The 55,425-nt window shown below is 72.3% G+C and carries 54 protein-coding genes (2 of these 54 running past the window's edge); 31 read left to right on the plus strand and 23 right to left on the minus strand.

All coding sequences use genetic code 11. From position 1 onward, the window contains the following. The 4 genes in view from hpaD to ACFS27_RS19670 are tightly spaced (at most 2 nt apart) and all read right to left on the minus strand, a layout consistent with a single transcriptional unit that may run on beyond the window. A protein-coding gene (gene hpaD / locus ACFS27_RS19655) for a 3,4-dihydroxyphenylacetate 2,3-dioxygenase (protein ID WP_377186222.1) crosses the window boundary here: on the minus strand, positions 1-723 show its 5' portion. The gene continues 423 nt to the left of window position 1, outside the view; only the first 723 of its 1,146 coding nucleotides appear in the window; the start codon lies at positions 721-723; the stop codon falls past the left edge of the window. Positions 724-725: 2 nt separating this feature from the next. After that, positions 726-2,270: a 5-carboxymethyl-2-hydroxymuconate semialdehyde dehydrogenase gene (gene hpaE, locus ACFS27_RS19660; RefSeq protein ID WP_377186225.1), complete on the minus strand. Its 1,545-nt coding sequence runs from the start codon at positions 2,268-2,270 to the stop codon at positions 726-728. Next, on the minus strand, positions 2,267-2,998 hold the full coding sequence (locus ACFS27_RS19665; protein WP_377186228.1) for a GntR family transcriptional regulator: 732 nt from the start codon (positions 2,996-2,998) through the stop codon (positions 2,267-2,269). The genes hpaE and ACFS27_RS19665 overlap by 4 nt, the downstream gene beginning before the upstream one ends. Next, the gene (locus ACFS27_RS19670) at positions 2,995-4,533 is read right to left on the minus strand and encodes a fumarylacetoacetate hydrolase family protein (RefSeq protein ID WP_377186231.1); all 1,539 of its coding nucleotides are present in this window, start codon (positions 4,531-4,533) and stop codon (positions 2,995-2,997) included. Before ACFS27_RS19670 ends, ACFS27_RS19665 begins: the two co-directional genes overlap by 4 nt. 160 nt (positions 4,534-4,693) lie before the next feature. Here ACFS27_RS19670 and ACFS27_RS19675 point away from each other — a divergent pair, with 160 nt between their 5' ends. The 4 genes from ACFS27_RS19675 to ACFS27_RS19690 all read left to right on the plus strand — a co-directional run bounded on the left by ACFS27_RS19675 (position 4,694) and on the right by ACFS27_RS19690 (position 11,436). Then, complete coding sequence (locus ACFS27_RS19675) at positions 4,694-6,073, plus strand: MFS transporter (protein ID WP_377186234.1); 1,380 nt, start codon at positions 4,694-4,696, stop codon at positions 6,071-6,073. Positions 6,074-6,123: 50 nt separating this feature from the next. After that, positions 6,124-8,076 (plus strand): FAD-binding monooxygenase, encoded by a 1,953-nt coding sequence (locus ACFS27_RS19680; protein WP_377186237.1) that lies wholly within the window; start codon positions 6,124-6,126, stop codon positions 8,074-8,076. Then, the gene (locus ACFS27_RS19685; RefSeq protein WP_377186240.1) at positions 8,073-9,536 is read left to right on the plus strand and encodes an NAD-dependent succinate-semialdehyde dehydrogenase; all 1,464 of its coding nucleotides are present in this window, start codon (positions 8,073-8,075) and stop codon (positions 9,534-9,536) included. The genes ACFS27_RS19680 and ACFS27_RS19685 overlap by 4 nt, the downstream gene beginning before the upstream one ends. A gap of 235 nt (positions 9,537-9,771) precedes the next feature. Beyond that, on the plus strand, positions 9,772-11,436 hold the full coding sequence (locus ACFS27_RS19690) for a thiamine pyrophosphate-binding protein (RefSeq protein WP_377186243.1): 1,665 nt from the start codon (positions 9,772-9,774) through the stop codon (positions 11,434-11,436). A 40-nt stretch (positions 11,437-11,476) separates the two neighbouring features. On the opposite strand, the gene ACFS27_RS19695 is transcribed toward ACFS27_RS19690, so the two are convergent. After that, positions 11,477-12,376 (minus strand): alpha/beta fold hydrolase, encoded by a 900-nt coding sequence (locus ACFS27_RS19695; protein WP_377186246.1) that lies wholly within the window; start codon positions 12,374-12,376, stop codon positions 11,477-11,479. 277 nt (positions 12,377-12,653) lie between these two features. Here ACFS27_RS19695 and ACFS27_RS19700 point away from each other — a divergent pair, with 277 nt between their 5' ends. Genes ACFS27_RS19700 through ACFS27_RS19755 form a run of 12 tightly spaced genes read left to right on the plus strand, consistent with a single transcriptional unit; the run spans position 12,654 to position 26,724 of the window. Then, positions 12,654-13,697 carry a gluconate 2-dehydrogenase subunit 3 family protein gene (locus ACFS27_RS19700; RefSeq protein WP_377186249.1) on the plus strand — a complete coding sequence of 348 codons (1,044 nt, stop codon included), beginning with the start codon at positions 12,654-12,656 and terminating at the stop codon, positions 13,695-13,697. Positions 13,698-13,699: 2 nt separating this feature from the next. Continuing rightward, positions 13,700-15,466 carry a GMC family oxidoreductase gene (locus tag ACFS27_RS19705; protein WP_377186252.1) on the plus strand — a complete coding sequence of 589 codons (1,767 nt, stop codon included), beginning with the start codon at positions 13,700-13,702 and terminating at the stop codon, positions 15,464-15,466. Next, a complete protein-coding gene (locus ACFS27_RS19710; RefSeq protein WP_377186255.1) occupies positions 15,463-15,864 on the plus strand; it encodes a cupredoxin domain-containing protein in 402 nt (133 codons plus the stop codon). The genes ACFS27_RS19705 and ACFS27_RS19710 overlap by 4 nt, the downstream gene beginning before the upstream one ends. Next, positions 15,861-16,877, plus strand: a complete 1,017-nt coding sequence (coxB, locus tag ACFS27_RS19715) for a cytochrome c oxidase subunit II (protein WP_377186258.1) — start codon at positions 15,861-15,863, stop codon at positions 16,875-16,877. The genes ACFS27_RS19710 and coxB overlap by 4 nt, the downstream gene beginning before the upstream one ends. 3 nt (positions 16,878-16,880) lie before the next feature. Then, complete coding sequence (gene ctaD, locus ACFS27_RS19720; protein WP_377186261.1) at positions 16,881-19,412, plus strand: cytochrome c oxidase subunit I; 2,532 nt, start codon at positions 16,881-16,883, stop codon at positions 19,410-19,412. Between the two features lies 1 nt (position 19,413). Further along, a complete protein-coding gene (locus ACFS27_RS19725; protein ID WP_377186264.1) occupies positions 19,414-19,797 on the plus strand; it encodes a hypothetical protein in 384 nt (127 codons plus the stop codon). After that, positions 19,794-20,567, plus strand: coding sequence for a cytochrome c biogenesis protein CcsA (gene ccsA / locus ACFS27_RS19730; protein WP_377186267.1), 774 nt, complete (start codon positions 19,794-19,796; stop codon positions 20,565-20,567). Before ACFS27_RS19725 ends, ccsA begins: the two co-directional genes overlap by 4 nt. After that, a complete protein-coding gene (locus tag ACFS27_RS19735; protein ID WP_377186270.1) occupies positions 20,564-20,962 on the plus strand; it encodes a cytochrome c maturation protein CcmE in 399 nt (132 codons plus the stop codon). The genes ccsA and ACFS27_RS19735 overlap by 4 nt, the downstream gene beginning before the upstream one ends. After that, complete coding sequence (locus ACFS27_RS19740; protein ID WP_377186273.1) at positions 20,959-23,436, plus strand: cytochrome c-type biogenesis CcmF C-terminal domain-containing protein; 2,478 nt, start codon at positions 20,959-20,961, stop codon at positions 23,434-23,436. The genes ACFS27_RS19735 and ACFS27_RS19740 overlap by 4 nt, the downstream gene beginning before the upstream one ends. Then, positions 23,433-24,368 (plus strand): cytochrome c-type biogenesis protein CcmH, encoded by a 936-nt coding sequence (locus ACFS27_RS19745; RefSeq protein ID WP_377186276.1) that lies wholly within the window; start codon positions 23,433-23,435, stop codon positions 24,366-24,368. Before ACFS27_RS19740 ends, ACFS27_RS19745 begins: the two co-directional genes overlap by 4 nt. Further along, a complete protein-coding gene (locus ACFS27_RS19750) occupies positions 24,368-24,766 on the plus strand; it encodes a hypothetical protein (RefSeq protein WP_377186279.1) in 399 nt (132 codons plus the stop codon). The genes ACFS27_RS19745 and ACFS27_RS19750 overlap by 1 nt, the downstream gene beginning before the upstream one ends. Further along, positions 24,763-26,724: a cytochrome c oxidase assembly protein gene (locus ACFS27_RS19755; protein ID WP_377186282.1), complete on the plus strand. Its 1,962-nt coding sequence runs from the start codon at positions 24,763-24,765 to the stop codon at positions 26,722-26,724. The genes ACFS27_RS19750 and ACFS27_RS19755 overlap by 4 nt, the downstream gene beginning before the upstream one ends. On the opposite strand, the gene ACFS27_RS19760 is transcribed toward ACFS27_RS19755, so the two are convergent. The 3 genes from ACFS27_RS19760 to ACFS27_RS19770 are packed head-to-tail and all read right to left on the minus strand — an operon-like array spanning position 26,639 to position 29,921. Then, the gene (locus ACFS27_RS19760) at positions 26,639-27,574 is read right to left on the minus strand and encodes a carbohydrate ABC transporter permease (RefSeq protein ID WP_377186285.1); all 936 of its coding nucleotides are present in this window, start codon (positions 27,572-27,574) and stop codon (positions 26,639-26,641) included. The two genes, ACFS27_RS19755 and ACFS27_RS19760, sit on opposite strands and share 86 nt — an antisense overlap. Next, entirely contained in the window at positions 27,571-28,506 is a 936-nt protein-coding gene (locus tag ACFS27_RS19765; protein ID WP_377186288.1) for a carbohydrate ABC transporter permease, read from the minus strand. Before ACFS27_RS19765 ends, ACFS27_RS19760 begins: the two co-directional genes overlap by 4 nt. Then, positions 28,503-29,921: an ABC transporter substrate-binding protein gene (locus ACFS27_RS19770; protein ID WP_377186291.1), complete on the minus strand. Its 1,419-nt coding sequence runs from the start codon at positions 29,919-29,921 to the stop codon at positions 28,503-28,505. The genes ACFS27_RS19765 and ACFS27_RS19770 overlap by 4 nt, the downstream gene beginning before the upstream one ends. 193 nt (positions 29,922-30,114) lie before the next feature. Between ACFS27_RS19770 and ACFS27_RS19775 the strand changes: the two genes are divergently transcribed. After that, positions 30,115-30,690 carry a hypothetical protein gene (locus ACFS27_RS19775; protein ID WP_377186294.1) on the plus strand — a complete coding sequence of 192 codons (576 nt, stop codon included), beginning with the start codon at positions 30,115-30,117 and terminating at the stop codon, positions 30,688-30,690. A 27-nt stretch (positions 30,691-30,717) separates the two neighbouring features. Here ACFS27_RS19775 and ACFS27_RS19780 read toward each other — a convergent pair whose 3' ends face one another. Continuing rightward, entirely contained in the window at positions 30,718-32,085 is a 1,368-nt protein-coding gene (locus ACFS27_RS19780) for an FAD-binding oxidoreductase (RefSeq protein ID WP_377186297.1), read from the minus strand. Between the two features lie 89 nt (positions 32,086-32,174). On the opposite strand from ACFS27_RS19780, the gene ACFS27_RS19785 reads away from it, so the two are divergent. Next, complete coding sequence (locus ACFS27_RS19785) at positions 32,175-32,696, plus strand: PH domain-containing protein (RefSeq protein WP_377186300.1); 522 nt, start codon at positions 32,175-32,177, stop codon at positions 32,694-32,696. Between the two features lie 68 nt (positions 32,697-32,764). Further along, positions 32,765-34,231, plus strand: coding sequence for a PH domain-containing protein (locus ACFS27_RS19790; protein WP_377186302.1), 1,467 nt, complete (start codon positions 32,765-32,767; stop codon positions 34,229-34,231). Positions 34,232-34,274: 43 nt separating this feature from the next. On the opposite strand, the gene ACFS27_RS19795 is transcribed toward ACFS27_RS19790, so the two are convergent. From ACFS27_RS19795 to ACFS27_RS19805, 3 genes are all read right to left on the minus strand, one after another. Next, positions 34,275-34,601, minus strand: a complete 327-nt coding sequence (locus ACFS27_RS19795) for a hypothetical protein (protein ID WP_377186305.1) — start codon at positions 34,599-34,601, stop codon at positions 34,275-34,277. Positions 34,602-34,775: 174 nt separating this feature from the next. After that, entirely contained in the window at positions 34,776-35,723 is a 948-nt protein-coding gene (locus ACFS27_RS19800; protein ID WP_377186308.1) for a diacylglycerol/lipid kinase family protein, read from the minus strand. Positions 35,724-35,834: 111 nt separating this feature from the next. After that, positions 35,835-36,791 (minus strand): helix-turn-helix transcriptional regulator, encoded by a 957-nt coding sequence (locus ACFS27_RS19805; protein WP_377186311.1) that lies wholly within the window; start codon positions 36,789-36,791, stop codon positions 35,835-35,837. 80 nt (positions 36,792-36,871) lie between these two features. On the opposite strand from ACFS27_RS19805, the gene ACFS27_RS19810 reads away from it, so the two are divergent. Continuing rightward, positions 36,872-37,321, plus strand: coding sequence for an SRPBCC family protein (locus ACFS27_RS19810; protein WP_377186314.1), 450 nt, complete (start codon positions 36,872-36,874; stop codon positions 37,319-37,321). Positions 37,322-37,329: 8 nt separating this feature from the next. Here ACFS27_RS19810 and ACFS27_RS19815 read toward each other — a convergent pair whose 3' ends face one another. Continuing rightward, positions 37,330-37,902: a dihydrofolate reductase family protein gene (locus tag ACFS27_RS19815; RefSeq protein WP_377186317.1), complete on the minus strand. Its 573-nt coding sequence runs from the start codon at positions 37,900-37,902 to the stop codon at positions 37,330-37,332. A gap of 180 nt (positions 37,903-38,082) precedes the next feature. Here ACFS27_RS19815 and ACFS27_RS19820 point away from each other — a divergent pair, with 180 nt between their 5' ends. The 3 genes from ACFS27_RS19820 (at position 38,083) to ACFS27_RS19830 (ending at position 39,791) form a co-directional block, all read left to right on the plus strand. Then, entirely contained in the window at positions 38,083-38,766 is a 684-nt protein-coding gene (locus ACFS27_RS19820; RefSeq protein ID WP_377186320.1) for an alpha/beta fold hydrolase, read from the plus strand. 31 nt (positions 38,767-38,797) lie between these two features. Then, positions 38,798-39,232 (plus strand): VOC family protein, encoded by a 435-nt coding sequence (locus ACFS27_RS19825; protein ID WP_377186323.1) that lies wholly within the window; start codon positions 38,798-38,800, stop codon positions 39,230-39,232. A gap of 85 nt (positions 39,233-39,317) precedes the next feature. Beyond that, the gene (locus ACFS27_RS19830; protein WP_377186326.1) at positions 39,318-39,791 is read left to right on the plus strand and encodes a carboxymuconolactone decarboxylase family protein; all 474 of its coding nucleotides are present in this window, start codon (positions 39,318-39,320) and stop codon (positions 39,789-39,791) included. Positions 39,792-39,863: 72 nt separating this feature from the next. On the opposite strand, the gene ACFS27_RS19835 is transcribed toward ACFS27_RS19830, so the two are convergent. Beyond that, positions 39,864-40,457, minus strand: a complete 594-nt coding sequence (locus tag ACFS27_RS19835; protein WP_377186329.1) for a hypothetical protein — start codon at positions 40,455-40,457, stop codon at positions 39,864-39,866. A 153-nt stretch (positions 40,458-40,610) separates the two neighbouring features. On the opposite strand from ACFS27_RS19835, the gene ACFS27_RS19840 reads away from it, so the two are divergent. After that, positions 40,611-40,820: an EF-hand domain-containing protein gene (locus tag ACFS27_RS19840; RefSeq protein ID WP_377186332.1), complete on the plus strand. Its 210-nt coding sequence runs from the start codon at positions 40,611-40,613 to the stop codon at positions 40,818-40,820. A 69-nt stretch (positions 40,821-40,889) separates the two neighbouring features. Here ACFS27_RS19840 and ACFS27_RS19845 read toward each other — a convergent pair whose 3' ends face one another. Then, positions 40,890-41,735 (minus strand): class II fructose-bisphosphate aldolase, encoded by an 846-nt coding sequence (locus ACFS27_RS19845; RefSeq protein ID WP_377186335.1) that lies wholly within the window; start codon positions 41,733-41,735, stop codon positions 40,890-40,892. Then, on the minus strand, positions 41,732-43,060 hold the full coding sequence (gene melA / locus ACFS27_RS19850; RefSeq protein ID WP_377186338.1) for an alpha-glucosidase/alpha-galactosidase: 1,329 nt from the start codon (positions 43,058-43,060) through the stop codon (positions 41,732-41,734). Before melA ends, ACFS27_RS19845 begins: the two co-directional genes overlap by 4 nt. Before the next feature lie 87 nt (positions 43,061-43,147). On the opposite strand from melA, the gene ACFS27_RS19855 reads away from it, so the two are divergent. Next, positions 43,148-43,954, plus strand: a complete 807-nt coding sequence (locus ACFS27_RS19855; protein WP_377186340.1) for a DeoR/GlpR family DNA-binding transcription regulator — start codon at positions 43,148-43,150, stop codon at positions 43,952-43,954. A gap of 230 nt (positions 43,955-44,184) precedes the next feature. Here ACFS27_RS19855 and ACFS27_RS19860 read toward each other — a convergent pair whose 3' ends face one another. The 6 genes from ACFS27_RS19860 to ACFS27_RS19885 all read right to left on the minus strand — a co-directional run bounded on the left by ACFS27_RS19860 (position 44,185) and on the right by ACFS27_RS19885 (position 50,345). Next, positions 44,185-45,180 carry a 1-phosphofructokinase family hexose kinase gene (locus ACFS27_RS19860; RefSeq protein ID WP_377186342.1) on the minus strand — a complete coding sequence of 332 codons (996 nt, stop codon included), beginning with the start codon at positions 45,178-45,180 and terminating at the stop codon, positions 44,185-44,187. Next, entirely contained in the window at positions 45,177-46,169 is a 993-nt protein-coding gene (locus ACFS27_RS19865) for a carbohydrate kinase family protein (protein ID WP_377186345.1), read from the minus strand. The genes ACFS27_RS19860 and ACFS27_RS19865 overlap by 4 nt, the downstream gene beginning before the upstream one ends. Next, complete coding sequence (locus ACFS27_RS19870) at positions 46,166-47,056, minus strand: carbohydrate ABC transporter permease (protein WP_377186348.1); 891 nt, start codon at positions 47,054-47,056, stop codon at positions 46,166-46,168. Before ACFS27_RS19870 ends, ACFS27_RS19865 begins: the two co-directional genes overlap by 4 nt. Continuing rightward, positions 47,056-47,997 carry a carbohydrate ABC transporter permease gene (locus tag ACFS27_RS19875; protein ID WP_377186351.1) on the minus strand — a complete coding sequence of 314 codons (942 nt, stop codon included), beginning with the start codon at positions 47,995-47,997 and terminating at the stop codon, positions 47,056-47,058. The genes ACFS27_RS19870 and ACFS27_RS19875 overlap by 1 nt, the downstream gene beginning before the upstream one ends. Next, positions 47,994-49,322, minus strand: coding sequence for an ABC transporter substrate-binding protein (locus ACFS27_RS19880; protein ID WP_377186354.1), 1,329 nt, complete (start codon positions 49,320-49,322; stop codon positions 47,994-47,996). Before ACFS27_RS19880 ends, ACFS27_RS19875 begins: the two co-directional genes overlap by 4 nt. A 135-nt stretch (positions 49,323-49,457) precedes the next feature. Then, positions 49,458-50,345, minus strand: a complete 888-nt coding sequence (locus ACFS27_RS19885) for an SIS domain-containing protein (RefSeq protein WP_377186357.1) — start codon at positions 50,343-50,345, stop codon at positions 49,458-49,460. Positions 50,346-50,589: 244 nt separating this feature from the next. Here ACFS27_RS19885 and ACFS27_RS19890 point away from each other — a divergent pair, with 244 nt between their 5' ends. The 4 genes from ACFS27_RS19890 (at position 50,590) to ACFS27_RS19905 (ending at position 53,496) form a co-directional block, all read left to right on the plus strand. Beyond that, a complete protein-coding gene (locus ACFS27_RS19890) occupies positions 50,590-51,690 on the plus strand; it encodes an amidohydrolase family protein (RefSeq protein ID WP_377186360.1) in 1,101 nt (366 codons plus the stop codon). A gap of 153 nt (positions 51,691-51,843) precedes the next feature. Then, positions 51,844-51,993 carry a hypothetical protein gene (locus tag ACFS27_RS19895; RefSeq protein ID WP_377186363.1) on the plus strand — a complete coding sequence of 50 codons (150 nt, stop codon included), beginning with the start codon at positions 51,844-51,846 and terminating at the stop codon, positions 51,991-51,993. A gap of 217 nt (positions 51,994-52,210) precedes the next feature. After that, complete coding sequence (locus ACFS27_RS19900) at positions 52,211-52,837, plus strand: TetR/AcrR family transcriptional regulator (RefSeq protein ID WP_377186366.1); 627 nt, start codon at positions 52,211-52,213, stop codon at positions 52,835-52,837. A 230-nt stretch (positions 52,838-53,067) separates the two neighbouring features. Further along, entirely contained in the window at positions 53,068-53,496 is a 429-nt protein-coding gene (locus tag ACFS27_RS19905) for an organic hydroperoxide resistance protein (RefSeq protein WP_377186369.1), read from the plus strand. Between the two features lie 119 nt (positions 53,497-53,615). Here ACFS27_RS19905 and ACFS27_RS19910 read toward each other — a convergent pair whose 3' ends face one another. Next, positions 53,616-54,143, minus strand: a complete 528-nt coding sequence (locus ACFS27_RS19910; protein ID WP_377186372.1) for a CGNR zinc finger domain-containing protein — start codon at positions 54,141-54,143, stop codon at positions 53,616-53,618. Between the two features lie 26 nt (positions 54,144-54,169). On the opposite strand from ACFS27_RS19910, the gene ACFS27_RS19915 reads away from it, so the two are divergent. After that, on the plus strand, positions 54,170-54,385 hold the full coding sequence (locus ACFS27_RS19915) for a hypothetical protein (protein WP_377186375.1): 216 nt from the start codon (positions 54,170-54,172) through the stop codon (positions 54,383-54,385). 132 nt (positions 54,386-54,517) lie between these two features. Beyond that, positions 54,518-55,425, plus strand: the 5' portion of a protein-coding gene (locus ACFS27_RS19920) for a hypothetical protein (protein WP_377186378.1). The gene runs 70 nt beyond the window's last position; 908 of the gene's 978 nt are visible here — the first part of the coding sequence; it begins with the start codon at positions 54,518-54,520; the stop codon falls past the right edge of the window.

Consider the following 55,425-nt stretch of genomic DNA (forward strand, 5'->3'; position numbering starts at 1 on the left):
GATGTTGTGCTTCTCGTGCGTGGCGAACGCGACGTGGTGCATGCGCGGCCCGTCGCCACCGGTCATCGCCGTGTCGTGCACGGTGGGTTTGCGACGCATCCACGCGGCGTACGTCGTGCCCTCTCCGTCCTGGATGTCCTCGGTGACCCGGAAGCCGAGGTCCTCCATGAACCTCACGGCGCGCGGCACGTCGGGCGTCACCTGGTTGAAGTGGTCCAGCCGCACCAGGGCACCGGGCGTGTGCAGGTCGTAGCGCCACGCGAGCCGCTCGACGTGATCGACGTCGTAGAAGAACTCGTAGGGAAAGCCGAGCGGGTCGGTGACCCGCACCGAGTCACCGATGCCGCGGGTGAAGCCGTCCGCACGGCGCTCCACCCGGCAGCCGAGCTCGGAGTAGAACGCGACGGCGCGGTCGAGCTCCTCCGGGCTGCGTACCCGGTAGGAGAACGCGGCGACGGCGGCCACTGGTCCCTTGCGCAGCACGAGGTTGTGGTGGATGAACTCCTCGAGGCTGCGCAGGTAGACGGCGTCCTCGTCCTCCTCCGTGACGACAAGGCCGAGCACGTCGACGTAGAAGTTCCGGGAGGCGGCCAGGTCGGTGACCACCAGCTCCATGTACGCGCACCGCAGGATGTCCGGCGGCGGCGCGACGGGCGTCGGGACGGGGTCCGTCGCGGTGATCGGCGCCTCGCTGGTCACGACGGGTCCGGTCGGGTCGGTCATCTTCAGGCTCCCTTGCCAAAAGTCGGGTTGTGCACCTTGCCGAGCGTGATGTGCACGGCCTGCTGGTCGGTGTAGAAGTCGATCGAGCGGTAACCGCCCTCGTGCCCGAGGCCGGACGCCTTGACCCCGCCGAACGGTGTTCGCAGGTCGCGCACGTTGTTCGAGTTGAGCCAGACCATGCCCGCCTCGATCGCCTGCGAGAAGTTGTGCGCGCGCTTCAGGTCGTTGGTCCACACGTAGGCGGCCAGCCCGTACCGGACACCGTTGGCCAGGGCAAGGGCCTCCTCCTCCGTGTCGAAGGGCGTGATCGCCACGACCGGGCCGAAGATCTCCTCCTGGAAGATCCGGGCCGACGACGGCACGTCGGCGAAGACCGTCGGCGCCACGTAGTTGCCGGTCTCGAACCCCGCGGGACGCCCACCGCCCGCCACAAGCCTGCCCTCGGTCTTGCCGATCTCGATGTAGGAGACGACCTTGTCGTAGTGCTCGGGGTGCACGAGCGCGCCGACCTCGGTCTTCGGGTCCTGCGGGTCACCGACGACCACCCGCTCGGCCTGCTCGGCGTACCGCTCCACGAACTCGTCGTAGACGGCGCGCTCGACAAGGATGCGGCTGCCCGCGGTGCAGCGCTCGCCGTTGAGCGAGAAGACTCCGAAGATCGTCGCGTCGATCGCGGCGTCCAGGTCGGCGTCGGCGAAGACGATGGCCGGGGACTTGCCCCCCAGCTCCATCGACAGCCCCTTGAGGTTCGGGGCGGCGTTGGCGAAGATCAGCTGGCCGGTGCTGCTCTCCCCCGTGAACGAGATCAGCGGCACGTCGGGGTGCTTGACCAGCGCGTCCCCCGCCTCCTCACCGAGGCCGTTGACCAGGTTGAACACGCCCTCGGGCAGGCCGGCCTCCTCGAAGATGCCCGCCCACAGCGACGCAGACAGCGGCGTGAACTCCGCGGGCTTGAGCACCACCGTGTTGCCGGTAGCGAGCGCCGGGCCGAGCTTCCAGGACTCGAGCATGAACGGCGTGTTCCAGGGTGTGATGAGGCCGGCGACGCCGATCGGCTTGCGGTTGACGTAGTTGATCTGGCGGCCGGGAACCTTGAAGGTATCGTCCGACTGGGCCACGACCAGATCGGCGAAGAACCGGAAGTTCTCCGCGGCCCGGCGGGCCTGGCCCAGCGCCTGCGTGATCGGCAGGCCGGAGTCGAAGCTCTCCAGCTCGGCGAGCCGCGCGTCGCGCGACTCGACGAGGTCCGCGACCCGGTGCAGGACCCGCGAGCGTTCACGCGGCAGCATCCGGGGCCATGGCCCGTTCACGAACGCGTCGCGCGCCGCGGCGACGGCGCGGTCGACGTCGGCCTTCTTCCCTGCTGCCGCCTGCAGGTAGACGTCGTTGGTCACCGGCTCGAGCACGTCGAACGTCGCGCCGTCGACCGAGTCGACGAACGCGCCGCCGATGTAGTGCTGGATGCGGCCGGGCAGGTCGGCCGGCACGTGGCGGATCGGCTGGTCGTTCGCCTGGTCGTTCGCCTGGTCGTTCGCCTGGTTGGTCACTGTGTCTCCCTGTGTGAGGTCTGGAGGGGCGGGGCTGCGTCGGCACGCGCGTCCAGGAAGGCCCGCATGGTCGCCCAGCGGTGGTTGCGTGCGGCGATCTCGATCTCGAGCGGGTCCGCCTCGCTGGTGATCAGGTCGAGGATGTGGGCGTGCTCGGCCACGGAGGCGTGTGCACGGCCGGGGACGAACGCGAACGTGGAGTCCCGCAGGCCGGACAGCTGGGCCCAGCCCCGGTGGACCATGTCGAGCAACAGCTGGTTGGGGCACGACTCGAACAGCACCGAGTGGAACTGCCGGTTGAGCGCGGTGAACGCGTGCGGGTCGAAGTGGTCGAGCAGGGAGCGCAGATGGTCGTTCACCTCGGTCGCCCGCTGGAGGTCCGCGGTGGAGATGGCGCGCGCCGAGAGCCCGGTAGCGGCTCCCTCGACGACGCCGAGGGCCTGCATGGCGTCGACGTACCCGTTCTCGTCGACCATCGCGACCCGCGCACCGATGTTGCGCTCGTAGGTGACAAGGCCCTCGGCCTCCAGGCGTCGGATCGCCTCGCGGACGGGCACGACGCTCATCGCGAGCTCGTCCGCGATGCTCTGGAGCACGAGGCGGTAGCCGGGGCTCAGCTCGTGGCGCGCTATGCGGTCGCGCAGGTAGTCGTACGCGAGCTGGGACTTGCTGAGTGCGCCGGCGAACGCGACCTCGACGGCCGATGCCGTCGTGTCCCCTGTGGTCATCGTGGCTCCCCCTGCGCCTGGGACTTCGATGACTGGGACTTCCAGGACTCGTAGCGCGCCCGCCACTCGGCGTTCGGGGGGAAGAGCCCGTCGACGGGGTGGCCCGCGGCCACCTGCTGCGCGACCCAGGTGTCCTGCTCCTCCTGCGCGATGGTCGCGTCGGCGACCTCCTCGACCAGGTGCGGCGGGACCACGACCACGCCGTCCGAGTCGCCGACGACGACGTCGCCCGGCAGTACCGTCGCCCCGCCGCAGGCCACGGCGATGTCGGTGTCCCACGGGACGTGCCTGCGACCGAGCACCGCGGGGTGGGCACCCTGGGAGAAGACGGGCAACCCTGTCGCGGCGACGGCGTCGAAGTCGCGCACGCCGCCGTCGGTGACGACTCCGGCGGCACCGCGCACCTGCGCGCGCAGGGCGAGGACGTCGCCGAGGGTCGCGGAGCCCGTCTCACCGCGGGCCTCGATGACGATGACCTCACCAGAGTCCACGGCGTCGAAGAGCCGCTTCTGCGCGTTGTAGCCGCCGCCGTGCGAGACGAACAGGTCCTCCCTGTTCGGCACGAAGCGCAGCGTCCGCGCGCGGCCGACGATCGTCGCGCCCGGCGTGTTGGGCCGGACGCCCTCGATGAGCACGTTGTTCAGGCCACGCTTGCGCAGCTGGGCCGACAGCCCGGCGACCGGCGCGCGCCGCAGCTTGTCGACGAGCTCTGCCGTGAGCACGAACGGCTCCGGCTCGGCCGGCAGGCCGGCGGCTTCGCGGCTCCCCCACGCCTCGGCGCGCTGGGTGTCATCGATCTTCGGGCCCGCTCCGACGTCGCCGAACGGCACGTCGCCCTGCACCACAGTGGTCACGAGGCGGCCCGACGTCGGCGCGCCGGGCGCCGTCGGTGCGTCCACCTCGACCTCGACGACGTCGCCAGGTGCCACGACGCTCGACCCGGCGGGCGTCCCCGTCAGGATGACGTCGCCCGTCTCGAGCGTGAGGTGCTGGGACAGGTCGGCCACGATCTGCGCGAACGGGAAGAGCAGCGCGTCGTCACCGGTGCCGTCCTCCTGCAGGAGCTCACCGTTGACCCAGGTGCGCACCCGCAGCGCGGCCGGGTCGACCGCGCGGGCGTCGAGGAGCTCCGGGCCGATCGGCGTGTAGCCGTCGCGGCCCTTGGAGCGCACGTTCGAGCCCTTGTCCGCCCAGCGCAGGTCGTAGACACCGAGGTCGTTCGCCGCGGTCACGGCGGCGACGTGGTCCCACGCCCGCTCGACCGGCACGTGCCGGGCCGGCTCGCCGATGACCAGCGCCACCTCCCCCTCGAACGCGAGCAGCTCCGTGCCGGCGGGGCGCTCGACCACGCCACCCGTCGCGGCGAGCGAGCTGGTCGGCTTCAAGAAGTACGACGGCGCTGCGGGCCGCCTGCCGCGCTGCTCGGCGCGCGACGCGTAAGCGAGGTGGACGGCGACGATCTTGCCCGGCCGGACTGCGAGCGGCCCGGACGTCGGCAGCTCCCGTGCCGTCGAGGCGTGCGCTTCGGTACCCATGAGCTCCCTTGCCCGTCGTTCCACTGGTCTTCGACGACCTCTGGCATTTCGTATCTCAGATCGTATATGGTCTGAGAAACCACGGCAAGGTCGACCGGACCGAGCACACACGACGGGCCCTCCGACGAGGGCGGGCCCCGGATGACAAGGGAGTCATGCGATGTCACGCCTCACCCCCGACGGACCGACAGCGGCCCGCTCCCCCTCCTCCCGCGAGCGGCGCCGCGTCGTCCTCGCCACCGTCGTCGGCACGACCGTCGAGTGGTACGACTTCTTCATCTACGCCTCCGCGGCAGGCCTGGTCTTCGGCCAGCTCTTCTTCGAGCCGGCCGGTGCGAGCCTCGGGACGCTGCTGGCGTTCGGCTCGGTGGGGGTCAGCTTCCTCTTCCGCCCGTTCGGCGCCTTCGTCGCCGGGCACCTCGGCGACAAGTACGGACGACGCGTCGTCCTGGTGCTCACCCTGGTCCTGATGGGTGTGGCGACCGCCCTGATCGGCCTCCTGCCCACGTACGGCCAGATCGGCATCGCCGCCCCGATCCTGCTGGTCCTCCTGCGGATCCTGCAGGGCATCTCGGCCGGCGGCGAGTGGGGCGGTGCCGTGCTCATGGCGTGCGAGCACGCACCCGTCAAGCGTCGCGGTCTGTTCGGCGCCTCGCCCCAGATCGGCGTCCCGCTCGGCCTGCTGCTCGCGTCTGCCGTGCTGGGCATCATGAACGCCGTCGCGCCCGGCGAGGCGTTCCTCACGTGGGGCTGGCGCGTCCCGTTCCTGCTGAGCGTCGTCCTGATCGGCATCGGTTACTGGGTACGTCGCAGCGTCGAGGAGAGCCCGGTGTTCGTCGAGATCGCCGAGCGTGCCGAGACCACCCGTCAGCCCTTGCTGCAGCTCTTCCGCAAGCACACGCCGCTCGTGATCGTGGCCGCCCTCGTCTTCGCGGGCAACAACGCCGTCGGTTACATGACAACCGGCGGCTACATCCAGAGCTACGCGTCCGACCCGGAGGGCCCCGTCGGGCTTGATCGCGGCCCGGTGTTCTGGGCCGTGACCATCTCGGCCGTCATGTGGCTCGCCTCGACCTGGTTCGCGGGCGCGCTGTCCGACCGGCTCGGCCGCCGCACCACCTACGCCATCGGCTTCGTGGTGCAGCTCGCCGGCGTGCTCGCGCTGTTCGCGCTGGTCAACGGAGCGACGTTCGGCTCGCTGCTGCTGGGCCTGGTCTTCCTGTCCGTCGGTCTCGGATTCACGTACGGGCCGCAGGCCGCGCTCTACGCCGAGCTGTTCCCGGCATCGATCCGCTTCTCCGGCGTCTCGATCTCCTACGCGATCGGGTCCATCCTGGGTGGCGCGTTCGCACCGACCATCGCCACCGCGCTCGTCCAGGCGACCGGCACGACGGCGGCCGTGACCATGTACCTGGCGGGCATGACGCTGATCGGGCTCGCCGCGACGCTCCTGCTGCGCGACCGTACGGGTATACCGCTGGGTCCCGACCACGAGGAACTGCAGGCCGCCAGCCCGATCTACGGCCTGGCCAAGGCCTGAGCCAAAGCCCGAGCCTGAGCAGCACGCCCACCGAGCAGAACGGACGAACAATGCAGTTCCACCACCACGGCTACGTGTCCGGCGACCCGCGCGTCCGGCCGGCCGATGGCTACGGTCTCGAACGGCCGGCCGGGCTGCCCGACGAGGTCGACGTGCTGATCGTCGGCAGCGGCCCCGCCGGCATGATCGCGGCGGCCCAGCTGGCGCAGTTCCCCGGCATCCGCACCCACCTCGTCGAGCGGCGGGCCGGGCGACTCGAGATGGGCCAGGCCGACGGCATCCAGGCGCGCAGCGTGGAGACGTTCCAGGCATTCGGGTTCGCCGAGCGGATCACCGCCGAGGCCTACCGGATCACGGAGATGGCGTTCTGGAAGCCCGACCCGGAGAACCCTGCGAACATCGTCCGCGGCGCCGTCCCGCCGGACGACGCCCACGGGATCAGCGAGTTCCCGCACCTGATCGTCAACCAGGCGCGCGTGCTCGACTACTTCGCCGAGGTGGCCGCCACCGGGCCGGCCCGCATCACCCCGGACTACGGGCTCGAGGCCGTCGGGCTCACGGTCGCCGACACGAGCGACGCCCGCGGCACCGGCCGGGACCCGTACCCGGTCACCGTGACGCTCCGGCACACGACCGGACCTGACGAGGGCACGGAACGCACGGTGCGGGCCGGCTACGTGGTCGGCTGCGACGGGGCGCACAGCGCCGTCCGGGAGGCGATCGGACGCAAGGCCGTCGGCGACCGGGCCAACCACGCCTGGGGCGTGATGGACGTGCTCGCCGTGACCGACTTCCCCGACGTCCGCACCAAGTGCGCCATCCAGTCGCACGACGGCGGGTCCATCCTGCTCATCCCCCGCGAGGGCGGGTACCTGGCACGCTGGTACGTCGACCTCGGAGAGGTGCCGCCCGACGACGCCGGCCGCATCCGCGCGACCCCGCTGGAACAGGTCATCGAGAAGGCCAACGCGATCATCCACCCCTACACGCTGGACGTGAAGGACGTGCCGTGGCACAGCGTGTACGAGGTCGGCCACCGGGTCACCGACGGCTTCGACGACGTCCCGGACCACCTCACCGGCACCCGCACCCCCCGGGTGTTCCTCACGGGCGACGCCTGCCACACCCACAGCGCGAAGGCCGGCCAGGGCATGAACGTGTCGATGCAGGACGGCTGGAACATCGCCTGGAAGCTGGCGCACGTGCTCGCGGGCCGGGCGCCGGAGTCGCTGCTGGCCACCTACTCGGCCGAACGGCAGGTCGTCGCCCAGAACCTCATCGACTTCGACCGCGAGTGGTCGCGCCTCATGGCGACGCCGCCGGAGGACCTGCCGGACCCGACGTACCTCGAGGACTTCTACGTCAAGACCGCCGAGTTCCCGTGCGGTTTCATGACGCAGTACCAGCCCTCCATGATCGTGGCCGACCCGGCCCATCAGGAGCTGGCCACGGGGTTCCCCATCGGCAAGCGGTTCAAGTCCGCTCCGGTGGAGCGCGTGGCCGAGGGCAACCCCGCCCACCTGGGTCACCACGCCCGCGCCGACGGACGCTGGCGCGTCTACGCGTTCGCGGACGCCGCGGCGCCGAGCGAGCCGTCGGCCCTGCGGGACTGGGCGCAGTGGCTGGGCACCTCACCCGACTCCCCGGTCCTGCGGCACACCCCGGCGGGAACGGACCCGGACTCCGTGCTCGACGTCAAGGTCGTCTACCAGCAGGACCACTTCGGCGTGGAGTTCGCCGACGTGCCCGACGTCTTCAGGCCACGCGTCGGCCCGTTCGCCCTGGTCGACTACGAGAAGGTGTACGCGACCGACCCTGCACAGGACATCTTCGAGCAGCGCGGCATCGACCGCGGCGGCGCCGTCGTCGTCGTCCGGCCCGACCAGTACGTCGCCACCGTCCTGCCGCTCAGCGCGACGGACGAGCTCCGGGAGTTCTTCGCCGGGGCGCTCCTGCCGCAGGACACGACGAACGACACGACGAACCCCGAGGAGAAGGCATGACCGACACCCGCGAGTCCGACCTGCTCGCCACAATCCCCGACGGGCTGCTCATCGGCGGCCGGTGGCGGCCCGCCGCAGCGGGAGGCACGCTCACCGTCGCCGACCCGTCGACGGGCGCCACCATCAGGACCATCGCCGACGCCGGCGTCGAGGACGGGGCGGCCGCGCTCGACGCAGCGGTCGACGCCGCGGCGGAGTGGGCGGCAACCCCTGCCCGGGCCCGCGGCGAGATCCTCCGCCGGGCGTTCGACCTCCTGCAGGAGCGCAGGGAGGACTTCGCGCTGCTGATGACGCTGGAGATGGGCAAGCCGCTCGCCGAGGCGCGGGGCGAGGTGACGTACGGCGGCGAGTTCCTGCGCTGGTTCTCCGAGGAGGCGGTGCGGGTCACCGGCCGCTACGGGCCCAACCCCGAGGGGACCGGGCGCATCATCGTCAGCCAGCACCCGGTGGGGCCCTGCTTTCTCATCACGCCGTGGAACTTCCCGCTGGCCATGGCCACCCGCAAGATCGCGCCCGCCCTCGCGGCGGGCTGCACGGTAGTGGTCAAGCCCGCGGCGCTGACCCCGCTGACCACCCTGTACTTCGCGCAGCTGCTGCAGGACGCCGGCCTGCCCGACGGCGTGGTCAACGTGATCACGACCTCCAGCTCGGGCGCCGTCTCCGGCCCCATCATCGCCGACCCGCGCCTGCGCAAGCTGTCCTTCACGGGATCGACCCCCGTGGGCCAGCGGCTCCTGGAGCAGGCGGCGCGCGGCGTGCTGCGCACCTCGATGGAGCTCGGCGGCAACGCCCCGTTCGTCGTCTTCGAGGACGCCGACCTGGACAAGGCGGTCGAGGGCGCCCTCGCGGCGAAGTTCCGCAACATCGGGCAAGCCTGCACGGCCGCCAACCGGTTCATCGTGCACGGGTCCATCGCCGACGAGTTCGCCCGCCGGGTCACCGCTGCGGTGAACGGCTTCGTCATCGGGCGCGGTACCGAGGAAGGCGTGACCATCGGTCCGCTCGTGGACGACAAGGCCGTCGCGAAGGCCGAGGCCCTGGTCCAGGACGCGGTGTCCCGGGGCGCGCGGCTCGCCACCGGCGGGTCACGCGTCGACGGGCCGGGCACCTTCTTCGAGCCGACCGTCCTGACCGGCGTCGCGCCAGGCAGCGACATCCTGCGGGAGGAGATCTTCGGCCCGGTGCTCGCGATCGCCACCTTCGACACCGAGGACGAGGCCGTCGCGCTGGCCAACGACACGGAGTACGGGCTCGTCTCGTACGTCTACACCGAGAGCCTGTCGCGCGGCCAGCGCATGATCGACCGGCTGGAGACCGGGATGATGGGGCTCAACGTGGGCGTCGTCTCCAACGCGGCAGCGCCCTTCGGGGGCTGGAAGATGTCCGGCCTGGGCCGCGAGGGCGGCGCAGAGGGCATCCACGAGTACCTCCAGACCAAGTACACGCTGACGCCTGCCTGATCTCGCCGCCGCAGAGCTGGTTGGGTTCGGGCCTCCGAGACCGCAACCAGCTCTGCACCCAGCCCCCGTACGGACCGCGGCCGGAGCAGGGCTTAGAATCAGGACGTCAAGGCGGACCACCTCGGACCACACCGCCTGCGCTCGAAAAAGGGGCGCGCGACGGGCCCGGAGCCGGGCCCGCACGGGACACATACGGACCGCACCACTCATCCGTCACTGTTTCCCTGGAGGCCCCGTGCCCACCGTTTCCGCCCACGTCGCCCGTACCGTCGCCCGCCACGTCGACCACGTCTTCGGCGTGATGGGCAACGGCAACGCCTGGTTCCTCGACGCCCTCGAGCGCTCGACGACCGCGCAGTTCACCGCCGTCCGCCACGAGGCAGGCGGAGTGGTCGCCGCCGACGCCCACTTCCGCGCGTCGGGCCGCATCGCCGCCGCCACCGCCACCTACGGCGCCGGCTTCACCAACGCGCTCACCGCGCTCGCCGAGGCCGCGGCGGCCCGGGTGCCCCTGGTCCTGCTCGCGGGCGACGAGCCGACGTCGGGCCCGCGCCCGTGGGACGTCGACCAGATCGCGCTCGCGGCCGCCGTCGGCGCCCGCACCTATACGGTGGGCCGCGCGGACGCCGCCGCCACGAGCGTCATCGCCATCGAGCACTCCCTGACGTACCGCGTGCCCGTGGTGCTGGCCATCCCCTACGACGTCGCGGCGCTGGAGGCCGGCCCGGTCCCCGAGGCACCGGAGCCCTCGCTGCCCCAGCCGATGGCACCGGCAGGGCCGTTCGACGCCGCCGCCATCACCGACCTGGCCAAGCGCCTCGCCGCCGCCGAGCGGCCGCTGCTGCTCGCCGGCCGCGGCGCCTGGCTCGCCGGCGCGAGCCAGGCGCTCGGCCGGCTCGCGGATGCGACCGGCTCCCTGACGGCGACCACCGCGCTGGGCCGCGGCGTCTTCCCCGACGGCCGCTACGACCTCGGCGTCGCGGGCGGCTTCGGCGCGGAGCGCGCGATGGAGCTGGTGCGCGAGGCCGACGTCGCCGTCGTGGTCGGTGCGTCGCTCAACCAGTTCACGATGCGCTTCGGCGACCTGTTCGCGCCGGGCACACGCGTGGTCCAGGTGGACACCGCGCCCGCAGCGACCCACCGGCACGTCGGCGGCTTCGTCCGGGGCGACGCCGCGCTCGTGACCCGCATCCTCGTGGACGAGCTCCAGGCCATGGGAGCCACTCCGTCCGGCTGGCGCGAGACGGTGGACGTCGCAGCGGCCCGCCGCTACGAGACCGGACCGGCGGACGGGATCGCGCCGGACGGGCGCCTCGACCCGCGCACCGTCGCGCACCGCCTCGCGAGCCTGCTGCCCACCGACCGCGTCGTCGTCTCCGACGGCGGGCACTTCATCGGCTGGGCCAACATGTACTGGCCGGTCGCCGCCCCCGACCGCATGGTGATGGTCGGCACCGCCTACCAGTCCATCGGGCTCGGCTTCCCCAGCGTCGCCGGTGCCGCTGCTGCCCGCCCCGACGCCGCGGTCGTGCTCACCACCGGCGACGGCGGCGGGCTCATGGCGCTCGCCGACCTGGAGACCGCTGTGCGCACCGCCGGCGGACGCGGCATCGCCGTCGTCTGGAACGACGCCGCCTACGGCGCCGAGGTGCACGTTTACGGGCGGCAGGGCATCACGAAGGAGCCGATGCTCATCCCGGAGACCGACTTCGCGGCGCTCGCCGCAGCGGTCGGCGCGGAAGGCGTCGTCGTGCGCACGCTCGCCGACCTCGACCGGTTGGCGAAGTGGACCTCCGAGCCCGTGACCGACCGCCGCTTCCTGCTGCTCGACTGCCGGGTCTCGGGCGACGTCGTCGCCCCGTACCAGGAGGAGATCCTGCGGGCGAACCGCACCGCTTAGAGCGACCGCCGACCACCGGAGGGAGCGAGGGCGGTCGGCGTCAGGGGCCTGGATGCGCCCTCGCGAGGAACTCGCGCGACAGCGCGACGACCTGCTCGAGGTTGGTCTCCAGCGCCCAGTGGCCGCCGTCCAGGAGGTGCAGCTCGGCATCCGGCAGGTCGCGCAGGTAGGCCCGGGCCGAGCCCTCGGGCATGTACCCGTCCTGCGGACCCCAGGCGATGAGCGTCGGGGGCCGGTACTGACGGAGGTAGGCCTGGTACCGGGGGAACCAGTCGAGGTTCTCGCGCAGACCCTCCATCAGCCCGACCATGATGCGGCGGCGCTCGGGCTGCCGGAGCTGAGCCCAGGCCAGGGCCCACAGCTCGGGCGGGATCAGCTCGGCGAGCTCGTCCCGCACGTCGTTGAGGAACTCCTCGCGGAAGCCCGCCTCGGTCACCGCGTCCTCCAGCATCGCGCGCCCCTCGGGCGTCGGGTCCCGCCAGTAGTCCTGCAAGCCCTGGTACTTCGGCCCCAGCTCGTCCTCGTAGATGTCGCCGTTCTGGATGATCAGCGCCCGCACACGCTGGGGCGCCCTGATCGCCAGACGCAGGCCGATCTGCGAGCCGTAGTCGTGCAGGTACAGGGCGTAGCGACCCAGGCCGAGCCGGTTGGCGAACCGGTCCAGGAAGTGCGCGTACCCGTCGAAGGTGTACTCGAAGTTCTCGGGGCCAGGTGTGTCGCTGTACCCGAAGCCCGGAAAGTCGGGGGCGATCGTGCGCCAGCGGTCGGCCAGCGCCGGCATCAGGTTCCGGAACTCGTACGACGAGCACGGATAGCCGTGCGGAAGGAGGACGACCGGACCGTCCCGGGGTCCGGCCTCGCGGTAGAACACCCTCAGTCCGTCCAGCTCGAGGGTGCGGTGCCGGACGGCGCGGTCAGTGGCTGACGAAGGGGTGTCCATGGTCGCTGCTCCCGGGAGGTCTCGACGGTCATGCGGCGCGGCGCAGCCCACCTGGTCAGTCCACGCCGCAGACCACTCGCTCTCCTCCACCACCATCACCAGGACCCGCCGACCTCGCAACGGAAGCAGCTCTGGGCCACGGCGGCTACATGCCCGCGTGCTCGAACGCGATGGTGGGCGTGGCCGACCGGACCGCTTGCGAGTGACGGGGGCGTTGCTAGCGTCGAACGGCCGACAGAACGCCGTAGACGTCGACCGATCCGCTCGGGGTGATCCGATGACCGCTGACGAGACCAGGCCCCAGGCCGGCGGGAGCGGTGCGCGCACCGGACCTGCGCCGACGGTGACCAGGCGCTCCGTGCTCAAGTCCCTGTCGGTGCTCGGCGGCGCCGGGCTCGTGGGTGGAGCCACGCTCGTCGGCTGCACGCCCGACGCGACCCGGTCCACCGGCACCGCCGCCACCGCGGACGACGTCCACCAGCCCGATCGGCCTCCGCTCCCGCCCGACGAGACCCCGAAGGGTCCTCGCTTCCTCACCGACCAGGAGGTGCGGCTCCTCGAGGCGATGCTCGCGCGCCTCGTGCCGGGCGACGACCAGGATCCCGGTGCGGTCCAGATGGGTGTAGCGACGTACATCGACGGCAAGCTCGCCGACTTCGCCCCCTACGCCGAGCCCACCTACACGCACGGACCGTACGCCGCCGCGTACGAGAGGTCCCCGGACGAGGTGGAGCAGGGCGAGGTGCCTGTCGCGGAGGCACAGCTCTACCGGTACGGGTATCAGGGCAGCCGGGTCCCCCGGGACACCTACCGGCTGGGCCTCGCGGCCCTCGACCGGTACGCGCAGACCCGGTTCGGCCGCTTCTTCGCCGACCTCGGGCAGGACCGCCAGGACGAGATCCTCGTCGTGCTCGACGACTGCAACCAGCGCAGCGAGGCCGCCGACCAGATCACCGGCGAGGCGGCCGGGGACGCCACGAGCGACGCAGGGGCCGGCGTGGTGACAACCAGCGACGACGTGCTGGACCAGGCCGAAGAGGTGTTCGGCGCGGTCGATCCAGGCGGCTTCTTCTCGATGGTGCGCACGGACACGATCGAGGGCATGTTCGCCGACCCTGTGTACGGCGGCAACCAGGACCTGGCGGGTTGGCGGCTCGTCGGGTGGCCGGCGGCGCAGCGCTCCTACTCGCCGGACGAGATGCTCCACGGCACGGACAAGCAGCCTCGGTCGATGCACGGGCTGCCCGTCATGAACCCGGACCGTCCCGACGGTGGCGAGCCCGCGCTCGAACGGCCCCACCACGGCGTCGGGGAGGGCTGAGGATGAGGCAGCACGACGCGGTGGACATCGTGACGATCGGTGGCGGCATGACCGCTTCGATCCTCGCGTCGCAGATCCTGCCGACGACGTCGCTCCGGATGGTGTCGCTGGAGCAGGGACCGGCCCAGTGGACCTATCCCGACTTCGCCCACAACCACGACTCGCTTCGCTTCGCCAACCGCTACGCGATGATGCAGGACCTCTCACGGACCACGTGGACCTGGCGTCCCGACACGCGCTCGCCGTCGCTGCCGTACCGGCAGTTCGGCACCTTCCACCCCGGACAGGGGCTCGGCGGCTCCATGGTGCACTGGACCGCGCTGACCTGGCGGTTCCTGCCGGACGACTTTCGCTACCGCAGCCTCAACGAGGAGAAGTACGGCCGGCACCGGATCCCGCAGGACATGACCACCCAGGACTGGCCGATCGGCTACGACGACCTCGAGCCGTTCTACGACCGGCTCGAGTACGACATGGGCGTGTCCGGCCGGGCCGGGAACCTCGGCGGCGAGATCCTGCCCGGCGGAAACCCCTTCGAGGGACGACGCAACCGTCCCTACCCGAACCCGCCGCTCGCCCGGAGCAAGTTCGGCCAGCTGTTCACCGACGCCTGCGAGGGCCTGGACCTGCATCCTTTCCCGACCCCGGCGGGCATCCTGTCGCAGGGGTACACCGATCCGTACGGCAACACCCGGGCGGGCTGCTTGTACTGCGGCTTCTGTACCCGGTACGGCTGTGAGGTCGGTGCCAAGACGAGCCCGCTGACGACCTGGCTGCCGCCGGCACTGGACACCGGACGGTACGAGGTACGGACGGGCTGCCGGGTGCTGCGGATCGAGACCGCTGACGACGGGCGCGCAACCGGCGTGCGGTACGTCGACCGCCGCGGTGAGGAGCACGTCCAGCGGGCAGAGGTGGTGGTCTGCTCGGCGTTCACGCTCGAGAACGTCCGGGAGCTGCTCCTCTCCCGAGGGGACGCGCACCCGGAGGGAATCGGCAACGACCGCGGGCAGGTCGGGCGCAACTACAGCTACCAGATCAACCAGGCGCCGGCCAAGGGACTGTGGGAGAACGAGAACTTCAACTTCTTCATGGGCAACGGGTGCACCACCGCTCAGATCCACGACTACAACGCGGACAACTTCGATCACGCAGACCTCGACTTCCTGGGTGGCGCTCGCATCTACGCCGAGGCCGGCCAGCGGGAGCCGATCAGCTCTTCCAGCACGCTGCTCGACGGCCTCGTCGACCGGCAGTGGGGCGCTGGGTGGAAGTCGATGCTCGGCCGTTCCTGGGACCGCGTCGGCACCGTCGGCATCGAGGGAGACAGCCCTGCCTACGCCGGGAACTTTCTGGACCTCGACCCCACCTACCGGGACGAGTGGGGTCTACCGATGCTGCGCATCACGTTCGACTGGCGGGACAACGAACGCGCCATGCACCGCTTCCTGGCTGATCGCTGCGCGGAGATAGTCCGCGCGATGGGCGCCGACCGGGTCAGTGTGTCTCGCGAGCTGGGCCCGTACCGGATCGACGAGTACCAGAGCACCCATCCGACGGGCGGAGCCATCATGGGCCGGGACCCGGGCGAGAGCGTGACGAACAGCTACGGCCAGGTGTGGGACACACCCAACGTGTTCGTCACCGGCGCCGCCCTGTTCCCCCAGAACCCAGGGGCCAACCCGAGCGGCACGGTGGGCGCGCTGGCGCTGCGTACGGCCGACGCTCTCCGGGACCGCTACTTCGCCCGGCCCGGAGAGCTGCTGTGACCCGCGCCGGGAGGTCGGCCCGGGCATGGACGGGCGCTGCAGCGGTCGCCGTCGCCGTCGCCGGGGTGTCGGCATGTGCCGAGAGCGGCACGCCACCGCCCGCGGAGGTACGAATCACCACGGCGGGCCTCGATCCCGTACGCCTCGAGACGGCGACCGGTGGCGAGGTGCGGTTCGTCAACCGGTCCGACCGGCCCCAGCGGGTCGTGTCCCTCGGACTCGACGGCGACGCTCCGGCCGTTCCAGAGGGTGCGGCTCCCCTCGACTCCGGCCGCCTCGTGGCCGGTGCCACCTTCGCGGCACGGCTCGAGGTCCCCGGCGAGTACGTGGTGGAGGCGGTGCTGGCCGGCACCGGCACGCGGACCGTCACGACCATCGAGGTGGAGGAGCCCTCATGATCGATGCCCGGATCCAGTCGATGTTCCCGCCGGCCAGCGACGACGCCAGCCGGGTCGACAGCCACTGGCAGCTGATGCTGATCGCTGGGTCCGCCGTCTGGGTGGTGGTCGTGACGGTAGCGTTCATCGCCGTCCTGCGGCGTCGGCGCGGCGCCGAGCGGGCCGGCGACGTCCCCGAGGCGACGCAAGGCAACGAGCACCTGGTCGTGGGGGTGCTGGGGGCGGTCGTGCCCGCGCTGGTCATCATCGGGGTCATGGCCGACTCGGTGCTGGTGCTCCGCGACACCGGCAGCACCGGCAGCGGCGCCGACGCGACGACGGTCGTCGAGGTCGACGGAAAGCAGTACTGGTGGGAGGTGCGCTACCCGGAGCATCAGGTGGAGACAGCCAACGAGATCCACATCCCCACCGGACAGGACGTTCGTGTCGAGCTGACGAGCCCGGACGTCATCCACAGCTTCTGGGTGCCGCAGCTCAGCGGCAAGGTGGACCTCGTACCCGGTGAGACCAACGTGCTGACGCTCAGCGCCGACGAACCGGGGACCTACTGGGGCCAGTGCGCCGAGTACTGCGGTCTCCAGCACGCCTGGATGCGGTTCGTGGTGGTCGCCCACGACGAGCCGGAGTACGCCGGCTGGCTCGAGGCGCAGGCCCGGCCCGCCGAGCAGGCCGACCCCGCCCAGGGCGACGGCGACGACGTCGAGAGCGGTCCCGGGCCCGCCGCCGGACCAGCCTCGGACGAGATCGCAGGCCGGGAGATCTTCATGTCGTCGTCCTGCGTCTACTGCCACACCGTCGCCGGTACGGAGGCCCAGGGCACGCTCGGGCCGGACCTGACGCACCTGGCGAGCCGGCAGATGATCGGCGCCGGCGTGCTGCCCAACGACCGCGAGAGCCTGGCCCGCTGGATCGAGCACCCCCAGGACGTCAAGCCGGGCAACGCCATGCCGGGCACCGAGCTGGAGGACGACGAGCTGGACGACCTCATCGCCTATCTCGAGAGCCTGGAGTAGCGCGTGACGACGACGGACCGGCACCCAGGGCCGACGGCCGAGGCGCGGGCACGCTTCGAGGAGGTCTGGGCCCGGCCGCGCGGATGGCGCCGGGCCCTGACGTCGGTGCAGCACAAGTCCGTGGGCACCCGCTACATGGTCACCGCGTTCGTGTTCTTCTTCGTGGGCGGCTTCCAGGCCCTGCTCATGCGTGTGCAGCTCGCACAGCCCGAGCAGCAGGTGCTCTCCGCCCAGACGTACAACGAGCTGTTCACCATGCACGGCACGACCATGATGTTCCTCTTCGCCGTGCCGTTCCTCGAAGGTCTGGCGGCGTACCTGCTGCCCCTGGTGCTCGGTTCGCGCGACATGCCGTTCGCCCGGTACAACACGTTCAACTACTGGTGCTACCTGCTCGCAGGGATCATTCTGTACAGCAGCTTCCTCGTCGGCATGGTGCCCGACGCCGGCTGGTTCGCCTACGTCCCGCTGTCCGGGCCGGAGTTCGCCGACAAGGCCATGGACATCTGGCTGTTCGGTCTGGCGCTGGCCGAGCTGGCGGCGATCGGCGCGGCGATCGAGATGATCGTGGTGGTGCTGGCCATGCGTGCGCCCGGGATGTCCCTGGACCGCATGCCCATCTTCGCGTGGACCATGCTGTGCGTCGCGGCCATGATCATCCTGGCCTTCGTACCCCTGCTGGTCGGCTCGCTGCTCCTCGAGCTCGACCGCAACATCGGTACCGCCTTCTTCGAGACGGACCGTGGCGGCGACCCGCTGCTGTGGCAGCACCTGTTCTGGATCTTCGGACACCCCGAGGTCTACGTCATGTTCCTGCCCGGCGCGGCCATCATCAGCCAGGTGATCCCCGTGCACTCCCGCCACCGGCTCGTGGGCTACCCGTTCGTGGTCGCCGCGGTGGTCGTGACCGCGATCATGAGCCTGGGCCTGTGGGTGCACCACATGTACACGACCGGGCTGCCGCCCGTGACCCTGTCGTTCTTCACCGCGGCGAGCATGTCGATCAGCGTGGCGTCCGGCGTGCAGGTGGTCGCCTGGCTGGCGACGCTCTGGTCGGGCCGTCCGCGCCTCACCGTCCCGATGCTCTTCTCGCTCGGCTTCCTGTTCACGTTCGTCGCGGGCGGCATCACCGGCGTCATGGTCGCGTCCGCGCCGTTCGACGCTCAGGTGCACGACACCTACTTCGTCGTCGCGCACTTCCACTACGTGCTGATCGGCGGCATGCTGTTCCCCGTCCTCGCGGGCCTGTTCCACTGGTGGCCCAAGTTCACGGGCCGGATGCCGTCGGCCCGGCTCGGCAAGGTGAGCTTCTGGCTGGCGTTCGTCGGCTTCCACCTCACGTTCTTCCCCATGCACCTGACCGGGATGTGGGGCATGCCCCGCCGCGTGTTCACCTACGACGCAGGGCTCGGCGTCGGCCTGCTGAACTTCCTCTCCACCATCGGCGCGTTCGTGTTCGCCGCCGGCCTCGTGCTGACCGCGGTCACCCTGCTGGGCGCGCTGCGCCGCGGGGAGCGGTCGGGACCCGACCCCTGGAGGGCCGACACGCTCGAGTGGGCGACCGACTCACCCCCCTCGGCGTCCAACTTCGCCCGGATCCCGGTGGTGAGCGGCCGGGCACCGCTGTGGGACCGGCCGCCGGACGACCCGGAGCTCGACCGGATGGCCGCCGTCTTCGACCATGCCCCGCAGAACGTGCGTGCCACACCCTTCACGACCGTGCTGAGCGCCCGGCCGGACACCGCGGCGGTCCAGGCCGGCCCCAGCATCTGGCCGCTGCCGGCCGCCGGCGGGCTCGCGCTCGCGGCCGTCGGGCTGCTCCTGGAGAATAGCTGGGTGGTGGGCGCGAGCGTGCTCGTGATCGTGGCCGCCCTCGTGGCGTGGGAGCTCCAGAACGAGCGGGACCTCGGCGCCGGCGAGGCCAAGGAGCCGGTGGGCGGCGAGTACCCGGTCGAGGCCCCGGGGCCACGGTCGCCCGGCTGGTGGGGAGCGACGATGGCGGCCGTGGTGCTCGTGGTCGCCGTCGTGACCGTCGCGTTCAGCATGCTCTTCCTCCAGGTCAACGCCCCGGTGTGGCCGGATGGCGCGACGCTCGGCACGCCGTGGCTGTCGGCGGGGACCGGGCTCGCCCTGCTGGTCGCGATCACGGCGTCCTGGTGGGGGTCGCGCCAGGGTCCCCTCGAGCACCACGCCACGCCGGTCGCACGCACCGCCCACCTGGCGGCCGTCGGGACGACGGCGTTCGCCGGAACGGTGGCGCTGGCCCTGACCGTCGCCCAGTGGCCGGCCGGGGGCCTGGACCACACGGCGCACGCCTACGACTCCGGGGTGCTCATGCTCGTCGGCACGCTGGCGCTGGCGACGGTTCTCGGTCTGGGACTCACGGTGTCCGCCCTCGTGGCCCGCTTGACGCACACACGCGACGTCCGCCCCCGGATCATGCTGCAGAACGCCGCGGTCCTCTGGACCGGGGTGCTCGTCGTGTGGGCGGTGGCGTGGGCCGCCAGTGACCTGCTCCCCGTGGCGGTGCTCTGACATGGCCGCGACAGGACCCAGCAGATCCTGCTCCGTTGGCCACGCCGTCGCCGGCGTCCTCGTCCCGCCCGTCGCCTGGTTGTGCGCCCTCGGGCTGTCCTACGTGGTGCAGGACTTCGCCTGCACCGCCTACGCCAGCGCCGGCCACCCGCCTCCGGCCACCATGATCGGCGCCATCGTGGTGGGCCTCGACGTGGTGCTGCTGGTGCTGGTCCTGGCCGCCGGGGGCGTGGCATGGCGCGTGCACCGACGGGCGGCCCCGGACGTCGAACGCTCGTCGCCGCTGAGCTTTCTCGGTCTGCTGGGAGTCCTGCTGTCCGTCGGCTTCGGGGCGGGGATCGTCCTGGTGGCCGCCAACCCGCTCGTCCTGGAGGTCTGCGCATGAGTCAGCGCACCATGAGTCAGCGCACGAGGCACAACCACTACTCCTCTGGCGCACCGCGCGGTGGCCGGGTGCTGGCGGCGGCCGCCGCCACGAGCACGGTGCTCGCCCTGGTCCTCGCCCTCGTCGTCGCGCCGCCCGACGCCGTGCAGGGTGACGCGCAGCGCTGGATGTACCTGCACGTCCCGGCCGCGTGGTCGGCGTACGCGTGCTTCGCGGTCGTGCTCGTCGCGAACCTTCCCGTGGTGCTGCGTGGCGCGGTCCGGTCCGTGGCCACCGCGCGGGCGGCAGCGGAGGCCGGCGTGGTGCTCACGGGCCTGACCCTGGTCACCGGCAGCGTCTGGGGCGCACAGACCTGGGGCACCTGGTGGGTGTGGGACGCCCGGGTCACGACCACCGTGGCGATGGGCCTGGTGTACGTGGCCTTCCTCGCTGCCCTGGCGCTCGCCGCGGGACGCACGGGACGACGCGCCGCAGGACTCGTCGGCGTGCTCGGCTTCGTCCTGGTCCCCGTGGTGCACCTGTCGGTGGTGTGGTGGCGCACGCTCCATCAGCCGCCCACGCTCCTCGCGCCCGGTGCCGGGGCGCCGATCGCCCCGGCCATGGCGTGGGCGCTCGCGGCGTCGGTGGTGGCGTGCCTGCTGGTGACGGCAGCCGTCGTGCTCGCGCGAAGCCGGCGGTACGCCCTGCCCACCGACCCGGACGTCGTCGGCCGGAACGTCCTGGACACGGACGCCGGAGAGCCGGCCACCTCGCTCCGGGTGCTGTCATGAGACCTGCCCTTCCGCCTGGTCGACGGCGCGCCTGGGTGGTGCTCGTCGTCGCCGCGCTCGGCCTCGTCGGTCTGCTGGCCTCCGCGTCCCAGGACGGGCTCACGTACTGGGGGACGCCCAGCGAGCTGACGGCGCAGGGCAGCCCGGAGCGCGACGTACGGCTTGGGGGCCTGGTGGTGAAGGGCAGCGTGGTGGAGGCGCCGGCCGGGACCTCGTTCGTCCTGACCGACGGCGCAACGGACGTGACCGTGCGTTATGCGGGCGCGCTGCCCGCGACGGTCCGCGAGGGCGAGGGCGCGGTCGTCGAGGGCGTGCTCGACGGGCAGGTGCTCCACGCCCGGTCCGTGCTGCTACGGCACTCGAACGAGTACCGGCCGCCCGAGGACCCGTCATGACGGCCGGCCTCATGGCGAGCGGCACGGTCCTGCTGCTCATTGCGCTGGCCGCTGCGGTCACCGCCGCGGTCGCGTTCGGGGCTGCCGCGCAGGTCCCTGCGGCAGGGACGCCGGACGGGACCCCGCGACCGCCCACCCGCCGGCCCGCCCGGTTCGGCGCGCACGCACTGGTCGGGAGCGCCGCGGCGATCACCGCCGCCGCCGTGCTCCTCGAGATCGCCCTGCTGCGGCAGGAGACGACGTGGCCGTACGTGCAGCGGGTGACGGACGCCGGCATGTCGGCGTACTACCGCACGACGGCGCTCTGGTCCGCGCTGGAGGGATCGCTGCTGCTGTGGCTTGCCGCTCTCGGGGCCGCTGCCGTGGTCGCCACCGCCACGACTCACCGGCTGGAGCCGGTCGACCGCTCGGCGGTCCTGTGCGTGCTCGCGGCCACGATCGCGCTGTTCTGCGTGGTGTCCCTGGTGGCGTCGCCGTTCACGACGTCGAGCGGGTCGGGCGGGTCGCCCAGCCCGCTGCTGCGTGACCACGTGGCCATGGGGATGCACCCTCCTCTGCTCTACGGCGGGTTCGCGGCCCTGGCCGTGCCCTACGCGCTGTCCGTGACGGCGCTCGTCCGGCGCCGGCTGCCGCGAGGCTGGGCAGCGACCACCCGGGCGTGGAACGTCGGGGCGTGGACGTTGCTGACTGCCGGCGTCGGGCTCGGGGCGTGGTGGTCCTACGCCGTGCTCGGCTGGGGCGGCTACTGGGCCTGGGACCCGGTGGAGAACGCGTCGCTGCTGCCGTGGCTCGCCTCGACCACGCTGCTGCACGCCGTGGGTCCGCGCACACGGAGCGGACGGTGGCGCACGTGGGCGGTCGTGCTGTCCGGTCTGGGGTTCGTGCTCGTGGTGCTGGCCCAGCTCGTCACGCGGTCCGGGATCGTGGAGTCCGTCCACGCGTTCACGACGTCGACGCTCGGCCCGGTCCTGGCGGCCGTGCTCAGTGCGGTGACCGTGCCGTGGCTGGTCCTGCTCGGGCGAGCCCGCTCCCCCGCCGTGTCGTCGGGCGCCTCCCGGAGGCGGGGCGGTGTCCGGGCCGTCGCGCTGGACGGCCAGCGCGCGCTGCTGATCGTCGTCCTCGTGGTGGTGGCGGTCGGCACCCTGCTGCCCAGCGCGCTCCTCCTGCTGACCGGGGAGCGGGTCTCCGTCGGCCCGCCGTGGTACCAGCGCACGCTGGCGCCGTTCGCGCTGCTGCTCCTCGTGCTGCTCGCCGCGGCCCCGTGGCTCGCCCGGTCTCGCCTCGCACCGCACCCGCTCCTCCCGGGGGCCGTCGGCGCTGTGGTGTGCTGCGTCGTCGGGATCACCGTCCGCGACCCCGTGCTCGCCGTCGTGTCCGGGCTGGCCACGTTCACCGTCGTCGCCGGCGTGCCCGTGCGCAGCGGCCGGACCGGAGCCGACCGGCACACGGTCGGCTCCTGGCTCGCGCACACCGGCGTGGTGCTGGGTGCGGTCGCCGTCGTGGCCGGGAGCCACGGGACGGTGCGGGAGGCGGTGCTGCCCGCCGGCGAGACGCTGACCGCCGGGGACACCACGGTGACGCTCGTCCGCCTCGACCGGCTCGACGAGGCCGGCCGGCAGGTGGCGGAGGCCGAGCTCCTCGTCGGCCGGGACGGCCAGCACGTCGGCACCGCCCGTCCTCAGCTGCGCTGGTATGCCCATGACGCCGCGATGCTCGCCGGGCCGGACATCCGCGGCGGGTTCGTCGACGACGTGTACGTGACGCTCCTCGACGCCGACCCTGCCTCGGGCACCGCGACCGTCCGGCTCGCCGTGACTCCGCTGGTCGGGTGGCTCTGGGCCGGCGTAGCGCTCACCGTCGCGGGCGGAGTGGTGGCGGCCGTACCCGGCCGCCGGCCCGGCGAGCGAGGCGGGCCCGGCGCCGGTCGCCGGCCGGTCACCGGCTCGGCCGCGGCCGCCCGCCGCCCCCTGCCGGCACGCACCACGGCACGGGTGCTGACCGTGCTGGTACTGCCGGTCCTCGTTCTCGGCCTCGCCGGGTGCGCCCAGGCCGAGGACGAGCCGAGCCCGGCACCACCGCTGGCCGGCGAGGGCCTCGACGGCCAGGAGTACGACGTCGCCGAGCTACGCGGGTCCGTGGTGCTGGTCACCGCGTGGGCTTCGTGGTGCGCCCCGTGCCGCGACGAGATACCGGTGCTCGTGGACGCCCAGGAGAGGCTCGCGGACTCCGGGCTGGAGATCCTCGGCATCAACGTCCGCGACCTGCCCGGTCCCGCGCGCCGGTTCGCCGCCGAGCACGAGCTGCCGTTCCCGAGCATCGTGGACCAGCAGGGCACCCTGTCAGTCGCCTGGGGGCTGCGCGGCGTTCCGGTCACCTATCTCGTCGACCGCGAGGGCCGCCTCGTCGAGCAGCATCCCGGGCCGGTCACCGCCGAGTGGATCGACACCGTCGTGGAGTCGGAGGTGCGCGGATGAGCCGACGTCGTCGTCCGTGGGCCGTGGCCGTGCTGGCGGCTGTCGTGGCCCTCGTCGCGGTGACCGGGACGGTCGTCGCCCTGACGGGCCGGGAGCCGCCCACGCCGAGCGAGCAGACCCGTGCGGTCGCGAGCACGCTGCGCTGCCCGTCGTGCGTCGGCGAGCACGTCGCCGACTCGACGTCGCCCGTCGCGGAGTCGATGCGCCTGGTGGTGGCCGAGCAGCTCGACGCGGGCCGCTCCCCGGACCAGGTGCGGGCGTGGTTCGCCGACGCCTACGGCGACGACGTGCTGCTCGAACCGCCACGAAGGGGCCCGGGCTGGGCGCTCTGGGTGGCACCCCTCGTCGTGGTCGGCACGGCCGCGCTGTGGTTCGCCCGACGGCGCGGCCTGCCCGCCGTCGGTACCACGGCGGCCGCCGTCGGTGTGGCGGTGCTCGGCGTCTGGTGGCTCGCACCCGGCGTGCTGCCTGCCCCTGGCGACACCGCCCGGGCGGAGACGAACGGTGCGGCGAGCGGTGCGGCCGGCGGGACCGACATCGCCGTGGCCGTGCTGGAGGACGCCGCAGCTGACCAGCCCGGCCGCGTGGAGCTGCGTGCGGCGCTCGCCCGGCAGCTCGAGAAGGCGGGACGTACGGACGAGGCGGTACCCGAGTGGGCCGCCGCCGTACGGCTCCGGCCGATGGATCCGGACCTGCGCTACCGCCATGCGTTCGCGCTCGTACGCACGGGCTCGTCCGGTCAGGCGGTCCCGGTGCTGGACGGGACGCTCGCCGTCGACGCCCACCACGCGCCGACCCTCCTCCTGCTCGGGTCCGTGCTCGAGGCGTCCGACCCCGGGCGCTCGGTAGAGCTCCTTGAGCGGTACCGGGCGGCGAGCGACGGCGGCGGGAAGAAGCCGACCGCGGAGAAGCCGACCGCGGACGAGCCATGATGCGGCGGACCGCCCGAGCCCTCCCCGCGGCTCTTCTGACCGTCGTCCTGGCCGCCGGCTGCACCACGTCCGGCGACGGGGCACCCGACCCCGGCGTGTCCGGGGTCGTCACGTCGACGCTGCGCGTCGGCCTGACCGAGTGGAGCATCGAGACGGGCGGCGCCGTACCCGCTGCCGGCGAGCTCACCGTGCTCGTCACCAACACGGGCGGCACGGGCCACGACCTCGTGGTGCACGGCGAGCGCGGCACCTGGCAGACACCGGTCCTCGCCGCGGGTGAGCGGCACGAGCTCACCGTCACCGCCGTACCCGGCGAGACGCTCGAGCTGATCTGCAGCGTCACCGGGCACCACGCCGCCGGCATGAGCGCGGACCTCGACGTCGCGGAGGACCCGTGAACCGACGGTCACCCGCAGCGGCGCTGACGGCGGTGTCCGGCGTCGCGCTCGCCGCCGCCGTGCTCGCAGCCGCCTGGGGACTGGCCGTCGGCGGGATGGCCGACCTGGTGCCACGCGACCCTGCTGCCCTCGTCCGGTGGGGTCTGCCGCTCGCCGAGGTGGCCGCCCGGCTGGCCGCGACGGTCACGATCGGCGGGCTGGCGCTGGCGACAGCAGTCCTGGCGCCGACGGCGGCCGCCCTGGCGGTACGAGCGGCCACGGTCGCCGCCGCGGTCTGGGCCACTGCCCAGGCGGCCTGCCTGCCCCTCACCGCACTCGCGGTGGTCGGTTCCACGACCGCCGAGGACGGCACCCCCGCCATCGGCGTGCTCCTCGGCACGGCCCTCGGACCGTCCCTGCTCTGGGCCGCGGCGCTCGCAGCAGCGGTGGCGGTCGTGCTGCTGCTGGTGCCGGGCCCCCGCCGGGCACCGGTCGGCCTCGCGGTGTCGCTCCTCGCCCTCGTTCCGGTCGCAGCAGCCGGGCACGCCGGGCATGGGCCGGGGCACGGGGCTGCCTCCGCGCTGTGGCTCCACCTCGGGGCGGTCACGATCTGGGCCGGCGGGCTGCTGATGCTTGTCGCGCTGGCCTACGGACCGTGGTCGGCCGCGTCCGACGGCGTCGCCTCCCTCGCCCCGGTCCGGCGGTTCTCGCGGATCGCGGGCTGGTGCTACGCCGTCGTCGCTGCCTCGGGCGTGGTCCCCGTGCTGGAGCGGTCCTTCTCCCCCACCTCCCTCCTGACCACCGGCTGGGGCGCCCTGCTCCTGACGAAGGCGACTCTGTTCGCCGGGCTCGGCGCCGCCGGCTGGGCCCACCGCCGGCGGTTGCTCGCACGGGCGGCGCCGAGCGGTGTGCAGCCCCTCGGCCGGCTCGCGCTCGGTGAGGTGGTGGTGCTGGCAGCGGCCGTCGGGCTGGGCGTGGCGCTCGGCACCTCGGCGCCACCGCCGCCCTCCCCCGATGCCGGTACGCTGCCGCCGCTCACGGTGTCGACCGCGCTGACCCGGTGGAGCCCGGAGCCGGTGCTGGCGCTGGCCGCGACGGCCGGGCTGGTGACCTACCTGCGGTGGGTCGTCCGGCTGGCCCGCCGCGGGGACCGATGGCCGACCGGCCGGACGGTCGCCTGGACCGCCGCCATGGTCCTGCTGCTGTGGGTCACCAGCGGTGGTCCATCGGCATACGGCCACGTGCTGGTCAGCGCCCACATGGTGCAGCACATGGTGCTGGTTACCGTACTGCCGGTGCTCGCGGCCCTGGCAGCGCCGGTGACCCTCGCGCTGCGCGCGCTGCCTCCTACCACGGACAGGCCCAGCGGTCCGCGCGAGCTGTTGCTCGACGTGCTCGGCAGCAAGGCAGCCCGGGTGCTCCTGCACCCGGTGGTGGCGACGGCCAACGTCGTGGTCAGCATGGCCGTCTTCTACGCCACCCCGCTGTTCGAGCTGAGCCTGACCAACGGCGTCGTGCACCTCTGGGCGGTGCTTCACTTCGGCCTGGCCGGGTACGCGTTCACGACGATCCTCATCGGCACCGACCCCGTGCCGCACCGACCGCCGTACCCGCTGCGGCTGCTCATGCTCGCGCCGGCCATGGTGTTCCACACCGGCCTGGGCCTCGTCCTCGTCACGAGCTCCCGGCTGGTGCTCGCCCCCTCCGTCCTGGCAGCGGCGCGGCCTGCCTGGCTCACCGACCCCGTCACCGACCAGCAGGCCGCCGGCGCACTCGTGTGGGCACTCGGCGAGGTGCCGCCGCTGGGCCTCGCGCTGCTGATCGCGGCCCGCTGGGCGGCCTCCGACGAGCGCGACCAGCGCAGAGCAGCACGCCGGGGGACGGCCCTCGCCGCTAGCCCTTCGACCCCGTCGTCGCGATCCCCTGCACGAAGTACCGCTGGCCCGCGAAGAACAGGAGGATCATCGGCACCGTCGTGATGACCGACGCCGTCACCACCACCTCCCACTGCGACTCGCCGCCGGGGCCGAACTGGTCGATCAGCGCCTTGAGCCCTCGCGGCACGGTGAAGGTGGCCGTGTCCTGCAGGTACACCAGCGGGCGCAGCAGGTCGGTCCAGGAGGCCTGCGCCTCGAAGAGGAACGTGAGCACCAGCGCCGGCCTGCACAGCGGCACCGCGATGAGCCAGAACAGCTTCCACTCGCTCGCACCGTCGAGCCGGGCCGCCTCGAAGGGCTCACGGGGCAGGCTCAGGAAGAACTGCCGCAGCAGGAACACGTAGAACGCGCTCGCGAACAAGTTGCCCGCCCACAGCGGCACGGTGGTGCCGACGAACCCCAGCCGGTGCCAGATCAGGTAGGTCGGGATCAGCGTGACGGCGCCCGGCAGCATCATCGTCGCGAGCACGAGCCCGAACAGCGGCCCCCGGCCCCTGAACCGGTAGTGGGCGAACCCCCACGCGACCAGTGCGCTGGAGACCGTCACCGCCGTGGCCGCGAGCGCCGTCACGACCAGGGTGTTGCCGAGCCAGAGGGCCAGGGGCGCCGACTCCCACACCGTGAGGTAGTTCTCGAGCGTCGGGTGCCGGGGCACCAGGCGGTTGTCGAAGATCTCGGCCCGCGGTTTGAACGACGCGGACAGCAGCCACAGCAGCGGGTAGACGAACACGAGGGCGAGTACCGTCAGGGCCGCCACCACGAGCCAGCGCAGTCGGCGTCGCCGACGGTGTGCCTCGCGGCGGTCGTCCGGCGGTGGTGCGCCAGTGCCGCCCACCCCGCCTGCGGCGCCGTCAGGGACCGCGCCGGCGGGGACCGCGTCCACGACCGTCATCGCTGCTCCCCCTCGTAGTAGACGAGCCTGCGGGACACGAGCAGCTGGACAGCGGTGACCAGCATGATGACGACGAACAGGAGCCAGGCGAGCGCTGACGCGTACCCCATGTGCAGCTCGGCGAAGCCTTCGCGGAACAGGTAGATCACGTAGAACAGCGCGGCGTCGTTGGAGTAGGTCGAGTTCCCTGCGCCGAAGTAGGCCGAGTAGGCCTCGGTGAACATCTGGAACGCGGCGATGGTGTTGACGACGGTCACGAAGAACAGGGCGCCGCTGATCATGGGGATCGTCACGGTCCGGGTGCGGCGCCACCAGCCGGCGCCGTCGACTCGGGCTGCGTCGTACAGCTCGACGGGCACGTCCTGCAGCGCGGCCAGCAGGATCACGACGGCGGCGCCGACGGACCAGAGGCTCACCAGCGCGAGGCCCGGTCTGATCCAGTCGGGGTCGGTGGTCCAGCTCGGCCCGTCGATGCCTACGGCGCCGAGCGCCTCGTTGACGAGGCCGTACTCGCCGTTGAACAGCAGGAGCAGCAGCACACCGACCGCGACGGGCGGCGTCATCTTGGGCACGAAGAACGCGGTGCGGAAGAACCCGGAGGCCCTGCCCGCCTGGTGCAGCAGCAGGGCGAGCGCGAGCGCGACCAGCACGTACAGGGGCACCTGCAGCAGCGTGTACTGCAGCGTGTTCCAGAGCGCCAGGCGCACCTGGGGGTCGCCGACCATGCGCTCGTAGTTGTCCAGGCCCACGAACGACGGGTCGGTCAGCACGTCGTAGTCGGTCAGGGAGAGGTAGCCGCTGTAGAGGATGGGCCAGGCCGTGAAGACCAGGAACCCGAAGATCCAGGGGCTGATGAACGCCAGGCCGGCGGTGCGCTCGCGGCGGGCGCGTGCGCTGGGGCGGGTGCGCGCGCCGGGGAGCGCTGCCCTCACTGCTTCTCGTCCCACGTCGCCCACGCCTCGTCGAGGGCGGACTGTGCCTCCTCCTGGGCCTTGGCCATCGCCGCTGCGGGCTCCTGCTGGCCGTTGAGGACCCGGTTGACGGCGTCCTGCCAGGCGGTCTCGAACTCGGCGCCGGCGGGGTTGGCCGGGAGCGTGAAGGTGTGGTCGTTGGCCTCGTACATCGCGTCGATGGCGTCGTCCCACGGTGCGGGCGGGTCCTCGGCCACGAGGGTGTCGCGGATCTGGGTGTCCGCCTCCTCGTTGCCGGTCAGGACGCCGGTGAACACCAGGCCGTCGGCCGCCCGCGCGTCCGCCCGGACCTGTGCGGCCTCTGTCCAGGCCTCGGTCTCGGTCATGCGGGCTGCGTACGCGCAGGCCGTGGCCGGGTCCCCGGCCCCGACCGGGATCGCCCAGGCGGACCCGGTCGCGTAGGCGTGCGTCTCTCCGTCGGGACCCTTGACGGGGCCGAACGCCACCGGTGCGTCAGGGGAGGTCTCGTTGAGGACGTTGACGTACCACTGCTCCATCGCCATGGCGCCGAGCTGCCCGGTCGCGAACTGGTTGCCCGCACCGAAGAAGTCCGCCGAGTCGCGGTACGTCTTCACCGCGGGGAAGCCGCCCTGGGCGTCGTAGACGGCGACGGCGTGTTCGAGCGCCTCCACCACCGCGTCGTCGTCCAGCTGCGCGGTGCGGCCGTCGTCGGACAGGAGGTCGGCGCCATGGCCCTTGGCCCACAGCGGCAGGAACTCGGGCAGCTTCGAGTCGACGCCGATGACCGACAGCTTGCCGCCGTCACGGCGGGTCATGGCCTCGGTCGCGGCCAGGACGGCGTCCGGGTCGGACCCGTCGACGTCGGCAAGGCTCAGGTTCGCGTCAGCGAGCAGGTCGGCGTTCGCCATGGTGATCTGGACCATGTTGAACTCGGGGATGCCGTAGAGCTCGTCCCCGAAGGTCACCTCGTCCAGGGCCGGGTCGCCGAACGCGTCGGTGTCGATCCCCTGCTCCTCGACGCACGCCGACAGCGGCAGGATCGCCCCACGCGAGGCGAAGGTACCGATCTGGTCGCGCTCGGCGTAGACGAGGTCCGGCGGGTTGCCTGCGGCCGCGGCGGACAGGAACGCCTGCGGGTCGAGCGCGCCCTCGGACAGCTTGACCTCGGTGCCGACCGCCTCGGTCGCCCGCTCGTGGCGCACCTCGCCGATCTCGTCCCCCGTGCCGAACCCCATCACCTGGAGGGTGCCGCCCGGCGACGGCGACGCCCCGAAGTCGACGTCGGCACCCGCACCGTCCTCGGCGCCGATCCCGGTGGCGCAGCCCGTGGTCCCGAGCACCGCGAGGAGCGCTGCGGCTGCGAACGGGCCGGCCGCACGAAGCGGATGCGGGCTGCGCTGGCGTGGGACGGACATGGGACCTCCTCGGTGCGGGCTGCCGGCTCCGCTCGACCGGCCGGCTCCGGTTCATCGTGTGCCGGTGCGTACGCACTCGCACGAGAAGCGGGCCGGCCATCACCGTCGGCGGGCTCGTCGCCGGGTCCCGAGCCGGGACCGCCCCCGCAGGCCTCGCCGTGAGCCGACGCCGGTCGCCTGCCATGATGAACGTGTGGCCGCCTACGACCTGCATGTCCACGAAGCCGACCCGGCTCGGGTCGTCACGGTCCTGCCCGGGAGCGGCTACACGGCCGTTGCACCCCTGCTCTGGTACACCCGGGCCGCGCTGCGCGACCTGGGCTGGACGGTCCGCACGCTGGAGTGGACGGCCCCGCCCTCGTTCAGCTCGGCGCGTGCGGCGTACGCCGAGGTGCTCGGCGAGGACGACGCGCCAGATGACGACGCGCTGCACCTGGTCGTGGCCAAGTCCCTCGGCACCCTTGCGATGCCGCTGGCGGTCCGGCTCGGGCTGCCGGGCGCCTGGCTCACGCCGGTGCTCACCAGCGAACAGGCCCCTGACGTGCGCGAGACGGCCGCCGAGCTGGACGAGAACCACCTCCTGGTCGGCGGCACCGCGGACCCCCTGTGGGACGGCGACCTCGCCGACGGCTCCGAGGCCGACGTCATCGAGGTGGAGAACGCCGACCACAGCCTCGAGGTGCCGGACGACCGGACGGAGAACCTGGCGATCCTCGACGAGGTGGTCTCGGCGATCGAGGAGTTCGCGCAGTCCTTCGGCGAGGAGTGACGACGCCCCGCCCGCCGGCACGGCTCCTCACGACGCCGGCGTGGGCGGGATGTTCTGGTTGAGGTGGAAGACGTTGTCCGGGTCGTAGACGGCCTTGATCTCGGCCAGCCTGGCCAGCTTCTCGGGCGGGTACGCCCGCCGTACGCCGGCAGCTCCGTCGTCGGCCAGCACGTTGACGTAGACCCCGCTGGCAAACGGCTCCAGCCGGGCAGCGCTCACCCGCGCGGCGGAGGTCCGTGCCCCGTCCTCGTCCGGGTCGGTCCAGCCGGTGGCCGCTACGTACTCGAACCGGGCGTCCCTCTGGCTGAACGCTGCCTCGTGGCCGGGCACGTCGGCGATGGCGCCACCGTAGGCCTGGAGACCGGCCCGTACGCCGGGTTCGGTGGCGAGCAGCCCTTCGATCGCACCGAGCGACAGCTCGCGGACGTAGTGGCCCTTCCAGTAGCGGCGCACGGCGTGGCCTCGCGCGCTGTCGTCGCGGGTCTGCAGGTCCAGGTAGGACAGCTCCTCGATCCGGCGGGCCACCGGCGCGCCCAACGAGTCGAGCTCCGTGGCGTGCGCCCGCCCCGCCCTCGGGTCGCCGACCCACACGAAGCCGAGCGTCACCACGCCGTCGTGCACGCCGGCGGTGTACGTCGCCGCTCGCGGGGCATTCGCGCTCAGGTCGCGCCACCGGACGACGGCGGGCACACCGTCACTGACAGGGAAGTCGAGCTCGACGCTGAGGGCGCGCGTGCCGACGTCGTGCAGCCGGAGCTCGAACTCCGTGACCACCCCGAAGTTGCCGCCCCCGCCGCGCAGCGCCCAGAACAGCTCGGGCCGTTCGTCGGCCGCCGCGCGGACCACGTCGCCGGCCGCCGTCACCACCTCGTAGGCGACGACGTTGTCGCACGACAGCCCGAGCTGCCGGGCCAGCCAGCCCATCCCGCCGCCCAGGGTGAGGCCGCCGACGCCGGTGTGCGACACGTTGCCTGCCGTCGTGGCCAGACCGTGCGGCTGCGTCGCCGCGTCGAGCGCACCCAGCAGGGCACCGCCCTGTACCCACGCCCGTCGGCGCACCGGGTCCACCCTGACGGAGCCCATCGGCGTGAGGTCGATCATCAGCCCGTCCCGCGGGACGCTGTGCCCGACGACGCTGTGGCCACCGCAGCGGACGCCGACCTCGAGACCCTCCCGCCGCGCCAGCGCCAGCGCCGCCACCACGTCGGCGGCCTCCCGGCAGCGCACCACCAGGGCCGGCCGGTGGTCCACCATCGCGTTCCAGACCGTGCACGCCTCGTCGAACCCGGCATCACCCGGGTGCAGGATGTCCAGCTCTGACACCGCGGAGTCCTCGATGGTGTCCATGCGCTCGCTCTCCTCGATCAGGGCCTCCTCGTACGGGGCCCGGTCCACGACAGACCGCCGCCGGCCTGCGGACTCATCGCGTTCGGTGCACGTCGAATTGCGTTGCCGCGCTGCGCCCCGCTTGGGAGCATGGTGTCGTGACCGCGCCGACCGTCGACGAGCGTCCAGGCCCTCCCCTGCGTCTGCGCCCGCCACGGCATGCCGTGGACCCCCGTGCCGTCGGATGGTGGTCGGTGCAGCTCGCGCTGTTGACGGCGGTGCCGGTGCTCCCCCTGGCAGTCCTCGGCGTGCTCATCGCCCCCGCCCGTCCGTGGCTGCTCCTGCCCGCCGCGGTCCTGGCCGCCGTCGGGGTGCTCGCCACCCTCACGCTGCCGAGGCTGTGGTTCCGCCACCACCGCTGGGAGGTCACCGACGAGGCCGTCTACACCCGCACGGGCTGGTTCTTCCAGGAGTGGCGGGTCGCGCCCCTGTCCAGGATCCAGACCGTCGACACCGGGCGGGGCCCGCTGGAGCAGCGCTTCGGCCTGGCGACGCTCACGGTGACCACGGCGTCCGCCAGAGGGGCGGTGAAGGTGGAGGGGCTCGACGCCGAGACGGCGGCAACGCTCGCGGCCGACCTCACGCTCGCCACCCAGGCCACACCAGAGGACGCGACCTGAGCGCCGACGGCGCCGCGTGGCAGCGGCTGGACCGCAGGGCCTTCCTCGCCGGCGCGCTCTACACCACGGTGCCCGCGGCAGGAGCAGCACTCATCACGGGGTACTGGCTGGCCGTCGGCACCTCGGTCGGGACGGCGCTGGCGTGGGTGCTGCCGCCGTTCCTCGTCGTCGTCGCCGGCGGAGCCGCGTCAGGCGAGTGGATGTGGCGCGTCACCAGCTATCACGTCGACCCGGAACGGTTCCACGTCAACACCGGCGTCGTGTTCCGCAAGCGCCTCGCCCTGCGTAGGGAGCGGATCCGTTCGGTCGACCTCACGGCCGACCCGGTGCTTCGCATGCTGGGCGTCGTCACCGTGCGGGTCGGCACCGGCGAGCACGCCGGGACGGAGGGCACCGTCACCCTCTGGCCGGTCCGCCGGGCGTCGGCCGACGCGTTGCGCGCCACCCTGCTGGCGCACGCCGTGCGGCCCGGCGACCAGGACGCAGCGGACCCCGGCGACCGGGTACTGGCCCGGTTCGACCGGCGCTGGATCCGGTTCGCGCCGCTGTCCTTCCTCACGCCGACGCTGGGCGCCGCCGCGGCGGGCGGCACGCTCCAGGTGGCCGAGTGGTTCGGGATGCAGGTCCGCGTGATCGACATCGTCGGCTCGTGGTTCGGCCTGGCACCGGTGCTGCTCGTCTCCGCCGCGCTCGCCGTCGGCCTGCTCCTCGTCGGCGGCGTCGCCACGGTGGCGATCTGGGTGGAGGCCTGGTGGAACCACACGCTGGACCGCAGGCCCGACGGCACGCTGCAGGTACGGCGCGGTCTGCTGACCACCCGGTCGATCTCGCTCGAGGAGTCCCGGCTGCGCGGGGTGGAGGTGGTCGAGCCCCTCGCCGCCCGTCTGGCCGGCGGAGCCCGGGTCGACGCCGTGGCCACCGGGCTCGCCACGACCGATGAGGACAAGACCGACAGCAAGACCCTCCTGCCGGCGGCGCCAAAGGAGCTCGCCGACCGGGTGGCGGCCGACGTGCTCCGCGCGCCGTCCGCCCCGCCGACGTCGGCGCCGCTCACGCCGCACCCGCCGGCGGCCCGCGGCCGACGGCTGCGCTGGGCGTTCGGCACGGTGCTCGCCACCGAGGCGGTCCTGGTCGTGCTCGGCCTGCTGCTCACGCCCGTGCTGCTGCACGTGGCCTGGATCAGCACGCTGGTGCTCGTCCCCGTGGGGGTCCTGCTCGCCGTCGATGCCTACCGCGCCCTCGGCCACACGCTCACCGGCGACTACCTGGTCGCCCGCAGCGGCACGGTCCGCCGAGCGACGGTGGCGCTCCAACGGCGGGCCGTCGTCGGCTGGACGGTGCGGCAGTCGGTGCTGCAGCGCAGGGCCGGGCTCGTGACGGTCGTCGCGACGACCGCTGCGGGCTCGGGCGCGTACGCCGTCCGCGACGCCGCGCAGCAGGACGGCCTCGCCCTCGCCGACGCCGGCGTCCCCGGCCTGCTGCGACCGTTCCTGGTCGGCGCTGACGTGCCGGAGCGAGCCGTGCCACCGGGCTGACGCCCCCGGCCCGGCCGGCCGCACGCCGGCCGGGCCGAGGGGGTCAGACGCCGACCTTCTGCCGCACCACGGCCACGGCCTTGCCCACGTTCACGCTCCACCCGACGCCGAACACGCGGGGCCCCACGACGTGCTCGGCGTCGGGGTTCCACAGCCGTTCCCTGGCGCGCTCCAGGGTCGGGACGCGCAGCTCGTACGGGACGACCGAAGCGATCTTGCCGTGCCAGCTCCGCTCCTCCTTCGGCGTCCGCAGCTCCTTCACGACCGCTGCGGCCGTCAGCGCGACCACGACGAGGGTGAGCAGCTTCTTCAGACCCCCGCCGCCGTGCGCCGCCTGCTCGGCGTGGTCGGTGTGCTTCTTGCGCGACATCTTGGTGCCTCCCGTGCTCTCGGTGTCACCCCTGTGCGACCCATCTTGGGGCATGTGCCCGCCACTGGCCCGGGCAGACGCGCGCACCGTCCGCAGCCGGACCGCGCAACCGGACCGCGCAGCCGGACCACGCAGCCGGACGCAGAGCCGGACGCAGAGCCGGACACACAGCGCTCAGCGGACCCGCACGGCACCCGGCTGGATGGTGACGGCGACCCGGGTGGTCTCTCCCAGGTCCTCGCCGTCGATCTCGAAGACGCGCGGCTCGAGCAGCTCGATGCTCATGCTGCGCAGCCGCAGGTGCGTCGCACTGTCGCTGCTCTCTGCCACGGCGCCACCGGTGGCGAGCCGCTTGACGCCGTTGTCCCAGACCATGTTCCGCAGCGTGTCGGCCCACCCCGCCGCGTCGTCCGCGCTCAGGACGAGCAGATCGAGCTCACCGTCGCCGGGGTCCGCGTCGGGCAGGAGGTTGATCCCGCCCTGGAGGGTGCCGCAGTTGCCGATCAGCAGCGTGTGCACGCTCTCCTGGCCCAGCGGTTCGCCGTCGGCGGTGATCCGGACGTCGAGGGTGTCGCTGGCGGTCAGGGCTCGGCCCATCGACTCGACGTAGGCCAGCCAGCCGACCTTGTCCTTGAGGTCGTCGTCCGTCTCGGTGATCATGTGCGCGTCGAGCCCGAACCCGGCAAGGACCGCGAACGCGTACCGTTCGGTCTCGCCGTCGAGGTCGATCTCGAGCCACCCGACGTCGATGGCCCGCGCCTCGCCGGTGAGCGCCCTCGTGAAGGCGGCGGCGACGTCGCCGAGGGGAACCCCGAGGTTCCGGGCCAGGAGATTTCCGGTGCCGAGCGGGACGATCCCCAGCTCGACGCCGCTGCCCGCTTCCGCGAGGTGCTCGGCGACCGCGCGCACCGTGCCGTCGCCGCCGGCGACGACGAGCACGTCCGCGCCGGCCTCGATCGCCGCAGCGGCGGCACCTTGGCCCGCGTCGTCCTCGCTCGTCTCGAACCACCGGGCCTCGGTGCCAGGGCTCGCTGTCGAGACGGCCTTGTCCAGCGCGGACTCGAGCTCCGTCCTGGTCGTCTTGGACGGGTTCCAGATGATGCCCACGTGTCGTGCGGTCATGAACGGAATGCTTCCACAGGAGGCGGCGGTCCTCGACCCAGCGGCCGAACGCCGGGCCACCGGGCCACCAGGCCACCAGGCCACCGGACCGACGTCCCGGCGTCCCGTCGCTCAGGGGCCGGGTACGGCGGCGGCGAGCCGCTCCGCGAGCGCCCTGACGGCGGCCTGGAGCTCTGGTCCGCCCTCCACCCGGAACGGGAACGGCACGCTCGCCAGCCACTCCTGCGCGTACATCTGGGGGTTCCGGGTGCTACCGACCAGCACGCACCCGTCGTCGGTCGCCTCGAGCCGCCCCATCTGCGCGCCGACCCATGGGGCGACGTCGGCGAGCGGGGCGTCGAAGACGACGCGGGTGGTGAACTGCCACCCGGTACCGAGGTGCTCCTCGAGCGCCGTCACGGGGTCGAGTCCGTCGGGCGGTTCGAAGCCGTGGTCGGTGTGCTCGACCGCGACGACCCGGTCGACGCGATAGGTGCGGGTCGCACCGGCGCGGTGCGAGTGGCACAGGAGGTACCACCGCCCGTAGCGCACGACGACGGCCCACGGGTCGACCTCGGCGACCCATTCGCTGCCGGACTCGCCCCGGTAGGTGACCAGCGCGCGCCGTCGGGCCGCGATCGCCGCGACCAGCTCGCTGGTGACGGCGCTGTCCGGGCGGGCGGCGAACCGGTCCGGCGCGGCGGACGCGTGCTCGCGCAGGGCGGACGCCTGGCGGCCGACGTTCTCGGGCAGCGCCCGGATCACCTTGCCGAGGGCGGTGTCGACGAGGTCGTCGCCGTCGGCAGCGGGGTGGCTGTCGAGCACTGCCATGACGAGGCCGAGCGCCTCGGTCTGCGTGAAGGTGACGGGCGGCAGCCGGGTCCCGCGCCCGAGCCGGTAACCGCCGTGCGGGCCGCGGGCCGACGAGACGGGGATCCCGGCCTCGCGCAGGATCTCGACGTACCGGCGGGCTGCCCGCTCCGTGACGCCCAGCCGCTCGGCGAGCTCGTTCGCCGTCGTGCCGGGGCGGGTCTGGAGGACCTCGAGGGTGCGCAGCGCGCGTGCGGTGGGGCTGGTCTCGGACGGCACCCCAGCAGGCTATGCCCCTCGACGGGCGAGTGGGCCAGGCCCAGGTCACGGTGGGGACACGCCAAGGAAAGGAGAGGCTCGTGGCCAGCATCACGAAGTCGATCGACGTGGAAGTCCCCGTACGTACCGCCTACAACCAGTGGACGCAGTTCGAGGAGTTCCCCAGGTTCATGGAGGGCGTCGAGGAGGTCCGCCAGCTCGACCCGACCCACACCCACTGGACGACGAAGGTGGGCGGGGTCGAGCGCGAGTTCGACGCCGAGATCACCGAGCAGCACCCGGACGAGCGGGTGGCGTGGGCGAGCAGGACCGGGCCGGACCAGGCCGGGGTCGTCACGTTCCACAAGCTCCAGGACACCCGCACCCGGGTCACCGTGCAGATGGACTGGGAACCGGGCAGCGCCGCCGAGAAGGTGGGCAGCGCGCTCAACTTCGACGACCGGCGCGTCCAGGGCGACCTCGAGCGGTTCAAGGAGTTCATCGAGTCCCGCGGTGCCGAGACGGGCGCCTGGCGCGGCGACGTGAGCTGACCTGCTGGTCAGCGCACCACCTCGAAGATCTGCTTCTGGACGCCGTTCCTGTATGCCTCGTGCTCGACCAGCCGGAGCTTCTGGACCGCCTTGTCCTCGTCGCTGAACAACGGCTTGCCCTGGCCGAGGAGCACCGGGAAGACCAGCAGGTGGTAGGCGTCGATGAGGCCGGCGTCGGCGAGCGACCGGGTGAGCGACACGCTGCCGTGCACCTGGAGCTCGCCGATGCCGGACTCCTTGACCCGCGCGACGTCGTCCAGCGAGCGCAGGATGGTGATGTCGCCCCAGTTGTCGACCAGGTCGTCCTCGGTGAGGGTCGTGGAGACGACGTACTTGGGCAGGGTGTTGTACCGCGGGAACTCGGCCATGTCCGGCCAGACGGGCGCGAACATCTGGTAGCTGGCCCGTCCGAGCAGCAGCGCGCCGGCTTCCTCCTGCTCGCGGCTCTTGAGCTCGTAGGACTCGGGTGCGGGAGCGACGGTCAGATAAGTCCACGCGGTGTCGTGCAGCTCGGGGTCCCCGCCGGTCGGGTCGACCTTGCCGTCGAGCGAGACGAAGTGCGTGGCGACGATGGTGCTCATGCGGGGCTCTCCTTGTCGTGGTGGCCGCGCGGTCCGCGGGCCTCTGGCAACTCAGACGAGCGGGGACGAAAAACTCATCGCACCCGCCCTCCTCCAGATGATCCGGAAGCAGAACGTCCGGAACTCGCTCTACCGTGGGACGCATCGGCATTCTGCCGCACGTACCACGGGAGGAAGATCATGGACATCCTGCTCATCGGGGGCCTCTGGCTCGACGCGTCCGCCTGGGCCGACGTGGTCCCGGAGCTCGAGGCGCTCGGGCACCACGCCGTGCCCGTCGCACTGCCCGGCCAGGGCGACGGTTCGACATCGGCGACGCTCGACGACCAGGTGGCCGCAGTGCTCACGGCGGTCGACGCGGCGGACGGGAAGCCGCTCGTCGTGGGGCACTCGGCCGCCTGCACGCTGGCGTGGCTCGCTGCCGACGCGCGTCCCGAGAAGGTGGCCGGGGTGGCTCTCGTCGGCGGTTTCCCCTGGGACGACGGAAAGCTCTACGCCGACCTGTTCAAGATCACCGACGGCGTCATGCCGTTCCCCGGCTGGGAACCGTTCGAGGGACCGGACTCCGCCGACCTCTCCGAGACGGCAAGGAGCTCCTTTGCGGACGCGGCGGTCCCCGTGCCCGAGGGCGTCGCACGGGGCGTGGTGCACCTGGCCGACGAGCGGCGGTTCGACGTTCCCGTCGTGGTGGTGTGCCCGGAGTTCACCGCCGCCCAGGCCCGCCAGTGGATCGACGCGGGCGACGTGCCGGAGCTCGCGCGGGCCAAGCACGTCGACCTGGTCGACCTCGACTCCGGCCACTGGCCGATGTTCACCCAGCCGGCCGAGCTGGCGCGGCTGCTCGGCGGGGCGATAACACGATGACCCGGCCGGCACGCGTCGTTATGGTGGCCCGATGCCAAAGGTCCAACATTTCCAGGTCACCTTCGACTGCGCCGAGCCGGAGCGGGTCGCCCGCTTCTGGTGCGAGGTGCTTGGTTACGTCGTACCGCCGCCTCCCGAGGAGTTCGCCTCCTGGGACGAGTACACCGGCTCGCTGCCGCCCGAGCAGCGGGACGCGGCGTTCGCCTGCGTCGATCCGACGGGAGTCGGTCCGCGCCTGTACTTCCAGCGTGTGCCCGAGGGCAAGATCGTCAAGAACCGGGTGCATCTCGACGTGCGGGTCGGCGCCGGCCTCGTGGGTGACGAGCGCCTCGCCACGCTCGAGGCCGAGGCCGCACGGCTGATCGCGCTCGGCGCGACCCACGTGCTCACGCAGCGCGCCGACGAGGAGAACGAGTCGTGCATCACCCTGCAGGACATCGAGGGCAACGAGTTCTGCGTCGACTGAGCCGCCTCTGTCACAGCTCGGCGCCCTCCCCGGTCATCCCTGACGTGCCCCGCTCAGGGGGCCGCACCGGACAGAGGAGACGCAGATGGACGCCAGGATGGACTACTTCGGGAACGCGTTGGCCGGCAAGGTCTTCAGGCACCTCAACTCCGCGAACAAGCTGGTCGCGGACTCGACGCTGCCCCCGGCCACGCAGGAGCTCGTCAAGATCCGTGCCAGCCAGCTCAACGGCTGCGGCTACTGCACCGACATGCACACCAAGGACGCGCTGGCAGCCGGTGAGACGCAGCTTCGCCTGAACCTGGTCGCGGCCTGGCGGGAGGCCACGGTGTTCACCGAGCCGGAGCGGGCGGCGCTCGAGCTGGCCGAGGAGGGAACTCGCCTCGCCGATGCCTCGGGTGGCGTGTCGGAAGAGGTCTGGGGTCGCGCCGCACGGCACTTCGACGAGGACCAGCTCGCCGCGCTGATCTCGCTGATCGCGGTGATCAACGCCTACAACCGCATCAACGTGATCAACCGTCAGCCGGCCGGGGACTACGTACCGGGCCAGTTCGCCTGACGCCCTGCACACCTCGGTCGAGTGCTGGATCTTCGCCCGGCTGCCGCGCGTGGCGGGGCGGAGATCCAGCGCTCAGCGCTTGAGGCCGAGGGACCGCAGCTCCAGGTCGGCCAGCCTGCGCACCACGACGGGGTCGCCGTCCCGCCACGCACCGACCGGGTCGTCCGAGACCCTGGTGAGGGTCCGCAACGGCTGGTTCGCGAGGGCGCGCAGCGCCAGCAGCTCCGGGTCGGCCTCCGCGAACCGCCGGCCGGCGCCCGCCCGGCGCACGAACCGGACGCGGAACGGCACGTACAGCACTGCCACCAGCAGCACCGGGACCAGGAACACCGCGATCCCGACCAGCAGGGCGACGTCGGCCACCGTCTCGGCCTGCGAGCGCCCCGCGGCGGCCAGGCTCTCGGCCGCTTCGGCAGCCCCCTTGAACGGTGCCGCCAGGTCGTCGCCCACGCCCGGGAGGCCGCCGATCCGCCCCTCGACGTCGTGGAACCCCGCCGCCATATCGTCGGCCGCCGACGCCGTCGCCCGGCCCGGCCGACCCAGCGTCATCGTCGCGTCGTGCGCCTCGCGCCCGGCCCAGGCCCAGGCCGCGACCCAGGCGAGCAGCAACAGGTCGCCGAGCGCCTGGCGGGCACCTCGGGCCGGTGCGGCCGCGTACAACCTCATGGCGCGTACAACCTCATGGTCTGGTCCTCCGGGCGTCGACGAGTGGCACGCCGCACCGTATCGGACAGGAGCCGACATTCGGGGCGCCACCACACGACCGTTCTGTGGTTGCATACTCTCCGACTTGTTACCGACATCGCGGAGGCACCGCCCATGACCACCAACGACGAGCTCAGCCGCACGTTTGTCGAGTTCGACGGCGACGGCGACGGCCGGATCACCGCCGACGAGTTCCGCCGGGCCATGGCGACCCGCGGTGAGGAGACCACCGACAAGGACCTCGACGAGATCTTCGGCAAGGCCGACCACGACCAGGACGGCCGCATCGACCTCGCCGAGTTCACGAAGGCCTGGGACGCCTGACTCACCGCCCTCGTCGAATGCTGGCGATGTGTCGGGTCAGAGCGCTCTGACCCGACGCATCGCCAGTACTCAACGAAGCGCAGCGGCCAGCCGGGCCACCGTGTCGCGCACCGCGTTGCGGGCCGGGGTCAGGTACTTGCGCGGGTCGGTCACCGCGCCGTCGGCCGCCAGGTACTGGCGCACCTCGGCGGTGTACCCGACGTTGAGAGCGGTCCCGACGTTGACCTTGCGGATGCCGCAGGCGAGGGCGGCCCGGAGCGTCGCGACGGGCACCCCGGAGGACCCGTGCAGCACGAGCGGCACCGGGAGCCGGTCCGCGAGGCGGGCAATCAGGTCCAGGTCGAGCTCCGCTGTCGCCCTGGTCATCGCGTGCGAGCTGCCCACCGCGACGGCGAGGCCGTCGACGCCGGTCCGCGCCACGAACGACGCCGCATCGTCCGGGTCGGTGCGCACCCCCGGGGCGTGCGCACCGTCCTTGCCGCCGATCTCGCCCAGCTCCGCCTCGATCCACAACGACGTGCGGTGGCCGGCCTCGGCGAGCTCGGCGGTCGTGGCGACGTTCTTCTCGTACTCCAGGTGGGCGGCGTCCACCATCAGGGACGAGACACCGAGCTGCCAGGCGCTGTCGACGACCGAGCGGGCCAGGTCGACGTCCTGCACGTGGTCGAGGTGGACGGAGACCGGGACCCCCGCCGACGCCGCGACCTCGCGGCACCCCGCGACCAGCGGCGCCATCCGCCCGCCGTGGAACCGCACGGCGTTCTCGCTGACCTGGAGGATCCCGGGCAGACCTGCGGCCTCCAGCCCCAGGACGATGCCCTCTGCGTGCTCGAGCGTGATGACGTTGAACGCGAGGACCGCGCTGTCGGACCGGACGGCGTCGGCGACGAGGGCGCCCGTCGCCGCGAGGGTCACGGCGCGCTCACCGGGACGGGAGCGCGCAGCGCCTCGGGCAGCAGATCGCCGTGCGCGGCGGTGAGCTCGTCGCACAGCGCCCAGATCTGCTCCGGTGTCAGGGTGGAGGATGCGTTGGGGTCCAGGAGCGCGGCCTGACGGACCAGGCGCGGGTCGCCCGTCCGAGCTGCCTCGACCGTGAGCCGCCCGACCGAGACGTATGCCTGGTTGATCGCGGCGCACTGGATCGGTAGCACCCCCATCGGCACCGGCGCGATTCCCGACCCGTCGACCACGGCGGGCACCTCGACGACGGCGTCGTGCCCCAGGTTGTCGATCAGCCCGCGGTTGGGGACGTTGACGTGCACCTCGCGGCGGGTACCGGTGACCATCGAGTGGATGATCTGGGGCGCGTACTCGCTCGCGCCGTCCTCGAGCTCGAGCTCGCCGCCCGCCGCGAGGGTCCGCTTCGCCCGGTCGAGCTCGGCGAGGTTCTCCCGGCTGATGCCGACGTACTCGAGCGGCTGCAGCCGGTAGCGCTCGATCTGTGCGTCCGAGCGGAGGAACCACGACAGGTACTCGGAGGAGTGCTCGCTCGTCTCCGTCGGGTAGTAGCCGACGCGGCGGAAGATCTCGACGCGCACCCGGCGCTCCAGTTCGGGGTCCGCCCGGATGCGGTCGCGCAGCGCCGGGTAGAGGTCCTTGCCGTCGTGCTCCCACTCGAGCAGCCAGGCCTGGTGGTTGACGCCGGCGGCGCGGTAGCGGGTCTTCTCCACCGGGACGCCCACGAGCTCCGCGAGGTCGTGGGCGGTCCAGTAGACGCTGTGGCAGAGGCCGGCGACCTTGAGCTCCGGGGCCACGACGGACAGCCACCAGACGTTCATCGCCATCGGGTTCGTGTAGTTGAGGAGCCACGCGTCCGGGCACAGCTCGCGCATGTCGGCGGCCAGCGCCGTGAGCACGGGGAACGTCCGCAGGGCGCGGAAGATGCCGCCCACCCCGGTCGTGTCGCCGATCGTCTGGCGCAGCCCGTGGCGCGCCGGGATCTCCAGGTCGGCGATCGTGGCGTCCACTCCCCCGACCTGGATCATGTTGATGACGAAGTCCGCGCCGTCGAGCGCCGCCCGGCGATCGGCCGTCGCGACGACGGTGGCCCGGCCGCCGAGCTGCCGGTCGACCTGGCGTGCGGTGGCCTCGGCGACGTCGAGCCGTCCGGGGTCGATGTCGTGGAGGACGAGGCGTGCCTCGACGAGCTCGGGGAAGCGCAGGATGTCGGCGACGAGCTGCCGGGTGAAGACGACGCTCCCGGCGCCGATGAACGCGATGCTGACCATGTCGTCGATCATCAGGGCGTCCGCGCGAGATGTGCAAGAATACGATCAGAATTGGCGGTAAACGATCAGTTTGAGTGAGCGGTTCGAGAAGGGAACAGCATGGCGACCACGGCAGACTCGGCACCACGCGCCATCTCGCACAAGCGCACCGAGCGCATGATGCGGACCCTGACCTACGTGAACGAGCACGGCACCACTCGGCTCACCGAGCTCGTCCGCGAGCTCGCCGTGTCGTCCGCGACCATGCGGCGCGACCTCGCCGCCATGGAGGAACAGGGTCTGCTCGTACGTACGCACGGGGGCGTCCGCGCGCTCGACCCGACCACCGAGGTCCCCGTCCTGCTGCGGGACAACCGGTTCAGGGACGCGAAGGTCCGCATCGCGGAGCACGCGGCCGGCCTCCTGCCCGCCGGGCGCTACTCCGTCGCCATCAGCGGCGGCACCACCGCTGCGGCCGTCGCCAGGGAGCTCGCCACCCGCCCCGACCTCGCCATCGTCACGAACGCGCTGACGACCGCCACGGAGCTCGCGTCCCGGAGCAACCTCAAGGTGATCATGACCGGCGGGTTCGTCAGGTCCAGCTCGTTCGAGGCCGTCGGCGCGCTCGCGGAGAACACGTTCAACGCCATCAACGTCGGCACGGCGTTCCTCGGCACGGACGGCATCAGCGTGCGCGGCGGAGCGACGACCCACGACGAGACCGAGGCCCGCACCAACCACGCGATGCTCGCGCACGCCGAGCACGTGGTGGTCGTGGCGGACGGCTCGAAGGTGGGCCGGGTGACCCTCGCCAAGGTGGCCGACCTCCCGGAGATCGACGTGCTGGTCACCGACTCCTCGGCCGACCCGGACGCGCTGGCCGCCATCGCGGCGGAGGGCGTGGACGTCCAGGTGGTCCCGGACTGAATCCCTCGCCGGTCTCCGCCCGGGCCGTCGAACCGCAGGATGAGCGTCCAGCCGGACGATCCGCGCCGCCGCCCGTCGGGGACCGGATACGCGCACATCTTGCGGTTCGGCGCCCGGGACCAGGCGGTGGACGGGACCAGGCGGTGGACGCACATCTTGCGGTTCGACCGCCGAGGACGGCGGAAACATGGACGTCCTGGCCTGGACGTCGTAGGACGGGAGCGCTGCGGCTATGCGCCCGGTCGATGAGCGATCGTGGCCGCCACCGTGAACGGCGTGACCTCGGTGTCCCCCGCGAGGCGCCGGGCCAGCTCCGGGTCCAGGATCGCCGCACCCGGGACCTGGGCGTTCGCCGTGCCTGTCGCCGTCGCGAGCGCCAGCGCCTCCGCCAGGTCGGCGCCGTCGTCGAGCGCGACGAGCAGGCCGCCGAGGAACGAGTCGCCGCTGCCCACCGGGAAGCCTCCCGTGTGCCCGGTGAGCCGCGCCCGCAGCACCCGCTCGCCGTCGGTCGCCCAGGCTCCGGCGGCGCCGTCCGTCACGACCACGAGGCCCCGGGTGAGCGTGTGCACCGCGGCAAGGAGCTCGGGCACCGACGGCGCAGCGGCGTCGTCGGCACCACCACCGCCAACGGTTCCGGCGCCAGCAGAACCCACCAGCTCCAGCGCCTCGACCCGGTTGACCTTCACGAGGTCCGGCCGCGCACCGACGGCGCCGCGCAGCGCCGGGCCGTGGCTGTCGACGGCGACCCGGACCCCGGCGTCGTGCAGCCGGTGCACGACGTCGGCGAGCAGGCCGGCCGGGGCGGAGTCCGGCAGGCCGCCCGAGACGAACCACCATCCGGGCCGAGCGGCGGCCAGCCCGACGGCGGTGTCGACCGCGGCAGCGGCCGTGCCCGCGGAGAGCTGGACCGCACGCTCGTAGATCTCCGTGAGCTGCCCGGTGGCCCGCGAGAAGACCGAGACGCAGCTCCGCGTCGGCTCGGCTCCCGGCACCACGTGCACGTCGACGCCGTCCGCCCGTGCGCCGGCCGCGACGTCCTGTCCCACGCCCGCGCCGAGCACGGCGACCGCGGAGACCCGCGCGCCGAGCGCGGCGGCCGCGCGCGCCGCGTTGAGCGCCTTGCCGCCGGGGACGCGGTGGACGGAGTGCGGACGCTGGATCCCCTCCAGCTCGTCGACCACGTACGTGACGTCGAGCGACGGGCTGAGCGCTATCGCGGAGATCACCGGGTGAGCTCCTGTTCCAGCACGCCGAGGGTGGCCTGCCGGCCCGTCCCGCCGGGACCGAGGGTCGACAGCGAGCCCGCCGTCGTCGCCCAGCGCACGCGCGTCCCCTCGTCGGGGACGCCGTGCGCGAGGGCCGCGAGGTAGCCCGCGTCGAAGCTGTCGCCGGCTCCCGTCGTGTCGACGACGGCAACGGGCACACCCGGCGCGCGCACGACGTCGCCGTCGGCGCCCACCGACCACCCGCCGTCGGCCCCGTCCTTGACGATCACCCGCGGGCCGCGTCGCGCGATCCGGACCGCGAGCGCCACGTCGTCCAGGTCCGCCGGCTCGCCGAGGGCACCCGCGATGGCGCGCAGCTCGTTGCGGTTGGGCAGCAGCAGGTCCAGGTGCGGCAGCACCTTGTCGAGCCCTGCCCACTCCTCGCCGGGGTCCCAGTTGGTGTCGAGGCTCGTCGTCCACCCCTGCTCCTTGGCCCGGGCGAGCACGTCAGGGAGGGCCAGGGCCAGGCCGGGCTGGAGGAAGTACGAGGCGACGTGCACGAGGCCGGGTCGTCCGGCCAGTCCGTCGAGCACCTGGGTGACCCGGTCGCCGGTGAGCGTCGGGATGGTCCCCGGCACGGTGAGGATCGCCCGGTCCTGCGGCGTGGAGAGGATCACGGAGACCCCGGTCGGATCGTCGTCCGCCGTCTCGACGTGCGCGACGTCGACGCCGCAGGCGCGCAGGGCGTCGAGCGTGAACGTGCCGAACGTGTCGGCGCCCACGCGGGCCACCAGCGACGTCGGCACGCCAAGGCGGGCGACGCCGGCCGCCGCGATGCTCGCCGAACCGCCCAGCACGAGGTCGGCCGACTCGGCGAGCTGCTCCGCCTGGTCGAAGCGGGGTACGACGTCGCCCCGGAGGACGAGGTCGACGTTCGCGTCCCCCACGACGATCACGGGCCGCGGAGCCATGGGCCGGTGGAGGTGCGACGAGGTCTCGGTGACGGTCATCCCTTGACTCCTGTGAACGACATGGTGGCGATGAACTGCTTCTGCGCGAAGACGAAGAAGATGATCAGGGGCAGGGTCGCCACCACGTTGCTCGCCATGAGCAGCGACCAGTCGGTACGCCGCGCGCCCTGGAAGTTCGTGATGCCGAGCTGCAGCGTGAACGCGCTCGGGTCGTTGATGGCGATCAGCGGCCAGACGAGGTCGTTCCAGGAGCTCAGGAGCGTGAAGATCGCCAGGGTCGCCAGCGCCGGACGGGCGAGCGGCAGGATGATCCGCCAGAACGTCGTGAAGCGGGAGCAGCCGTCGAGCAGCGCCGCCTCCTCGAGCTCCACGGGCAGGGACAGGAAGAACTGGCGCATCAGGAAGATCCCGAACACCGATGCGAGCCACGGGACCATCGCCGCAGCGAGGGTGTCGATGATCCCGACGCGGGCGAACATCACGTAGGTGGGCACCATGAGGAGCTGCGTCGGGATCATGATCGTCGCGATGATCATGAAGAACCCGACGTTGCGCCCGGGGAACTTCAGCCGCGCGAAGCCGTAGCCGGCGAGCGAGCACAGCACGAGGTGGGAGCCGACGGCGACCAGGGACACGAGCACGGTGTTGCCGGTCCACAGGAGCACGTCGGTGTCGCGGAAGAGCTTCGCGTAGCCGTCGAGGGTGAGCGACGACGGGAAGAAGCGCACCGGGAACCGGTTGATCTCCGACTCCGGCGTCAGCGAGGTGAGGAACATCTGCACGAACGGCGTGGCGAAGAGCATCGCGACGGGCACGAGCGCGAGGTGCCACCAGCCCCTGCGGGGCTTGCGGTGCGGCGGTTCCTCGGCAGGCCTGTCCGACGGCGGCCAGGACGAGGCGCGGGTGGGCGTGGCGAGGACGGTCATCAGAATCCACCTACCGTGCTGCGGCGCGAGTAGATCGTCACGCCGATGGTGATCGCGAGGGTGACGGCGAACAGCCCGTAGGCGACCGCCGACGCGTAGCCGAACTCGAGGTCCTTGAAGGCCGAGGTCCAGAGGTAGTAGACGATCGTCTCCGTGGCTTTCAGCGGCCCGCCCCGGGTGGTCGTGTACACGAGGTCGAAGAGCTGGATCGCCTGGATCGTCTGCCAGATCGTCACGAACACCGTCACGGGCGCGAGCTGCGGGAACGTGACGTGCCAGAAGGACTGCCAGCGGTTCGCGCCGTCGACGCGCGCCGCCTCGGTGAGCTCGGCCGGGATGTCCTGGAGCGCGGCGAGGTAGATGACCGTCGTGAAGGCGGCCTGGCCCCACAGGGACATGATCGCGAGGACCACCATCGCCTGGTTCGGGTCCTCCAGCCAGCCCTGCTGGGGCAGCCCAAGGACGCGCAGCACGTTGTTGACGAGCCCGAACTGGGGGTTGAACAGGTAGGTCGTGAGGATGCCCGTCGCAGCGGCCGACACGACGAACGGCAGGAAGATCAGGGTGCGGTAGAGGCCGACCAGCACGATCCGCCGGTTCAGCGCCACGGCGAGGCCGAGGCCGAGCAGCACCGAGGCGGGCACGAACAGCGCCGTGTAGAGCAGGGTGTGCAGGGCTGCCGCGCCGAGGTCCGGGTCGCCGGCCATGTCGCGGTAGTTCTCGAGACCGACCGCCTCCGGCACGGAGAAGCCGTTCCAGTCCTGCAGCGAGAGCAGGAACGCCCAGACCGCCGGGAAGATCGACAGTCCCAGCACGATGACGGTCGCCGGGGCGACGAACCCCCACCCGGTGAGCCCTTCCCTGGCCCGGCGGGTGGTGCCGGGGCGACGCGTCGGCCGGACGGTGCCTGGCCGACGCGTCGCGACGTCGGTCGCCGTCACTGGTCCGCCAGGGCGGCCGTCGCATCGTCCGCGGCTCGCGACAGAGCCTCGGCCGGTTCGCCCTGCCCCTGCAGCACCTCGGAGATGGCGGTCCCGATCGCCTCGGAGAGGTTCACGTAGCCGGGCACGGTCGGGCGCGGGATCGTCGCGTTCTCGCTGTTCGCAGCCATCACCTCGAGCCCGGGCATCTCCTTGACCTGCGCCTGGAACTCCGGCGAGTCGATCTCGCTCGCGCGCAGGGGGAGGTTGCCGTAAGCCACGTTCCAGCGCACGTCCTGCTCCGGGTCGGTGAGCCACTTCGTGAACTCGTACGACCAGTACTCGCGGTTGGCGTCCTGGTGGTCGAAGAGCACCCACAGGTCCGCGCCGGAGATCGTCGTGTGCGTCCCGTCGGTCCCGGGCAGGGGCACGACGCCGTAGTCCGTCCCCGCGACCTGCAGGTCGTACAGCGACCACGGGCCCGACGTGATCATCCCGATCTGGTCGCTCGCGAAGATCTGCCCGAACTTGGTGTCGGTCTGGTCCAGGTACACGGACTCGTCCTCGACCGCCATGTCGCGCAGCAGGGTCAGCGCCTCGACCCCTGCCGCCGAGTCGAAGGTCGCCTCGGTCTCGGTCTCGTCGAGGATCTCGCCGCCGTTCTGCCACAGGTGCGGCCAGAACTGCCAGGTCGTCTCCTCGGAGCCGGAGACCGAGTACCCGTATCCGTACGTGGTGGTCGCTGGGTCGGTGAGGTCCTTGGCCGCTGCGCGGAAGTCGTCCCAGGTCCAGTCCTCCGTGGGGTACTCGACGCCGGCCTCGTCGAACACCGTCTTGTTGTAGATCAGCGAGAGGTTGTCCACGACGGCGGGGAACCCGATGGTGGCGTCGCCCGTCGGCTGCGCCGTCGCACGGGCGGCCCCCGAGAACTCCTCCCACCCGACGGCGGGGTCGGCCACCTGCTCCGAGATGTCGAGCGTCCGGTCGGAGTCGGCGAGCTCGCTCGCCCACGACCCGAAGGCGTAGGAGATGTCGGGGTAGGTCCCGCCGGCGAACGACGACGACAGCTTCTGGAGCAGGTCCTCGGTCGACGGCGCTCCCGACGAGACCTCGATGGTCACGTTGGGGTGGTCCTCCTCGAACTCCTCGGCGAGCCCGGTGAGGATGGTCTGGGCCTGGTCGGCCTGTCCCGTCCACCAGGTCAGCGTGACGTCGGCGTCCTTGTCGAGCGTCGTCGCGCCCTGGGCGCCCGTCGAGCAGGAGGCGAGCAGGGCCGTCGTCGCGAGGAGGGCGGCGGCACCGATGGCGCCCCGTCCACGGTCGGTACGGATGTGTTGACGCAGCATGATCGTCCTCGTTCCTTCTGCGTACTTCGATGGTCTTGTGGGTGTTCCTGTCAGGTCACTTCTTCGTGCGTGGCGCGGTCCTGGTCCTGCTCAGCCGAGTCCTGCTCAGCCGAGTCCTGCTCAGCCGAGTCCTGGTCAGCCGAGCACGACCGACCGGGTCAGGTGCCGTGGGGCGTCCGCGTCCAGGCCGCGTGCCCCGGCGAGCGCGACGGCGAGGCGCTGCGCCTGCACGAGCTGGATCAGCGGGTCGAGGTCCTCGTGCACGACGGTCGCCCCCGTGCGCTCCACGTCGGCGGAAAGCTCCGGCTCTGCCTCGCCGAAGAGCGTCACCAGGCTGGTCTCCCCCGCCACGGCCACGGGGCCGTGCCGGTAGTCCAGCGCCGGGTAGGACTCCGACCAGGCCTGCGCGGCCTCACGGATCTTGAGCGCCGCCTCCTGAGCGAGGCCGTAGCTCCACGACCTGCCGAGGAAGACGAAGTGCTCGAAGCGCGAGGGATCGGCGGGGAGCGGCGCGGCGAGCACGTCGGCCACCCGCGCGAGGACCGGTGCGAGGTCCTCGCCGAACCCGGCACGCGCGAGCGCCAGTACTGCGGTGGGGAACCGCGTCTGGACCACGGACTCCTCGTTCGCGAAGTCGAGCACGAGGGTCTCGTCGGCGGCGTCGTCCACCGGGGAGCCCGCTACGCCGACGACCGCCGCCCGCACCGTACCGGCGGGCACGCGATCGAGCGCCTCGAGCACCTCGCTCGTGGTCCCGGAGCGGCTGATCACGACCACCCGGTCGTACGTGCGCCCTGGCGTCCACTCCGACGCGTAGGCGGCGTCGGTCTCGCCCTGGCCGGCACGCTCGCGCAGCACGGCAAGGGACTCCGCGACGAAGGCACTGGTTCCGCAGCCGAGCACCAGGACCCGCTCGCCCCGACGGCCGAGCACGGGTGCGCCCTGGGGCGCCAGGGCGACGGCGCGGGCCCAGACCTCTGGCTGGCTGCGGATCTCACGCTCGGTGATGGTGCTGATGCTCACGTGCAGCTTCCTGTCGTCGTCCGGGCGCCCATGGCCGGGCGCCGAGTGCTCGGCACCGACTCGTCGGCGCCATTGACGCCCATCGTGCTCGACTGTTGCGCGAGAGTCACCAAGACTGGCGGATTCGATCACTCTGATTGATTGAATCGCGTAACAAGTCGGCAATCTGCTCACGGATGCTCGATCCTCATGGACGTCTCGCGCACGTCGAGCACTTTCCTGGACCCTCGCCGAGGAGGCAGACATGAGCCATGTTCCTGAGCCTGCAGGAGCCGCCCATCCCACCGACCCCGCAGTACCGGACCTCCGGCTCGTCGACTGGGCGCCGCTGCCGCAGGTCTCCGTCCCCGCCACCCGGGTGCCGCGCGCGGCCGTGCCGGCCGTCGACGTGCACAACCACCTCGGGCGCTGGCTCACCACCGACTGGTGCGCGCCCGACGTCGCCGCACTGCTCGGGATGATGAACGACGCCGGGATCGAGACGGTCGTCAACCTCGACGGCCTGTGGGGCGAGGAGCTGGAGGCCAACCTCGATCGGTACGACCGGGCTCACCCGGGCCGCTTCCTCACGTTCTGCCAGGTCGACTGGACCCTGCTGCGCCGGAGCAGCGGGCCGCGGGAGATCCAGGAGCAGCTGCGGGACAGCGCCGCGCGCGGAGCCAGGGGCCTGAAGGTATGGAAGAACGTGGGCCTGACCGTCGTCGGCCCTGACGGCGAGCTGGTGCTCCCGGACGACCAGCGGGTGATCGACGTGCTCGCGCTGGCGGGCGACCTCGGCCTTCCGGCGCTCGTGCACGTCGCCGACCCGAGGGCGTTCTTCGACCCGCTGGACGCGCACAACGAGCGGTTCGACGAGCTCGCCGGCCAGCCCGACTGGTCGTTCGCCGACCGGGACCGCTACCCCTCCTTCGACCGGCTCCTGGACGCGTTCGAGGCGCTGCTCGTCGCGACGCCTGGCACCCGCTACATCGGGGCGCACGTGGGCTGTGTCGCGGAGGATCTCGACCGGGTCGAGCGGCTCCTGCGCGCGGCGCCCCATCTCGTCGTCGACATCGCCGGCCGGCTCGGTGAGCTCGGCCGTCAGCCCCGCCGGTTCCGGCGGTTCGTGGAGAACTTCCCCGACCGGGTGCTCTTCGGAACCGACGCCTTTCCGCTGGCGCGGGAGCAGCTCGAGGTCCACTTCCGCTTCCTCGAGACGGACGACGAGTGCTTCGACTACGCACCCGGCGAGGAGGTGCCGCCGCAGGGCAGGTGGCAGATCTCCGGTGCCGGCCTGCCCACGCACCTGCTGCCCGGCCTGTACGCGGGCAACGCCCGCCGGGTGCTGGGGCTCGGCGGGAGCTGACCGGCACCGCCGGGCGCGCCCGAGGTGGCCGGCGACCCGACCGACGCCCAGACGGTCATGCCAGTAATGCCCGACATGCGAGTAGCCGCGAACGGGAACAGTGTCGAAGTAGCACGGCGCACTCGAGCGCCGTGACGGAGGAAGGAGATCGACATGCCAACGTGGCTCATCCTCATCCTGGTGGGCGTGGCACTCGTGATTCTCGGGGTCGCCACCGAGATCGGCCAGTTCCTGATCTGGATCGGCGTGATCGTCCTCGTGGCCAGCCTCATCATCGGCCTCGTCGGACGCAGCCGCACGTAGGCGTCGGCGGCCGCGCCGCGAGCAGCAGGATCGCCGGGAACCGGCTCGCCCGGCCGCCCGGTCCGCTCGCTGCGCGGCCACCCGCCTGCCCCGCCGCTGTCCGCACCGCCACCCGCAGGACGCCCGCAGTGCGCCGGGTCAGGTAGACGAACCCGTCCGTACACCCGGCGTAGACTGCTCCGTCAGATCCCCGGAACAGAAGCGAGCAGGTGGTGGCATGAGCACGACGACGTCGGGCGAACCAGCACGGGGCGCGGTCGGCGCCGGCAGCCCTCGCTCCACCCGGGACCGCATCCTCGACGCGGCGACCGAGCTGTTCTACACGCAGGGCATCCGCGCGATCAGCGCCGACAAGATCATCGAGCGCGCCGGCATCACGAAGGTGACCTTCTACCGCCACTTCCGGACCAAGGACACCCTGGTGGTCGCGTATCTCGAGCGCCAGGCCGAGTGGGAGCGGGGCGCGCTCGGCGGGCTGCGCGAGTCCGCCGGCGACGACGCCGAGGCGCTCCGCCAGTTCGTCGCGGCGATCGGCGCCGAGAGCTGCAAGCCGGGTTTCCGCGGCTGCGCGTTCATCAACGCGGCGGCGGAGTACGCAGAACCGGACGGGCCGGTCCGCAAGACCGTCGCCGAGCACCGCGCCTGGTACCGGGCGACGTTCGCGGAGATGCTCGGCGAGATGGGCGTGACGAGCACCGCCGAAGCCGCCGACGAACTGATGATGCTGCGCGACGGCGCGATGGTGTCGGGGTACCTCGACGAGCCGTCCCGCGTCGGCGCCGCCCTGGAGCGCGCGGTCACGGCGATCGTCGATGCCGGCCGGACGGCCCGACCGGCCGGCTGACTCGACGTCGACCACCGGCGTCGACCATCGCCCGCCCGCGAGCACCCACCTGAGGGACTGCCGGAGCCCGTCGCCACGAAAGTGGCGGCGGGCTCCGGTGCTTCTGGCGCGGTCATGCCTCTCGGCCGGGTCCGGGCTTGTGTCGCCGCGACGCGCCCTCTACGGTAGACGTACTAGTTCGTCTACACGCGAACGGCGCCCTGCGCCGTTGCCCACGAAGGAGCTGCACCATGGCCGACAGCATCTACACCGCCATCGCGACGTCCACCGGTGACGGCCGTGCCGGAGGCCGCGCCGCCACCGACGACGGCGCGCTGGACCTCACCCTGGCCATCCCGACCGCCATGGGCGGGCCCGGCGGCGGCACCAACCCCGAGCAGCTCTTCGCGGCCGGCTGGGCAGCCTGCTTCCACAGCGCGCTCAAGGGCGTCGCAGCCTCCCAGAAGGTCACGTTCACCGACTCGGCGGTGGTCGCCGAGGTCGGCATCCACGCGGAAGAGGGCGGCGCGTACGGTCTGAGCGCCGCACTGCACGTCGAGCTCGCCGGCGTGGACCAGGCCACCGCCGACCAGCTCGTCGAGGCCGCCCACAAGGTCTGCCCCTACTCGAATGCCACCCGAGGCAACATCCCGGTGACGATCGACGCGACGGTCGCCTGAACCGCAGGTTCGGGCGAGACACGTAGAGCCTGACCCTCCCCGTCGAGTGCTGGGTATGTGCGGCCGACCCGGCTCCGGAGGCGCACCTGCCCAGCGCTCGACGGGTGGGCCGGCGTCTGCTACCTGCCCGCACCCGTTCGCTCGCGGTGCCTCCGGACCGCCGCCCGGTTGGCGCACCGCACGGAGCAGTAGCGCTGACGCCCGTTGCGGGTGACGTCGACGACGACGGCCGTGCACGGTTCGGCCGCGCACCGTCCCAGCCGGTGCATCCCGCGCGTGACCAGGTGGAGCGAGGTGCCCACGCTGATCACGGCGCGCAGGACCGAGGACAACACCTGACCCTCGTCCCGGTAGTGCAGGTGCCACCCCTCGCCGTCGTGATCGGTGAGTCGTGGGTATGCCGCGGCAGTGGCCATCTGTACGTTCAGCAGCGCGGCACGCTGCTCCGGCTCCACCGTGTCCACGACGCGCAGCCAGTCGTCGATGACGAGGCGCAGACGACCGTGGTCCTCCGGATCTTCGTCGAAGTCCATCGTCATGCCGAACTCGCGGGTGCGCGCCTCGATACCCGCACGGTCGGCGGGCCACTCGTTGGCGAGCGACGCGGCAAGCAGGACCGCGTACTCACCGTAAGGGTTGAGGTGCATAAGGCCATTACACCATCGTGTGGTGCATGGCTCCCCTGCACACCCTTCCCGCAGCACCGATCAGCACGCACGAGGCGCACGAGCACGCGTGGACGACGGAATCACGCCACCCGACGTCGGCGGGGTACGTGCTCTACGTGCGGTGCACGGCGTGCGGCACCCGCCGCGTGGATCTCCAGGGCAGCCGGACCATGCCGCCGGCAGCGCTGAGCAGGGCGGTCGGCGACCGCCCTGTCCGCTGATACTTCGCATGATCATCTTGACCACCGGCCGCCGCCGGGCACAGATTCGGTCCCGATGGGTCCGGCGCGACACTTTCGCACCGCCGCGCACCGGAGCGCGGGGGCGGCTGCCCGGGCCGGACTGGAGTCACTGTGGAATCAGACCGAGAGCCCAAGCTGGACCGGCGGAGCCTCCTCGTGGGCGCCGCGGTCCTCGGTTCGGCCGCCGCCCTCGGCGTCGCAGCTCCGGCTGCCGCCGCTGTGCCCGGCTTCCCTGCCTTCACCCGCCTCGGTGCGGCCCTCGACAAGTCGGCGCTCGCGTACAACCCGACGGGTGAGCTCATCTTTCCCTCGGTCCGGCGCGTCGCCGGCCGGGTGCAGAACCCATTGGGCGCCTGGTACATGTACTACGCGCCGCACGACGCCCCCGGCGGCATCTGCCTCGCCTACGCCGACTCCCTCGCGGGACCGTGGCGGGAGTACTCGGGCAACCCGGTCATCTCCCGCACCTGGTCGCCGCACTACTCGGTCAGCCACGTGTCGAGCCCGCACGCGGTGTGGAACGCGGCGGACGGCCGGATGTACCTCTACTTCCACGGGGAGAACACCACGACCCGGGTGGCGACGTCGGCCGACGGGCGGAGCTTCGCCTACGGCGGCACGGTGCTGCACACCGGGATGCTGCCCTCGAACGTCACCGAGACGTCCTACGCGCGGGTGTTCCCCCACCCGACCAAAGCAGACACCCAGATCATGCTGTTCATGGGCGCCCAGTCCGGGACCCGCAAGATCTTCATCGGCTGGTCGAACCAGCTGGCCTCGGGCTGGCAGTTCAAGCACGCCCCGCTGATCTCGCCGGCCTCGGGCGAGGGTGGCCAGCTCTCTGGCGCCCACTACTGGTCGCGGAACGGCGGCGGGCACGTGGTCTACCACAGCGGCGCGGGCACCATCCACGTGGCCGACGTCGGCACGGGCTTCGACCGCGAGAACCACCTCGGGGTCCTGTACACCGAGCCGGTCGCCACCCGGGCGGCGGCGCCGAGCTTCGCCGAGGAGGACGG

This window comes from Promicromonospora vindobonensis (assembly GCF_042685865.1).
GTDB classification, from domain to species: domain Bacteria; phylum Actinomycetota; class Actinomycetes; order Actinomycetales; family Cellulomonadaceae; genus Promicromonospora; species Promicromonospora vindobonensis.

What these genes read in the sequence shown, in the direction of transcription:
- ACFS27_RS19835 (WP_377186329.1), bottom strand. Translation starts at nt 40,457, where the DNA reads ATGAGGTTGTACGCGGCCGCACCGGCCCGAGGTGCCCGCCAGGCGCTC.
- ACFS27_RS19910 (WP_377186372.1), bottom strand. Translation starts at nt 54,143, where the DNA reads ATGCACCTCAACCCTTACGGTGAGTACGCGGTCCTGCTTGCCGCGTCG.
- ccsA (WP_377186267.1), top strand. Translation starts at nt 19,794, where the DNA reads ATGAGTCAGCGCACCATGAGTCAGCGCACGAGGCACAACCACTACTCC.
- melA (WP_377186338.1), bottom strand. Translation starts at nt 43,060, where the DNA reads ATGATCGACGACATGGTCAGCATCGCGTTCATCGGCGCCGGGAGCGTC.
- ACFS27_RS19675 (WP_377186234.1), top strand. Translation starts at nt 4,694, where the DNA reads ATGTCACGCCTCACCCCCGACGGACCGACAGCGGCCCGCTCCCCCTCC.
- ACFS27_RS19830 (WP_377186326.1), top strand. Translation starts at nt 39,318, where the DNA reads ATGGACGCCAGGATGGACTACTTCGGGAACGCGTTGGCCGGCAAGGTC.
- ACFS27_RS19685 (WP_377186240.1), top strand. Translation starts at nt 8,073, where the DNA reads ATGACCGACACCCGCGAGTCCGACCTGCTCGCCACAATCCCCGACGGG.
- ACFS27_RS19865 (WP_377186345.1), bottom strand. Translation starts at nt 46,169, where the DNA reads ATGACCGTCACCGAGACCTCGTCGCACCTCCACCGGCCCATGGCTCCG.
- ACFS27_RS19745 (WP_377186276.1), top strand. Translation starts at nt 23,433, where the DNA reads ATGAGCCGACGTCGTCGTCCGTGGGCCGTGGCCGTGCTGGCGGCTGTC.
- ACFS27_RS19890 (WP_377186360.1), top strand. Translation starts at nt 50,590, where the DNA reads ATGAGCCATGTTCCTGAGCCTGCAGGAGCCGCCCATCCCACCGACCCC.
- ACFS27_RS19695 (WP_377186246.1), bottom strand. Translation starts at nt 12,376, where the DNA reads ATGGACACCCCTTCGTCAGCCACTGACCGCGCCGTCCGGCACCGCACC.
- ACFS27_RS19665 (WP_377186228.1), bottom strand. Translation starts at nt 2,998, where the DNA reads ATGACCACAGGGGACACGACGGCATCGGCCGTCGAGGTCGCGTTCGCC.
- ACFS27_RS19760 (WP_377186285.1), bottom strand. Translation starts at nt 27,574, where the DNA reads ATGACGGTCGTGGACGCGGTCCCCGCCGGCGCGGTCCCTGACGGCGCC.
- ACFS27_RS19915 (WP_377186375.1), top strand. Translation starts at nt 54,170, where the DNA reads ATGGCTCCCCTGCACACCCTTCCCGCAGCACCGATCAGCACGCACGAG.
- coxB (WP_377186258.1), top strand. Translation starts at nt 15,861, where the DNA reads ATGATCGATGCCCGGATCCAGTCGATGTTCCCGCCGGCCAGCGACGAC.
- ACFS27_RS19895 (WP_377186363.1), top strand. Translation starts at nt 51,844, where the DNA reads ATGCCAACGTGGCTCATCCTCATCCTGGTGGGCGTGGCACTCGTGATT.
- ACFS27_RS19855 (WP_377186340.1), top strand. Translation starts at nt 43,148, where the DNA reads ATGGCGACCACGGCAGACTCGGCACCACGCGCCATCTCGCACAAGCGC.
- ACFS27_RS19670 (WP_377186231.1), bottom strand. Translation starts at nt 4,533, where the DNA reads ATGGGTACCGAAGCGCACGCCTCGACGGCACGGGAGCTGCCGACGTCC.
- ACFS27_RS19905 (WP_377186369.1), top strand. Translation starts at nt 53,068, where the DNA reads ATGGCCGACAGCATCTACACCGCCATCGCGACGTCCACCGGTGACGGC.
- ACFS27_RS19795 (WP_377186305.1), bottom strand. Translation starts at nt 34,601, where the DNA reads ATGTCGCGCAAGAAGCACACCGACCACGCCGAGCAGGCGGCGCACGGC.
- ACFS27_RS19825 (WP_377186323.1), top strand. Translation starts at nt 38,798, where the DNA reads ATGCCAAAGGTCCAACATTTCCAGGTCACCTTCGACTGCGCCGAGCCG.
- ACFS27_RS19725 (WP_377186264.1), top strand. Translation starts at nt 19,414, where the DNA reads ATGGCCGCGACAGGACCCAGCAGATCCTGCTCCGTTGGCCACGCCGTC.
- ACFS27_RS19820 (WP_377186320.1), top strand. Translation starts at nt 38,083, where the DNA reads ATGGACATCCTGCTCATCGGGGGCCTCTGGCTCGACGCGTCCGCCTGG.
- ACFS27_RS19870 (WP_377186348.1), bottom strand. Translation starts at nt 47,056, where the DNA reads ATGACCGTCCTCGCCACGCCCACCCGCGCCTCGTCCTGGCCGCCGTCG.
- ACFS27_RS19750 (WP_377186279.1), top strand. Translation starts at nt 24,368, where the DNA reads ATGCGGCGGACCGCCCGAGCCCTCCCCGCGGCTCTTCTGACCGTCGTC.
- ACFS27_RS19800 (WP_377186308.1), bottom strand. Translation starts at nt 35,723, where the DNA reads ATGACCGCACGACACGTGGGCATCATCTGGAACCCGTCCAAGACGACC.
- ACFS27_RS19815 (WP_377186317.1), bottom strand. Translation starts at nt 37,902, where the DNA reads ATGAGCACCATCGTCGCCACGCACTTCGTCTCGCTCGACGGCAAGGTC.
- ACFS27_RS19770 (WP_377186291.1), bottom strand. Translation starts at nt 29,921, where the DNA reads ATGTCCGTCCCACGCCAGCGCAGCCCGCATCCGCTTCGTGCGGCCGGC.
- ACFS27_RS19700 (WP_377186249.1), top strand. Translation starts at nt 12,654, where the DNA reads ATGACCGCTGACGAGACCAGGCCCCAGGCCGGCGGGAGCGGTGCGCGC.
- ACFS27_RS19740 (WP_377186273.1), top strand. Translation starts at nt 20,959, where the DNA reads ATGACGGCCGGCCTCATGGCGAGCGGCACGGTCCTGCTGCTCATTGCG.
- ACFS27_RS19880 (WP_377186354.1), bottom strand. Translation starts at nt 49,322, where the DNA reads ATGCTGCGTCAACACATCCGTACCGACCGTGGACGGGGCGCCATCGGT.
- ACFS27_RS19840 (WP_377186332.1), top strand. Translation starts at nt 40,611, where the DNA reads ATGACCACCAACGACGAGCTCAGCCGCACGTTTGTCGAGTTCGACGGC.
- ACFS27_RS19735 (WP_377186270.1), top strand. Translation starts at nt 20,564, where the DNA reads ATGAGACCTGCCCTTCCGCCTGGTCGACGGCGCGCCTGGGTGGTGCTC.
- ACFS27_RS19680 (WP_377186237.1), top strand. Translation starts at nt 6,124, where the DNA reads ATGCAGTTCCACCACCACGGCTACGTGTCCGGCGACCCGCGCGTCCGG.
- ACFS27_RS19900 (WP_377186366.1), top strand. Translation starts at nt 52,211, where the DNA reads ATGAGCACGACGACGTCGGGCGAACCAGCACGGGGCGCGGTCGGCGCC.
- ACFS27_RS19705 (WP_377186252.1), top strand. Translation starts at nt 13,700, where the DNA reads ATGAGGCAGCACGACGCGGTGGACATCGTGACGATCGGTGGCGGCATG.